52 protein-coding genes, 1 tRNA gene and 3 pseudogenes are annotated in these 44243 nt (G+C 31.2%); 47 read left to right on the forward strand and 9 right to left on the reverse strand.

Going from position 1 to position 44243, the window contains the following annotated elements:
• Positions 1 to 149 precede the first annotated feature (149 nt).
• The 21 genes from spoIIGA to hsp18 all read left to right on the forward strand — a co-directional run bounded on the left by spoIIGA (position 150) and on the right by hsp18 (position 19300).
• On the forward strand, positions 150 to 950 hold the full coding sequence (gene spoIIGA / locus CLLI_RS07325) for a sigma-E processing peptidase SpoIIGA (RefSeq protein ID WP_106063572.1): 801 nt from the start codon (positions 150 to 152) through the stop codon (positions 948 to 950).
• A gap of 15 nt (positions 951 to 965) precedes the next feature.
• Positions 966 to 1673, forward strand: a complete 708-nt coding sequence (gene sigE / locus CLLI_RS07330; protein ID WP_106063573.1) for an RNA polymerase sporulation sigma factor SigE — start codon at positions 966 to 968, stop codon at positions 1671 to 1673.
• Between the two features lie 74 nt (positions 1674 to 1747).
• Positions 1748 to 2521, forward strand: coding sequence for an RNA polymerase sporulation sigma factor SigG (gene sigG, locus CLLI_RS07335; protein ID WP_106063574.1), 774 nt, complete (start codon positions 1748 to 1750; stop codon positions 2519 to 2521).
• Positions 2522 to 2663: 142 nt separating this feature from the next.
• Entirely contained in the window at positions 2664 to 2924 is a 261-nt protein-coding gene (locus CLLI_RS07340; RefSeq protein ID WP_106063575.1) for a YlmC/YmxH family sporulation protein, read from the forward strand.
• Between the two features lie 78 nt (positions 2925 to 3002).
• Positions 3003 to 3458, forward strand: coding sequence for a transcriptional regulator NrdR (gene nrdR, locus CLLI_RS07345; RefSeq protein WP_106063576.1), 456 nt, complete (start codon positions 3003 to 3005; stop codon positions 3456 to 3458).
• Between the two features lie 78 nt (positions 3459 to 3536).
• Entirely contained in the window at positions 3537 to 4232 is a 696-nt protein-coding gene (locus tag CLLI_RS07350) for a response regulator transcription factor (protein ID WP_106063577.1), read from the forward strand.
• Between the two features lie 10 nt (positions 4233 to 4242).
• Positions 4243 to 5952 carry a two-component system histidine kinase PnpS gene (gene pnpS / locus CLLI_RS07355; RefSeq protein ID WP_106063578.1) on the forward strand — a complete coding sequence of 570 codons (1710 nt, stop codon included), beginning with the start codon at positions 4243 to 4245 and terminating at the stop codon, positions 5950 to 5952.
• A 187-nt stretch (positions 5953 to 6139) separates the two neighbouring features.
• Positions 6140 to 7021 carry a phosphate ABC transporter substrate-binding protein gene (locus tag CLLI_RS07360; protein ID WP_106063579.1) on the forward strand — a complete coding sequence of 294 codons (882 nt, stop codon included), beginning with the start codon at positions 6140 to 6142 and terminating at the stop codon, positions 7019 to 7021.
• 68 nt (positions 7022 to 7089) lie between these two features.
• Complete coding sequence (gene pstC, locus CLLI_RS07365) at positions 7090 to 7983, forward strand: phosphate ABC transporter permease subunit PstC (protein ID WP_106063580.1); 894 nt, start codon at positions 7090 to 7092, stop codon at positions 7981 to 7983.
• The gene (pstA, locus tag CLLI_RS07370; protein WP_106063581.1) at positions 7983 to 8870 is read left to right on the forward strand and encodes a phosphate ABC transporter permease PstA; all 888 of its coding nucleotides are present in this window, start codon (positions 7983 to 7985) and stop codon (positions 8868 to 8870) included. Before pstC ends, pstA begins: the two co-directional genes overlap by 1 nt.
• Before the next feature lie 12 nt (positions 8871 to 8882).
• Positions 8883 to 9632: a phosphate ABC transporter ATP-binding protein PstB gene (gene pstB / locus CLLI_RS07375; protein WP_106063582.1), complete on the forward strand. Its 750-nt coding sequence runs from the start codon at positions 8883 to 8885 to the stop codon at positions 9630 to 9632.
• A gap of 52 nt (positions 9633 to 9684) precedes the next feature.
• The gene (phoU, locus tag CLLI_RS07380; RefSeq protein WP_106063583.1) at positions 9685 to 10341 is read left to right on the forward strand and encodes a phosphate signaling complex protein PhoU; all 657 of its coding nucleotides are present in this window, start codon (positions 9685 to 9687) and stop codon (positions 10339 to 10341) included.
• Between the two features lie 241 nt (positions 10342 to 10582).
• Complete coding sequence (locus CLLI_RS07385) at positions 10583 to 11206, forward strand: DUF47 domain-containing protein (RefSeq protein ID WP_106063584.1); 624 nt, start codon at positions 10583 to 10585, stop codon at positions 11204 to 11206.
• Complete coding sequence (locus CLLI_RS07390) at positions 11199 to 12197, forward strand: inorganic phosphate transporter (protein WP_106063585.1); 999 nt, start codon at positions 11199 to 11201, stop codon at positions 12195 to 12197. The genes CLLI_RS07385 and CLLI_RS07390 overlap by 8 nt, the downstream gene beginning before the upstream one ends.
• 159 nt (positions 12198 to 12356) lie before the next feature.
• Positions 12357 to 13670, forward strand: coding sequence for a DUF512 domain-containing protein (locus tag CLLI_RS07395; protein ID WP_106063586.1), 1314 nt, complete (start codon positions 12357 to 12359; stop codon positions 13668 to 13670).
• Positions 13671 to 13673: 3 nt separating this feature from the next.
• Positions 13674 to 14993, forward strand: a complete 1320-nt coding sequence (gene der, locus CLLI_RS07400; RefSeq protein WP_106063587.1) for a ribosome biogenesis GTPase Der — start codon at positions 13674 to 13676, stop codon at positions 14991 to 14993.
• Positions 14993 to 15991 (forward strand): NAD(P)H-dependent glycerol-3-phosphate dehydrogenase, encoded by a 999-nt coding sequence (locus CLLI_RS07405; protein ID WP_106063588.1) that lies wholly within the window; start codon positions 14993 to 14995, stop codon positions 15989 to 15991. Before der ends, CLLI_RS07405 begins: the two co-directional genes overlap by 1 nt.
• Before the next feature lie 190 nt (positions 15992 to 16181).
• Positions 16182 to 17660 (forward strand): stage IV sporulation protein A, encoded by a 1479-nt coding sequence (gene spoIVA / locus CLLI_RS07410; protein WP_106063589.1) that lies wholly within the window; start codon positions 16182 to 16184, stop codon positions 17658 to 17660.
• Positions 17661 to 17761: 101 nt separating this feature from the next.
• Positions 17762 to 17837 (forward strand) — tRNA-Pro (locus CLLI_RS07415).
• A gap of 317 nt (positions 17838 to 18154) precedes the next feature.
• The gene (locus tag CLLI_RS14840; protein WP_242975549.1) at positions 18155 to 18352 is read left to right on the forward strand and encodes a pyridoxamine 5'-phosphate oxidase family protein; all 198 of its coding nucleotides are present in this window, start codon (positions 18155 to 18157) and stop codon (positions 18350 to 18352) included.
• Positions 18353 to 18859: 507 nt separating this feature from the next.
• Positions 18860 to 19300 (forward strand): heat shock protein Hsp18, encoded by a 441-nt coding sequence (hsp18, locus tag CLLI_RS07425; protein ID WP_106063590.1) that lies wholly within the window; start codon positions 18860 to 18862, stop codon positions 19298 to 19300.
• A 117-nt stretch (positions 19301 to 19417) separates the two neighbouring features.
• On the opposite strand, the pseudogene CLLI_RS14345 reads toward hsp18, so the two are convergent.
• A pseudogene (locus CLLI_RS14345) lies at positions 19418 to 19546 on the reverse strand (YmaF family protein); the annotation flags it as partial.
• Positions 19547 to 19669: 123 nt separating this feature from the next.
• Between CLLI_RS14345 and CLLI_RS14475 the strand changes: the two are divergent.
• Both CLLI_RS14475 and CLLI_RS07430 read left to right on the forward strand, forming a co-directional pair.
• Positions 19670 to 19810: a hypothetical protein gene (locus tag CLLI_RS14475; protein WP_170063666.1), complete on the forward strand. Its 141-nt coding sequence runs from the start codon at positions 19670 to 19672 to the stop codon at positions 19808 to 19810.
• Positions 19811 to 19950: 140 nt separating this feature from the next.
• Positions 19951 to 20616: a polysaccharide deacetylase family protein gene (locus CLLI_RS07430; protein ID WP_242975550.1), complete on the forward strand. Its 666-nt coding sequence runs from the start codon at positions 19951 to 19953 to the stop codon at positions 20614 to 20616.
• Positions 20617 to 20645: 29 nt separating this feature from the next.
• Here the strand turns inward: CLLI_RS07430 and CLLI_RS07435 are convergent, their stop codons facing one another.
• Entirely contained in the window at positions 20646 to 20861 is a 216-nt protein-coding gene (locus CLLI_RS07435) for a hypothetical protein (RefSeq protein ID WP_106063592.1), read from the reverse strand.
• A 106-nt stretch (positions 20862 to 20967) separates the two neighbouring features.
• Between CLLI_RS07435 and CLLI_RS07440 the strand changes: the two genes are divergently transcribed.
• Positions 20968 to 22413: a flavocytochrome c gene (locus CLLI_RS07440; protein ID WP_106063593.1), complete on the forward strand. Its 1446-nt coding sequence runs from the start codon at positions 20968 to 20970 to the stop codon at positions 22411 to 22413.
• A 22-nt stretch (positions 22414 to 22435) separates the two neighbouring features.
• A complete protein-coding gene (locus tag CLLI_RS07445; RefSeq protein WP_170063667.1) occupies positions 22436 to 22786 on the forward strand; it encodes an FMN-binding protein in 351 nt (116 codons plus the stop codon).
• 151 nt (positions 22787 to 22937) lie between these two features.
• Here the strand turns inward: CLLI_RS07445 and CLLI_RS07450 are convergent, their stop codons facing one another.
• The 3 genes and pseudogenes from CLLI_RS07450 to CLLI_RS07460 all read right to left on the reverse strand — a co-directional run bounded on the left by CLLI_RS07450 (position 22938) and on the right by CLLI_RS07460 (position 26570).
• Positions 22938 to 23651, reverse strand: coding sequence for a class I SAM-dependent methyltransferase (locus CLLI_RS07450; RefSeq protein WP_106063595.1), 714 nt, complete (start codon positions 23649 to 23651; stop codon positions 22938 to 22940).
• Positions 23652 to 23868: 217 nt separating this feature from the next.
• A complete protein-coding gene (locus CLLI_RS07455; RefSeq protein ID WP_106063615.1) occupies positions 23869 to 25245 on the reverse strand; it encodes a sodium-dependent transporter in 1377 nt (458 codons plus the stop codon).
• A 196-nt stretch (positions 25246 to 25441) separates the two neighbouring features.
• Positions 25442 to 26570, reverse strand: a pseudogene (locus CLLI_RS07460) (RNA-guided endonuclease InsQ/TnpB family protein).
• Positions 26571 to 26874: 304 nt separating this feature from the next.
• Between CLLI_RS07460 and CLLI_RS07465 the strand changes: the two are divergent.
• From CLLI_RS07465 to CLLI_RS14710, 3 genes are all read left to right on the forward strand, one after another.
• Positions 26875 to 27087 (forward strand): phosphatase PAP2 family protein, encoded by a 213-nt coding sequence (locus tag CLLI_RS07465; RefSeq protein WP_106063596.1) that lies wholly within the window; start codon positions 26875 to 26877, stop codon positions 27085 to 27087.
• Between the two features lie 120 nt (positions 27088 to 27207).
• Entirely contained in the window at positions 27208 to 27819 is a 612-nt protein-coding gene (locus tag CLLI_RS07470; RefSeq protein ID WP_106063597.1) for a class I SAM-dependent DNA methyltransferase, read from the forward strand.
• A gap of 190 nt (positions 27820 to 28009) precedes the next feature.
• Positions 28010 to 28228 (forward strand): hypothetical protein, encoded by a 219-nt coding sequence (locus CLLI_RS14710; RefSeq protein WP_207655086.1) that lies wholly within the window; start codon positions 28010 to 28012, stop codon positions 28226 to 28228.
• A 69-nt stretch (positions 28229 to 28297) separates the two neighbouring features.
• Here the strand turns inward: CLLI_RS14710 and CLLI_RS07480 are convergent, their stop codons facing one another.
• Positions 28298 to 28399: a putative holin-like toxin gene (locus CLLI_RS07480; RefSeq protein WP_106063598.1), complete on the reverse strand. Its 102-nt coding sequence runs from the start codon at positions 28397 to 28399 to the stop codon at positions 28298 to 28300.
• 525 nt (positions 28400 to 28924) lie between these two features.
• Here CLLI_RS07480 and CLLI_RS07485 point away from each other — a divergent pair.
• The 15 genes and pseudogenes from CLLI_RS07485 to CLLI_RS07550 all read left to right on the forward strand — a co-directional run bounded on the left by CLLI_RS07485 (position 28925) and on the right by CLLI_RS07550 (position 40959).
• Complete coding sequence (locus tag CLLI_RS07485; protein WP_106063599.1) at positions 28925 to 29239, forward strand: TIGR04076 family protein; 315 nt, start codon at positions 28925 to 28927, stop codon at positions 29237 to 29239.
• A gap of 46 nt (positions 29240 to 29285) precedes the next feature.
• Positions 29286 to 29875 (forward strand): annotated as a pseudogene (locus CLLI_RS07490) (MBL fold metallo-hydrolase).
• A 333-nt stretch (positions 29876 to 30208) separates the two neighbouring features.
• Positions 30209 to 31108, forward strand: coding sequence for a hypothetical protein (locus tag CLLI_RS07495; protein ID WP_106063600.1), 900 nt, complete (start codon positions 30209 to 30211; stop codon positions 31106 to 31108).
• A 91-nt stretch (positions 31109 to 31199) separates the two neighbouring features.
• Entirely contained in the window at positions 31200 to 31970 is a 771-nt protein-coding gene (locus CLLI_RS07500) for an alpha/beta fold hydrolase (protein WP_106063601.1), read from the forward strand.
• A gap of 47 nt (positions 31971 to 32017) precedes the next feature.
• A complete protein-coding gene (locus CLLI_RS07505) occupies positions 32018 to 32428 on the forward strand; it encodes a GNAT family N-acetyltransferase (protein WP_106063602.1) in 411 nt (136 codons plus the stop codon).
• Between the two features lie 361 nt (positions 32429 to 32789).
• Entirely contained in the window at positions 32790 to 33497 is a 708-nt protein-coding gene (locus CLLI_RS07510) for an RNA-guided endonuclease InsQ/TnpB family protein (protein WP_242975551.1), read from the forward strand.
• A 28-nt stretch (positions 33498 to 33525) separates the two neighbouring features.
• A complete protein-coding gene (locus CLLI_RS14845) occupies positions 33526 to 33672 on the forward strand; it encodes a zinc ribbon domain-containing protein (RefSeq protein ID WP_242975552.1) in 147 nt (48 codons plus the stop codon).
• Positions 33666 to 34460: a hypothetical protein gene (locus tag CLLI_RS07515; RefSeq protein ID WP_106063603.1), complete on the forward strand. Its 795-nt coding sequence runs from the start codon at positions 33666 to 33668 to the stop codon at positions 34458 to 34460. Before CLLI_RS14845 ends, CLLI_RS07515 begins: the two co-directional genes overlap by 7 nt.
• 280 nt (positions 34461 to 34740) lie before the next feature.
• Positions 34741 to 34992, forward strand: coding sequence for a hypothetical protein (locus tag CLLI_RS07520; RefSeq protein WP_106063604.1), 252 nt, complete (start codon positions 34741 to 34743; stop codon positions 34990 to 34992).
• 118 nt (positions 34993 to 35110) lie between these two features.
• Positions 35111 to 35476 carry an ArsR/SmtB family transcription factor gene (locus CLLI_RS07525; protein ID WP_106063605.1) on the forward strand — a complete coding sequence of 122 codons (366 nt, stop codon included), beginning with the start codon at positions 35111 to 35113 and terminating at the stop codon, positions 35474 to 35476.
• Between the two features lie 217 nt (positions 35477 to 35693).
• Positions 35694 to 37079: a Trk system potassium transporter TrkA gene (gene trkA / locus CLLI_RS07530; RefSeq protein WP_341457000.1), complete on the forward strand. Its 1386-nt coding sequence runs from the start codon at positions 35694 to 35696 to the stop codon at positions 37077 to 37079.
• Positions 37057 to 38526 (forward strand): TrkH family potassium uptake protein, encoded by a 1470-nt coding sequence (locus CLLI_RS07535; RefSeq protein WP_106063607.1) that lies wholly within the window; start codon positions 37057 to 37059, stop codon positions 38524 to 38526. Before trkA ends, CLLI_RS07535 begins: the two co-directional genes overlap by 23 nt.
• A gap of 84 nt (positions 38527 to 38610) precedes the next feature.
• Complete coding sequence (locus CLLI_RS07540) at positions 38611 to 39027, forward strand: hypothetical protein (RefSeq protein ID WP_106063608.1); 417 nt, start codon at positions 38611 to 38613, stop codon at positions 39025 to 39027.
• Positions 39028 to 39110: 83 nt separating this feature from the next.
• On the forward strand, positions 39111 to 40526 hold the full coding sequence (locus CLLI_RS07545) for a glycoside hydrolase family 18 protein (protein ID WP_106063609.1): 1416 nt from the start codon (positions 39111 to 39113) through the stop codon (positions 40524 to 40526).
• 247 nt (positions 40527 to 40773) lie between these two features.
• Complete coding sequence (locus CLLI_RS07550; protein ID WP_106063610.1) at positions 40774 to 40959, forward strand: hypothetical protein; 186 nt, start codon at positions 40774 to 40776, stop codon at positions 40957 to 40959.
• Positions 40960 to 40968: 9 nt separating this feature from the next.
• On the opposite strand, the gene CLLI_RS07555 is transcribed toward CLLI_RS07550, so the two are convergent.
• Positions 40969 to 41538 carry a restriction endonuclease gene (locus CLLI_RS07555; RefSeq protein ID WP_106063611.1) on the reverse strand — a complete coding sequence of 190 codons (570 nt, stop codon included), beginning with the start codon at positions 41536 to 41538 and terminating at the stop codon, positions 40969 to 40971.
• A gap of 11 nt (positions 41539 to 41549) precedes the next feature.
• Entirely contained in the window at positions 41550 to 42119 is a 570-nt protein-coding gene (locus CLLI_RS07560; RefSeq protein WP_106063612.1) for a restriction endonuclease, read from the reverse strand.
• A gap of 208 nt (positions 42120 to 42327) precedes the next feature.
• Here CLLI_RS07560 and CLLI_RS07565 point away from each other — a divergent pair, with 208 nt between their 5' ends.
• Together CLLI_RS07565 and CLLI_RS07570 are read left to right on the forward strand one after the other, a co-directional pair.
• Positions 42328 to 42522: an alpha/beta-type small acid-soluble spore protein gene (locus CLLI_RS07565; protein WP_106063613.1), complete on the forward strand. Its 195-nt coding sequence runs from the start codon at positions 42328 to 42330 to the stop codon at positions 42520 to 42522.
• Between the two features lie 60 nt (positions 42523 to 42582).
• Positions 42583 to 42780: a small, acid-soluble spore protein, alpha/beta type gene (locus tag CLLI_RS07570; protein ID WP_242975553.1), complete on the forward strand. Its 198-nt coding sequence runs from the start codon at positions 42583 to 42585 to the stop codon at positions 42778 to 42780.
• A 114-nt stretch (positions 42781 to 42894) separates the two neighbouring features.
• Here the strand turns inward: CLLI_RS07570 and CLLI_RS07575 are convergent, their stop codons facing one another.
• The gene (locus tag CLLI_RS07575) at positions 42895 to 43422 is read right to left on the reverse strand and encodes a hypothetical protein (protein ID WP_106063614.1); all 528 of its coding nucleotides are present in this window, start codon (positions 43420 to 43422) and stop codon (positions 42895 to 42897) included.
• A gap of 136 nt (positions 43423 to 43558) precedes the next feature.
• On the opposite strand from CLLI_RS07575, the gene CLLI_RS15000 reads away from it, so the two are divergent.
• Positions 43559 to 43684, forward strand: a complete 126-nt coding sequence (locus tag CLLI_RS15000) for a hypothetical protein (RefSeq protein ID WP_278335572.1) — start codon at positions 43559 to 43561, stop codon at positions 43682 to 43684.
• Between the two features lie 34 nt (positions 43685 to 43718).
• A complete protein-coding gene (locus CLLI_RS14480; RefSeq protein ID WP_170063668.1) occupies positions 43719 to 43868 on the forward strand; it encodes a hypothetical protein in 150 nt (49 codons plus the stop codon).
• Positions 43869 to 44243: the final 375 nt, after the last annotated feature.

Genomic DNA, 44243 nt, shown 5'->3' on the forward strand with positions numbered 1-44243 from the left:
AATATCTTAAATTATATAAGCTATTCGTACAATATAAAACTTGAAAAAACTCTGGGGTGAAGCTGATTTCTATAGAAAAATTAATGTAGAAACTTCAGTACCTTGGGAGTTTTCGAGAATACTATAATAGTATCTAGAGGTGAGATTATGTGGTTGTTTACATCGATGTACTATTATTAGAAAACTTTATTGTAAATACATTTTTACTTTCCATAACTGCTCGCACTGTCAGCACTAGAGTAAGAGGACCATATACATATGTTGCCGGGTTTATAGGTAGTTTATATATATTTACAATACTCATTGATAGTCTAAAGTACTTTAATAATATTTTAATGAAAATAACTATAGCTGTCATTATGGTATTTATTACTTTTAGGAAAAAAGATTTATTATTTAATATAAAAGCTTCCATTATTTTTATTTTATACTCTATGTTGTTGGCAGGGCTTTGTATATTCATAGAATTTAATCAAAATAACTCTTCTGTTTCCCAAGGAGTTATATATAATTTCTCTTATAAAAAACTTATGCTAAGTGTAATAATAATATATTTATTAATTGATAGAGCTGTTTTATTTGTAAAGGATAGAAGAGAAATGCATAGCTTTATATATGAGGTAGATATTATACTAAAAACCTCAAAAAAAGAAATAAAAGCATTTTTAGATACAGGTAATGAACTTGTTGAGCCAGTAACAAATTTACCAGTGATAATTGTTGAAAAGCATATATTTAAAGAAGAAGACATCCAGGGCTATGATATATTTTACATACCTTATGCTGTAATTAATGGGAGTTATGGTAAATTAAAAGCTATAAAACCTGAGTGTGTAAAGATTCATAGGGAAGATTATATGGAAGAAAGGGATGTTTTAGTAGCATTTTGTGAAAAGAAACTAAGTAATAGTGGGGATTATCAAGCTTTATTATCAAGAGGAATAATATAAATAGGGGGAAAGACTATGCTAAAAATAAAATTATTACTAAATAACATTTTATCAAAATTAAAGTTATTCGCTAAAAAGGTATATTATATAGGTGGAAATGATGCACTTCCTCCTCCTTTAACTAAAAAAGAAGAAGAGGATTTAGTAGGAAGATTAGTTTGCGGAGATGAAACTGTCAGGGCTATATTAATAGAGAGAAATCTAAGATTGGTAGTTTATATAGCAAGAAAGTTTGAAAATACTGGGATGAATGTGGAGGATTTGGTTTCTGTAGGTACCATTGGGTTGATTAAAGCAGTAAATACCTTTGACCCAGAGAAAAAAATAAAATTAGCTACTTATGCTTCTAGATGTATTGAAAATGAAATACTTATGTATTTAAGAAGAAATAGTAAGGTTAAGGCTGAAATTTCTTTTTATGAGCCTTTAAATGTGGACTGGGATGGTAATGAACTTTTATTATCAGATATTTTAGGAACGGATAATGACGTAGTATATAATTTAATTGAAGATGAAGTAGACAAACAGCTTTTGCTTATAGCTATGGATAAATTGAGTCATAGGGAACAGGAAATAGTAAATCTAAGATTTGGCATTGGAGGGCAGGGAGAAAAAACCCAAAAGGAGGTTGCAGACATGCTAGGAATATCTCAATCTTACATATCTAGATTGGAAAAAAGAATTATAAAAAGATTAAAGAAAGAAATAAATAAAATGTTATAACGCTTGTCTTTGTATAAAAATCAGCTTCTAAGGAAATAATTAAAATGCAATTACACTAAAGGGGCTGATTACTTATGATGATCAATAAAGTTGAAATTTGTGGTGTAAATACTTCTAAACTACCAGTACTTAAAGAGAAAGAAATGCATGAATTACTACTTCGTATGAAAGACGGAGATAATGAAGGCAGGGAAAAGTTTATAAAAGGCAATTTAAGGCTTGTCTTAAGCGTAATACAAAGATTCAATAATAGGGGAGAAAATGTAGATGACTTATTTCAAGTTGGCTGTATTGGATTAATAAAAGCCATTGATAATTTTGATTTAAGTCAGAATGTGAAGTTTTCTACCTATGCTGTGCCTATGATTATAGGTGAAATAAGGAGATATTTAAGGGATAATAACTCCATACGAGTGAGCAGATCTTTAAGGGATATAGCCTATAGAGCCTTACAGGTTAGAGATAAATTAATAACTGATAATAATAAGGAGCCAACTGTTTCAGAAATAGCTAAAGAATTAAACATACCTAGAGAAGAAGTAGTATTTGCATTAGATGCAATACAGGATCCTGTATCACTATTTGAGCCTATTTATCATGATGGTGGTGACGCCATATATGTAATGGATCAAATTAGTGACAATAAAAATGTAGATGACAGTTGGCTGGAGAATATTGCTATTAAGGAGGCAATGAAAAAATTAAATGATAGGGAAAAACTTATATTAACCTTAAGGTTTTTTGATGGCAGAACACAAATGGAGGTGGCAGATGAGATAGGAATATCTCAAGCGCAGGTTTCTAGATTAGAAAAAACAGCATTAAAACACATGAGAAAATACGTTTAAAAAAAAGTGCTTAGCACTTTTTTTTACTTGACAGAGGACAATTGTCCTTTGTCAACTGTCAATTAAAAAAATGGTGACATTTTTTTGGTATTAATACATAAATATATAGTATATATTATGGAAGTTATAAGGGGGAGAATTTATGGAAGTGAGTTATTATTCAATAAATAATTTAAGGGCTATGGAAATCATAGATATAAACTCTGGGGTTAAATTAGGATATATAAAGGATCTAAAAATAGATACATTGGATTGTAAGGTATTGGCAATAATACTACCCTCTCAGAAAATGTCCTGGTTTGGGAAAAATACAGATATAGAAATACCTTGGGATAAAGTGAAAAAAATAGGATTAGATGTAATATTGGTAGATGGCAGTGAATTTATAATGGACAAATCTTAGTAGAAATAAAATAAAAAAAGTGTATAATATAATGTATATAAATGAAACAATAAGCAAAATAAGAAGGCGGGAGAATATATGAAATGCCCATATTGTGGATATAATGAAAGCAAGGTTGTAGATTCTAGATCAACAGAAGATGATATGTCCATTAGAAGGAGAAGAGAATGTCTTAAGTGTGCTAAAAGGTATACTACCTATGAAAAGATAGAGAATGTTCCTATACTGGTTATAAAAAAGGATATGAGTAGAGAGTACTTCGAAAGATCAAAAATAGTAAATGGGCTTATTAAGGCTTGTCAAAAGAGGCCTGTTTCAAGAAATCAAATAGAATCTATTGCAGATGAAGTGGAAAAGTGTATAAATAATCAAATGCTGACAGAGGTTAAATCCGAATATATTGGTGAAATGATAATGGAGAATTTGAAAAAAATTGATGAGGTATCATATGTTAGATTTGCATCTGTATATAGGCAGTTTAAGGATGTTAACACCTTTATGGAAGAAATAACAAGACTTAAGTCAAGCAAATAATTTTACATATTAAATTACTTAGCTTTATGATAAAATGATCATAAAGCTATTATTTTTTTATAAGATGGAGGATTATTCATGGGTGAAGAAAAGATTTTAATAGTTGATGATGAAGAGCATATAAGAGAATTACTAAAATTTAATTTAGAAAATGTGGGGTATGATACCATATGTGCCGAAGATGGTATCCAGGCTATAGACATGGCAAAAAATGAAAGACCAGCATTAATTTTATTGGATTTAATGCTGCCAGGAATGGATGGATATGATGTATGTAAAGAGATAAGAATGAATAGTAATATTTCTACTACACCTATAATAATGCTAACCGCAAAGAGTGAGGAGTTAGACAAGGTATTGGGATTGGAGTTAGGAGCAGATGATTACCTTACAAAGCCCTTTTCTGTAAGGGAATTGATGGCCAGGGTAAAGGCAGTACTTAGGAGAACTTCTGCTCATCCTATAGAAAGGTGTTTTGAATTTGGAAATATTGCAATTGATTTTGAAAAACATGAAGTGCTGAAAGATAATGTAAAGATAGATTTAACATTAAAGGAGTTTGAACTATTAGAAATGCTTATAAAAAATAAAGGAAGGGTTTTAACAAGGGATTTTTTGCTTGACAAGATCTGGGGCTATGAATATATAGGGGAAACCAGAACAGTGGATGTACATATTAGGCATATAAGAAAAAAGGTTGAAGATGACGATAAAAACCCTAAATATATAGAAACCATTAGAGGGGTAGGCTATAGATTTAATTTCACAGATTAGTGGTGATATAATGAGAAAAAAGTTAATGACATATATGCTGACTACTTTGATGCTCAGTTTGGCTTTAGTAATGACTTTCTTTATAATTATTGTAAATTATCAGTATACTGAGAATACAAAAAAGACATTGAAAGCAAATAATAGGTTAATTATAGATATATTAAATCAGGGGCAAATAAATAATATAGATAAATTTATAAAAAACAGTTATAAAAATAATGAAATAAGAGTTACCTATATAGATGAAAATGGAAAGGTTTTAAGCGATTCCCAGTTAGATATTTCTAAAATGGATAATCATAATAATAGAGAAGAGATAATTAATTCCAGGGAAAATGGATATGCATATGTTATTAGGAATAGTGCTTCTACCAATAGTGATACTATGTACTTTGCCACATCTTTTAATAATGGATATGTAATAAGAAGTGCTGTAAAAATGAATATGATAACAGGATTTGAAGGAAAATATATAAACTACTATATTGTTGTAACCATTATTGCAATAGCTATGTCCTTTGTATTTTCTTCAAAATTGTCTATGGGATTGGTTAAACCTATTAAGGATTTGGAATTTATAACATCAAGGATAGCCGCAGGGGAATTGGATAGAAGAGTAAATATATGCTCTCAAGGTGAAATAGGACAATTAGGAGAAACTTTTAATAATATGGCGGAAAAATTACAGTTTACTATAAATGATTCTGTAGACAAGCAAAATAAACTAGAAGCTATTTTAAAGAGCATGGATAGTGGTGTTATAGCAGTAGATAAGAATTTTAAAGTAATTATGATAAATCCCTGTGCCGAAAAGATTTTTGGTATAAACCAGGATATCATAGGCAAAAATCTTTTAGATCACATTAGAAATTTTGAATTTGAAGATATATTTAGAAATACAATAAATGATTATGGTGAAATAAAAATATTGTGGCCAAAGGAAAGGGATTTAAGGATAAAAACTGCAGATATTAACAATGGTAAAAAGCTTATAGGTACCGTTGCGGTGGTACAGGATGTTACAGACATTAGAAAGCTTGAAAATATGCGTTCTCAGTTTGTAGCAAATGTATCCCATGAACTAAAAACTCCATTGACATCCATAAAGGGATTTGCTGAAACCTTAAGATATGTAGAAGATGAGAAAAATAAGGAAAGGTTCTTAGATATCATTAATGATGAGGCTGAAAGACTTACTAGACTTATAGATGATATACTGGTGCTTTCTGATATAGAAAACAACAAAGAGAAAAATGAAGAAAGTGTAGATATAAATAGATTAATTGAAGATATTTGCTACCTAGTAAAGAATTCAGCAGATGGTAAGGACATAAAAATAATTATTTCGGGGGAAAAAATACCTTGTGTTTTAGGTGATAAAGATAAATTTAAACAAATGTTAATAAATCTAGTGGACAATGCTATTAAATATACGGAAAGTGGAGGTAGTGTTACTATAGGTACAGAGCTTAAAGGAAACAAGTATATCATTTGGGTTCAGGATACTGGAGTGGGAATACCTAAGGAGCACATTGACAGACTATTTGAAAGATTTTACAGAGTGGATAAAGCAAGAAGCAGAGCTCAGGGTGGAACAGGGCTAGGTCTTGCCATAGTAAAACATATAGTTTTAGGTCTTAATGGAACTATAAATGTAGAAAGTGAAGTAGGAAAAGGAAGTAAGTTTATAGTAACAATACCCATGAAAGGGATGGATTAGTTATCCATCCTTTTTCCTTTTAAAATACAAGTATAGAATTGTGTGGCTATGAAGATAATAAAATATAGGAAACTATGTTAATTTTAATTAACATATCTATAATAATGCCTTAACCTTAGTGTATTATCATAATAACTGTAGATAACAATTAAAGAAAGTTCATAAATTAACTAGGAGGTTAGTGTAAATGAAAACTAAAAGTTTAAAGGCTATTATAGCTGCATTAACGATAACTGTTTTCACAGGTGTATTAACTGGATGTGGTAGTACAACCGAGAAGAGTGATGAAAACAAACCAAGTTCGAATACTGGAACAATAACAGCAGTTGGATCTACAGCATTACAACTACTTGTACAGGAAGCTGGAAAAAGCTATAGTACAAAGAATCCGGGAGCAAACATAAGCGTTCAAGGTGGAGGCAGCGGTACTGGTATAAACCAAGTAGTTGAAGGTGCAGTTCAAATTGGTAATTCCGATGTAACTGCAGAATCAAAATTAGGTAAAGATAAGGCTAAAGAGTTAGTAGATCATAAAGTTTGTGCTATAGGCTTTGCAATAGTTACAAATAAAGATGTAAAAGTAGATTCATTAACAAAGGCACAAATTGCAGATATATTTACAGGAAAAATAACTAACTGGAAACAAGTTGGAGGACAGGATTTAGCTATAAACGTAGTTAATAGACCTAAATCCTCAGGGACTAGAAGCACATTTATTGATACTATAATGGACGGAAAAACAGAGAAAGAAGGATTAGGAACTACTCAGGACTCCAGTGGAAGTGTTGAAAAAACAATTACATCCACTGAAGGATCTATTAGTTATCTGGCGCTATCATATTTAACTGGTGAAAAAAAAGCTAATTTAAAACTAATAAAAATTGATAATGTAGAAGCTACAAATGAAAATATAATAGCTAAAAAATATCCTTTCTGGTCATATGAACATATGTATACGAAGGGAGAACCAGCAGGATTAACAAAGTCCTTTATTGATTATATGATAAGTGATGAAAATAAGGCATTAGTAGAAAAGCTGGGATATATTCCAATGAGCAATTTAAAATAAGCATATAAGGCTGGTTGCAAGATGCAGCTGGCCTTATTGTGTTAAATTTTTATTAGAGGTAGGTAATTATGAAAAAAAAGAAGTTTTTAAATCAAGTGAAAAATGAATACATTGGAAAAGGTTATGCTATATTTTGCGGAATATTAATAGTATTTTTAACTTTAACTATAATATTTTTTATAGCTTCAAAGGGTTTAAATACTTTTACAAAAGATAAATATTCAATTTTTCAGTTTTTATTTTCTACAAAATGGGTTCCAGAAGGAGAAGTACCACAGTTTGGTGCAGCTGTATTTATTGTAGGTTCCATGCTGGTATCATTAGGTGCGGTATTTATTAGTGCCCCTGTAAGTATAGCTTTAGCAATTTTTATAAATTATATATCCCCTAAATTAGGAGAAAAAGTATTACAACCGGCTTTAGAGTTATTCATAGGAATACCTTCAGTTGTATATGGCTGGATAGGTATAACGGTATTATTACCTTTTATAAAGAAGAATTTTGGTGGTCTTGGATTCAGCTTACTAGCAGGTATATTGGTTTTGAGTGTTATGATACTGCCCACCATATCTAGTATATCTGTGGATGCACTAAAGTCTGTTCCTAAGGATTATCTGGAGGCTTCCTATGGATTAGGTGGTACCAGATGGCAAACTATAAGCAGGGTTGTGCTGCCTTCTGCCAAGAGTGGAATACTAACAGCTATTGTTTTAGGACTTGCTAGAGCCTTTGGAGAGGCTTTGGCGGTACAAATGGTAATAGGAAATTCTATAAAGCTGCCAAACAGTCTTTTAAGTCCTACAACTACATTAACCTCCATATTAACTATGGATATGGCTAATACTGTTACGGGAACCATGTGGAATGATGCCCTTTGGAGTTTATCATTAATTCTTTTAGTGGTTTCATTTATATTCATATTAGTATTAAGAGCTATTGGCAGAAGAGGTGAAATTAAATAATGAATGCAAAGGTTAAAGATAAAATATTTACTGTGGTACTATATATTATATCTACGTTGGTTGTGCTATTACTGGCAGCTTTAATAGGATACATATTGATAAGAGGGGTAAGATATTTAACCACTAGCTTCTTGTTTGGAAATCCAAAGGTAGGAGAAGCCGGAGGGGGTATAGGACCTCAGTTATTTAATTCTTTTTATATGCTTATTATTTCTTTAGCAATAACAATTCCTTTTGGCATAGGAGCAGGAATCTATCTTGCGGAATATGCAAAGGAAGGTAAAATATTAAATATTATAAGATTGTGTATAGAGACTATGGCTTCATTACCTTCCATAGTAGTAGGACTTTTTGGATTTTTAGTTTTCGTTAAGTCTACCCATTGGGGATTTACGCTTTTATCTGGTGCTTTAGCCATAGGGATACTTAATTTGCCATCTTTAACTAGAGTTAGTGAAAATGCCATAAGGGCAGTTCCATCAGGGGTAAAGGAGGCTAGTCTTGGATTAGGAGCCACCAAATGGCAGACTATAAGAAGGGTAATATTACCATCATCTATGCCTCAAATACTTACAGGTGTAATATTAGCTGGAGGAAGAATATTTGGTGAAGCAGCAGCTCTTCTATATACTTCAGGAATGAGTGCGCCATCTTTATCCTTTTCTATGAATAACCTTTTTACAAGCGGTTCTCCTTTTAATTTAATGAGACCTGCTGAAACCTTAGCTGTTTATATATGGCAGGTAAATTCAGAAGGAATGGTACCAGATGCAACTAGAATTGGAGATGGAGCTTCAGCGGTGCTGATAATTATGGTTTTATTATTTAATATATTAGCCAGAGTTATAGGTAATAGAATATATGAGCATTATACAGGTAAAAAATAGGGAGGAAAATTAATGAGTATTATAGAGGTTAAGGACTTAGATTTATATTATGGCAGTATGCAGGCTTTGAAAAAAATAAATCTTAATATAGAGAAAAATGCAGTTACAGCGCTTATAGGACCTTCAGGCTGCGGTAAGTCAACCTTTTTAAGAACAGTAAATAGAATGAATGATCTTATTGAAGGAGTAAAAATTAAAGGAAATGTCTTCTTTGAAGGAAAGGATATATATAAAGATTTTGATGAAATAGAACTAAGAAAAAGAATAGGCATGGTGTTTCAAAGACCTAACCCTTTTCCTATGTCCATATATGATAATATAGCTTACGGGCCTAGAATACATGGCTTAACAAATAAAAGCAAGCTAGATGAAATAGTAGAAAAAAGTCTACAGGGGGCAGCCCTTTGGGATGAAGTAAAGGATAGATTAAAGAAAAATGCATTAGGACTTTCTGGTGGACAACAGCAAAGACTTTGTATAGCTAGAACCCTTGCAGTGGAGCCAGAGATACTTCTAATGGATGAACCTACTTCTGCCCTAGACCCTATATCCACTTCAAAGGTGGAAGAGCTTATGGATACATTAAAAGAAAAGTATACAGTTATAATTGTTACTCATAATATGCAGCAGGCAGGAAGAATATCAGATTATACTGCATTTTTCCTCAATGGTGAAGTTATTGAATTCGGGAAAACAGAGGATATATTCTATAAACCTAGAGATAAAAGAACGGAAGATTATATTACAGGAAGATTTGGTTAATGCTATAATAAATTTATAAAGGGTATTATAAATAATAAAAGAGGTGATTTTTATGTCAAGAAGTACTTTCGATTTACATCTAGAGGCATTGCACAACTATGTACTAAGAATGGGAAGTATTGTAGAAAAACAAATTCACGATTCAACAGAAGCTCTCATCACACATAATGTAAAATTAGCCCAAAAGGTAATAAAAGATGATGATTTAGTGGATAATTTGGAAAAGGAAATAGAGGATAGATGTATAAAACTTATTGCTACAGAGCAGCCTTTAGCCAAGGATTTAAGAATGATATTTACTGCCACTAAAATTATAACAGATTTGGAGAGAATGGCAGACCATGCTGTGGATATTGCTAAAATTGGTATAATGCTAAAGGATGAAAAGTTTATTAAACCATTGATAGATATACCTAAAATGTCAGGCTTGGTAAAGGACATGATAAGAGAAGGTTTAGATGCATATGTAGAGGGTAATGTGGATAAGGCATATTCAGTATGCAAAAAAGATGATGAAATAGATGCTATATATCGTGGGGTTTTCAAGGAAATGCTGCCTATTATGGCCAATGACCAAAGCACAATTAATCAAGCAACTCAATTTTTATTTATCTGCAAATACTTAGAAAGAGTGGCAGACCATGTAACCAATATATGTGAGTGGACAATTTATTTAGTTACAGGAGAGATTATGGATTTGAATGAATAGAAGCTTAATTAACAATTGAAAATTAAAATTAAATTTTATGGGATAAAATGCAATATAAAGGCTTATATCTTATTTAGGATATAGACCTCATTTTATTTCATGACCTATAAGTATAATGTATATAATAAGATATAATAATCAAAACTTAGACATTTTATACTATAATTTTATGTTCAAAATTGTCGTAATATATGATATACTTTTAAAGGTAATAAAAAATCTATGCTTTAGGAGGAATAAAATGTTTAAAAAGCCCCAAAAGGAAGATAAATTTTTTGAATTATTTGATAAGGTTGCAGAAACATCTTTAAAGGCAGCAACTATGTTAGATGAACTTTTAAATGATTTAAGCCATAGTGAGGAAAAACTTAAGGAGCTAAAGGATGTGGAGCATGAAGGAGATAATCTTCAGCATCAAATACTTGAGCAACTAAACCAAACTTTTTTAACTCCATTTGATAGAGAAGACATATACACAATAGCTAAATATATGGATGATATTATTGATTATATAGAATCAACAGCAAGCCGATTTGTTATGTTTAATGTAAATTATTCTACGGATGAGGCTAAAAGCTTAGGAAAGATGATTTTAGGATGCTGCAAAGAATTAATAGCATTAATGAAAGAATTTAGAAACATGAAAGAGAATAAAGATCTTAAAAAATCAATAATTGAAATAAATAGACTTGAAACTGAAGGAGATAAGGTTTCTAGGGGCGCAATTAGAAACATATTTAATGGCAACATAGAAGTCCTTGAGGTTATAAAGTGGAGAGAGATATACCAATTCTTAGAAGATACATTAGATGTTTGCGAAGATGTAGCAAATGTTGTTGAAGGGGTAGTTATGAAAAATGCTTAATGGTAGTTTAGAATTAACAATAGCAATAGTTATTATAGCTTTAATTTTTGATTTTTTTAATGGATTCCATGACAGTGCTAATGCTATAGCTACATCTGTATCTACAAGAGTTCTTACAATGAAAGAAGCAGTTTTAATGTCTGCATTTTTTAATTTTCTAGGAGCCTTTATGAATGTTAAAGTTGCAGAGACCATAGGCAAAGGTTTAATAGCCCCTACTAGCATTACTCAATACGTAGTTATAGCAGGACTATTAGCAGCAGTTATATGGAATATAATAACTTGGTATTATGGAATTCCCAGCAGTTCCTCCCATGCATTAATAGGTGGACTTATAGGAGCGGCAATTACTTTTTCTAAAAGTATTTCAGTAATATACTGGGCGAACTTTTTTTGGAAAGTAGTATTATGGTTATTCTTATCCCCAATTATAGGATTTATTATGGGTTATATTTTTATGAAGATATTAAATTATCTATTGAAAGATAAAAAACCATCTTGGGTAACTAGATTTTTCTCTAAGGCTCAAATAGCCTCAGCTATGCTTATGGCATTGAACCATGGTGGAAACGATGCGCAAAAATCCATGGGAGTTATAACCATGGCTCTTGTCAGTGCAGGAGTTATATCACAGTTTAGTATACCTCTATGGGTAAAAATTGGCTGTGCAACGGCTATGGCTATAGGAACTATGACAGGTGGTAAAAAGATTATAAAGACTATGGGACATAATATGGCAAAACTTGCACCGGTAAATGGTTTTGCAGCAGAAACAGGAGCGGCACTTGTAATATTTATAGCTACAATGTTTAAAGCACCAGTAAGCACTACCCATATTATTTCAACTTCAATTATGGGTGTAGCGGCATCTAATAGAATGTCCTCAGTAAGATGGATATTAGCAAAGAATATTGTACAAGCTTGGGTTATAACTATTCCAGTTTGTGCGGTGATTGCAGCTATTGTAGCTTCTATAATTAGGATAGCTTAAAAAACAACTCCTTTTAGGGAGTGTTTTTTTTATAGAGAATAGATTACAGAACATAGTACTTTTTTCTAAGTAATTGACTAAATAATAAGATTAATGTAATATAACTAAAGGCAGATATTGAATTTTTTAGTTATAAAGTATAAGGTAGGAGTTGAATATATGAAAAATATAATATCTAAAGTACTACCTAATGGCTTAGGAGAAGAGGTAGGCATAGAAGTAGGGGATATACTTCTTACTATTAATGGAGAAGAAATAAAGGATATATTAGACTATAAATTTCTAATGGCAGATGAATATATAAATATTGAAATACAAAAAACTGATGGTGAGATATGGGAAATAGAGATTGAAAAGGATTATGAAGAGGGCTTAGGAGTGGAATTTCAAAAATCCATCATGGATGAGGCTAAAAGTTGTCATAATAAATGTATATTTTGCTTTATAGATCAACTTCCAAAAGGTATGAGAGAATCCTTATATTTTAAGGATGATGATTCAAGATTATCCTTTTTACAAGGAAACTTTGTAACCTTAACTAATATGAAGGACGAAGATATAGATAGAATAATTAAATATAGAATAAGTCCAATAAATGTATCTGTTCACACTACAAATCCAGAACTAAGAAAACAAATGCTAAATAACAGATTTGCAGGAGATATATATGAAAGATTAATAAAGCTTAGTAAAGCTTCTATAAGCATTAACTGTCAAGTGGTATTATGCCCTGGAATAAATGATGGTGAGGAACTTATAAAAACTGTAGAGGATTTATATAAACTTTATCCTAGTATTGAAAATGTAGCCGTAGTTCCTGTAGGAATTACTAAATACAGAGAAGGACTTTTCAATTTTAAGCTCTTTGACAAAGAAAGTGCATCCAGAGAAATAGAAAATATAAAGGCTCTCCAAGATAAATATATTAAAGAAATAGGAATTCCTTTTGTAAGACTTTCCGATGAATTTTATGTTACTGCAGGAGCTAAAATACCTGCAAGTGAATTTTATGAGGATTTCAATCAGTTAGAAGATGGAGTAGGCATGATAAGAATTTTTAGAGACAATATAGATAAAGATTTGGAAAGACTTGCAAGAAATAAAAGAGGTAAATTTACCATGATCACTGGTAAAAGTGCCTATGAAGAAGTATTTGCTGCGTCTAAAAAAATAGAAAATGTGAATAATAAAATAGAAATATATGTAGCAAAAATTATAAATAACTTTTTTGGGGACACTATCACTGTAGCAGGATTAATAACTGGTAAAGACATTATGGAACAGTTAGAAAAACACCAAGTGGGAGATTATATTATTATACCTAAAAATATGTTAAGATCAGGTGATACAGTATTTTTAGATGATATTACTATAGAAGATTTAGAAAAGCATTATGATAAAAAAATTATTGTCTGTGAATACACAGGTGAAGATCTTATTGAACTAATAAATAAGTATAGTAAGGAGGAATAACAAATGGCAAAACCAATAGTAGCAATTGTAGGAAGACCTAATGTAGGTAAGTCCACATTATTTAATAAATTAGCTGGGAAAAGAATTTCCATAGTAGAAGATACACCAGGGGTAACAAGGGACAGGATATATGCTGAGGCAGAATGGTTAAAGTATAACTTTACTATAATAGATACAGGTGGTATTGAACCAGAAAGCGATGATATAATAGTATCTCAAATGAGAAGACAGGCACAGATTGCTATAGAAACTGCAGATGTTATTTTATTCTTAGTTGATGGTAAAGATGGAATAACTCCAGCGGATAGTGAAGTTGCTTTAATGCTTAGAAAGAGTAAAAAACCAGTGGTTTTAGTAGTAAATAAAGTAGATAGACTTAATGAAGAAGACAATGCTTATGAATTCTATAACTTAGGTATTGGAGATCCTGTTGCCATATCAGCTACACAGGCTTTAGGACTTGGAGACATGCTTGATAGATTAGTAGAACATTTTGATGAAGTTATGCTAGGTGAAGAAGATGATGAATATATTAGAATAGCTTTTGTAGGAAGACCAAATGTAGGAAAGTCCTCCTTAATAAATAAGCTTTTAGGAGAAGAAAGAAATATAGTAAGCGATATTCCTGGAACTACAAGAGATGCAGTAGACAGTTACCTGGAAACAGAGGAAGGTAAATTTATATTAGTAGATACAGCGGGTATAAGAAGAAAAGCAAAAATTAAAGATGAAATAGAAAGATATAGTGTGGTTAGAACTTATGCAGCCATCGAAAGAGCTGATTTATGTATACTAATTATAGATGCTAAATCAGGTATTAGTGAGCAGGATAAAAAGATCATAGGCTATGCTCACGAAATGAGTAAAGCTATAATGGTTGTAGTTAATAAGTGGGACTTAATTGAAAAAGAAACAAATACCATGAATAAATTTAAAAAGGATTTACAATGTGAATTAAGCTTTATGTCCTATGCTCCATATCTATTTATATCAGCTAAAACTGGTCAAAGGGTACATAAAGTATTGGAATTAGCTAAACAGTGCTATGATAATTACAATAAGCGTATAAAAACTGGAGTATTAAATGATGTTATCAGTAAAGCTGTTATGATGAAAGAACCACCAGTAGTGGCTTTAACAAGACTTAAAATATACTATGTAACTCAAATTGGAACTAAGCCTCCAACTTTTGTGTTCTTTGTAAATAATCCAGAGGCTCTGCACTTTTCTTATGAAAGATATTTAGAAAATCAATTAAGAGAAAGCTTCGATTTCTCAGGTACAGGTATTAAGATGGAATTTAGGGAAAGGAAGGATAGGTAATGGAGGAGAAAATCACCTTCATTGGTGGGGGAAGCTTTGGAACAGCATTAGGAATAATGCTTGGTAAAAAAGGATTTAAGATAAGCATTTGGGACAGAAGCACATCTGTAGTAGAAGATATCAATGTAAAGCGTGAAAATATAAAATATGTACCTAATGTAGTGATTCCAGCTAATATAACTGCATTTAATGATATAAAAGAGGCCATAGGGGATAATAGATATGTAGTACTTTCTGTACCTTCCCATGTTATAAGGAAAATATGTAAGAATATAAAACCTTTTATACATAAGGATACAGTAATAGTAACCATAGCAAAAGGTATAGAAGAGGAAACAGGGGAAAGACTTTCACAGGTTATTAAGGAGGAATTGCCCAATAATCCAGTGGTAGTCCTCTCAGGGCCTAGTCATGCAGAGGAAGTTGCTCAGGATATGCCAACTACCGTGGTGGTAAGTTCTGAAAAAATGGAATATGCCGAGGAAATACAAGAATTATTCATGACCAGTAAATTTAGAGTATATACCAATGATGATATTATTGGAGTAGAAATAGGTGGCGCGGTGAAAAACATAATTGCACTGGCTGCAGGAATATCTGATGGTATTGGCTACGGTGATAATGCAAAAGCAGCATTAATGACTAGAGGAATGAGGGAAATTATAAGAATTGGTGAAGCTATGGGGGGTAAAAAAGAGACTTTTTCAGGGCTCACAGGTATGGGGGATTTAATAGTTACCTGTACTAGTATGCATAGCAGAAACAGGAGAGCTGGTATTTTAATAGGCAAAGGAGCCTCCAGCGAAGAAGCTATAAAAGAAATTGGTATGGTGGTAGAGGGAATAAGAGCTTGCAAGGCTTTCTATGAATTAAAAGAAAAATTACAAGTATCCATGCCCATAACAGATGTTTTATATAAGGTACTCTTTGAAGGAAAAGATCCTAAATATGGAGTATATGAGTTGATGACAAGAGATAAAAAGAGCGAAATACACTAGTAAAAAAGCGAGTATGAATTGTTATAATTTATACTCGCTTTTTTCAGAGTATAAAGTATAGATTTATTCTTTATTCTTTGTCATTTATTATTTAAAAAAGTTGTGTGACAACTTTTTATTAGTAATATTTCAAAGGATTTAAAAATATATATATAGTGTTAATATTAGAATTATGGGAGGATATATTATCTTGGAAAATTTTGATATATACAAGGATATAGCAGAAAGAACACAAGGGGATATTTATGTTGGTGTTGTAGGACCAGTTAGAACAGGTAAGTCTACCTTTATTAAAAAATTCATGGAACTTATGGTAATTCCTAATATTGATAATGATTTTAAGAAAAAAAGAGCTCAAGACGAATTACCACAAAGCTCCTCCGGAAAATCAATTCATACCACGGAACCTAAATTTGTGCCTAATGAAGCTGTAGAAATTATGTTAAAAGAGGGAGCAAAGTTTAAGGTTAGAATGGTAGATTGTGTAGGCTATATAGTAAAAAGTGCTTCAGGATACATGGATGGAGAAAAAGCTAAAATGGTTACAACTCCATGGTATGATTATGAAATCCCCTTTGAAGAAGCAGCTGAAATAGGAACAAAAAAAGTTATAAATGAACACTCCACCATAGGTTTACTTGTAACAACAGATGGAACTATTACAGATATACCTAGAGAAGACTATGTAGAAACAGAGGAAAGAGTAGTAAATGAGCTGAAGGATATAAACAAGCCTTTTATCATTATATTAAATTCTAGAAATGCTTATGATCCTAAAACCATAGAATTAAGAAAAGAATTAGAAGAAAAGTATGATGTTCCAGTACAGGCAATTGATGTACTTAATATGAAAGAAGAAGATATAACAAATGTGTTTAATAGAGTACTTAAAGAATTCCCAGTTAAAGAAATTAACATAGATATGCCTGAGTGGATAGAAAAATTGAGCGGAGATCATTGGCTAAAGATAAATTTTTTAAATTTGGTAAAAGAAATGTGCAAAAACATATACAAGGTAAGAGATATAAATAAGACTTTAGATAGTTTCAAGGAATTCGAATTCCTAGGACCCACCACACTAAATGAAATGAACATGGGAGAGGGAACTGCAAGGGTAAATCTACTGCCTAAATCAGGTTTATTCTATAAGATTTTAGGAGAAATCTGCAATAGGGAAATAAAAGACGAAAATGAGCTTATGGCTATAATGGAAGATATGAATACTGCAAAAGTGGAATATGATAAGGTAGCCCAGGCACTAAAAGATGTTAAAGAAACAGGCTACGGATTAGTACCTCCTCAATTAACTGAAATGAGATTAGAGGAACCTGAAATTGTAAAGCAAGGCAATAGGCGTGGCGTAAAATTAAAGGCTAGTGCGCCATCATTACATTTTATAAAAGCGGATATAGAGACAGAAATTTCACCTATCATGGGCACAGAAAAGGAAAGCGAAGAATTAGTAAATTCCTTATTAGAGCAATTTGAAAATGATCCATCTAAGATATGGCAGAGTAACATGTTTGGTAAGTCTCTTGAAATATTAGTAAAAGAAGGACTTCAAAACAAACTGTATAGAATGCCTGAAGATGTACAAGTAAAGATTCAAAAAACTCTACAAAAAATAATAAATGAGGGTAATGGTGGACTTATTTGCATTATTCTCTAAACATTATTCAAGCTTTATGCAGTATTTTTATAGACTACTGCATAAAGCTTATAAGCAATATATTGATTTTATAGAAAATTATGATATACTAAATTTGTTAACTGGGTATGGCGCAGATGGTAGCGTGCATGTATGGGGTGCATGAGGTCGCAAGTTCAAATCTTGTTACCCAGACCATAGAAATCAAGGGTTGTAGAAATACAGCTCTTTTATATTTTAATTTAACGGGAGAAAATAGTATCCCACAATATTCTACCTTTATAATATAATTAGGATTATCGGCTCTTATCAAGGAGACGGTTTTGTAGTATAGTGAAATGAAAACTAGAGGTATAAAAAGGGGGCTGTAATATTATGTAACATCGAATGAAAACCCACCGACTTACTGAACAACAAATGGATCAACTGCTTGAGCGAGTACAAACCGGAAGTTTTGCGACCCTTAACGCTGATGGTACACCATATATCACTCCAATGCACTTTTTGCACATGGGTTGCCAAAGGGTAAAAAGCTTGACAATATTGCCCATGACCCACGAATAGAGTTTTCTGTTTATGAAATGGATAAATTATTGCTGAATTCTGATGGAAATCCATGTGATACAAATACAAAATATGAAAGTGTCATTATTTCCGGTACTGCAAAACTTGTTGATGATATTAATGAAAAAGAAGTTATACTGAAAAACTGAAAAAAATCATGGAAAAATACACACCTCATTTAGCAAGTAAGAAACTCCCCATTAACATGGTTAAAGGTACGGCGGTAATACAAATTGATATAACGGAAATCACCGGGAAATACTATTCGGAGTAACAAGTGGAGTTTAAGTGCAAGTCATAGCATTAGAATAGCAAAAGATGAGAGAAAGGAATAAGGCTTTGTGTAAAATAGTTTTACATAAAGTCTTATTTATTTTGTGGGGAAGTATGGAAGTAATATGTGATAACTGTAAAAGAGATCTTCAGGTATAAAGCTTAAAAAACTGTAGTTTTAAGGTAGTAAATTTTTAAAAACACCAAAATTCATCAAAACTTGGCATTTATCTTTATAAATTCTTGTTAAAATAACTTATAAAGATAACATATTAGATTTTTCAAGTTAGTTTCGTAAACCTCCTACTTTTAGACTTTGACTTTCTTTGACCATTGATTTATTATATAAGTATAAATTAAATAAGAGTTAGGAGGAGTTAAAAATGTTTGAGATGATACCTTTTAGTAGAAATAATTTAAATAGAAAAGAGGATTTCTTTTCACCATTTTGGAATAATTTCTTCGATGATGATTTCTTTCCAACAATGCACAACTTACAGGGAAACATTAGGGTGGATTTAAAAGAAACAGATGAAAACTATGTAGTAGAAGCAGACCTTCCCGGAATTAAAAAAGACGATATAAATATAGAGTTTAATAACAATTATCTAGTAATCAGTGCAAAGCGTGATGATTCCGCAGAGGATAAAAATGAAAATTATGTTACACGAGAAAGACACTATGGAGAGTTTAAGAGAAGTTTCTATACAGATAATGTAGATGAAAGCAAAATAGATGCTTCATTTAACGATGGTGTTTTAAAGATTATTCTTCCAAAATTAAATAAAGGCAAGGATGAAAAGAAAAAAATTGATATCCATTAGAAATGTAACTAAAGCATATTAAATTGAATGGGGCTGTGGTACTAAGGAATTGTAGTATTATTCTTAATGCCACAGCTCAATTTATGAATTAATTACGATTATAAGTATTATCTTAAGCTAGTCATCGCTTGTACAACCACTTATACAGTGAATATGACCCTTTGCAGGTTTTACTGTAGTCTCAAAGTAGTGATAATGACGTCCATTTGGAAGCATGATTGCTGGACCTGTTTTTGTTATATAACAATGCTCATGACCATATAACTTTGGTTAAAACGTGATTACCGTGGTAGGTGAAATCTTTCTTCATATTTTACATTACATAAAAACCTACACCATGGGCATCATAAACTTAAAGGAGAGATGGCTATGAGTAATAAACTGACTGTAACTAAGAAGAAAATGGCTGCTTTGGGTTTAGAGAAAACTAAAAATGGAGATTACGATTATATAGATCCTAAAGAAAGGAATAGATCAAAATATAACCCTGTTAGAAAAGATCAAAAATAATAAATACATGAGTAGGATAACATAATAATTATAGTTGCATATTTTATGAAGAATGAGGCAAGAAATCTATGAAAGTTTTTAAAAGAATTTTAATTTTTATTCTAATAACACTAATTATAAAACCGTGTGAATGTAAAGCCATGCGTGATGACAAGATAACTGTACTTATGTACCACTCTGTAGGGTATGAAAAAAATAATGGCTTAAGAATGTCTGAAGAACAATTTAGGAAACAAATGAAATACATAAAAGACAATGGATATACTGCATTAACCCTGGATGAACTATATAGTTATTTTATAGAAAATAAGCCTATACCCAAAAAATCTTTGGTTATAACTTTTGATGATGGATACCTGGATAATTATAAGTATGCATATCCCATACTAAAAGAATTTAATCTTAAAGCAACAATATTTGTTATTGCAGATAATATAGATAAAGATAATAGATCTATGAATTCAGGACAGCTTAAAGAACTACAAAGCAACGGAATAGATATACAAAGTCATACTTTAAAACATGAAGAGCTGAATAAACTTTCTTATGAATTACAACTGAAAACCTTAAAAGAATCAAAGCAGGTTATGGAGAATATATTAGATAAAAAAGTAAATTATATAGCATATCCTTATGGCAAATATAACGAGGATACAATAAGGGCGGCAAAAGATGCAGGATATATTATGGGGTTTGTAACGGGAGGAAGAGTTGCCAAAAAAGATGATGGAATATATACTGTGCATAGGATAGGGGTAGTTGCTGGAGATGGAATGGATGTGTTTATGGGAAGATTACATCAGTAATTGATAGAATGCAATCTCCCCTTTATAACTTATTTACTTTCATTGTTTTCAAATCTGCAGTGTCCTGTAATAGGTGCTCCCTTAGAATATTTAACTAGTGCGTCTTCTTCTCTAATAGGTTGCCCTAAATTATGTATAATATATGGCGCACCTTTCCTAGCACCTATGAAAATATCGGTGTAATCATCTATACCATTTTTATTGTGATCATTTTGACTTTTTGTAGTTTTAATACCGAATTTCATAATTAATTTGATATTTTAATAAACATGGGAAAAGTCTAATGATTAAGGTGTATAATAATCATAATATTTACGAAAAATGATGCAATAGAAAATGGAGGAATGGACTATGAAATTTAAGAAGCTAGTATCTATTGTAAGCATAATCATGCTTGCAATTGGAACTTTAACAGGTTGTGGAACTAGTAAACCTAAAACAAGTGAAAATAATATTTCAACAAAAACCGATATAGTTGTAATTGGCGCAGGAGGAGCAGGACTATCTGCAGCAGTAGAAGCTAAAAATGCAGGGGCAAATGTTATAGTTCTTGAAAAAATGCCAATGGTAGGGGGAAATACTCTGAGGGCAACTGGAGGAATAAATGCAGCAGGGACTAAATTTCAAAAAGAAAAAAATATAAAAGACAGTGTTGACAAATTTTATGAAGATACAATGAAGGGTGGATATTATAAAAATGATCCTGAATTAGTTAAAGTATTGACCTCTGAAGCAGCAGGAGCAGTAGAATGGTTATCAAATTTAGGTGCAGATTTAACGGATGTGGGAAGACTTGCTGGAGCAAGTAATGATAGAGCTCATAGACCTGCTGGTGGTGGAGAGGTGGGTTCAGAAATAGTAAAGACTTTGAAAAAAACAGCAGAAGATAAAAAAATTGACATAAGGCTTAATAACAAAGCATTAGAAATACTAACAGATGACAAAGAAAACATAAAAGGGGTAAAAGCATCAAATGAAGAGGGGAAAGAATATACCATAGATGCAAAATCGGTTATTATTACTACTGGTGGTTTTGCAGCTAATGAAGAAAAAGTTGTTAAATATAATCCTAGTTTAAAGGGCTTTGGTACAACAAACCAGCCAGGAGCCACTGGAGATGGAATTGATATGGCAGAAAAATTAGGAGCAGATCTTATACAAATGGATCAAATACAAACTCATCCAACGGTGGATACTAAAACAGGTATGATGATTACTGAGGCAGTAAGGGGAAATGGAGCTATACTTGTAAACCATGATGGAAAGCGTTTTATAAATGAGTTGGCTACAAGAGATGTAGTATCCAAAGCAACACTTGATGAAAAAGGGAAAACCGCATATCTTTTATTTGATGATAATGTTAGAAAAAGCTTAAAAGATATAGAAAGCTATATAAATATGGATATAGTGGTACAGGGAGATTCTGTAGAAGACTTGGCTAAAAAGATTAATATAAAGCCGGACATATTGAAGAAAACAGTTAATGATTACAATGAATTTGTAAAAAATAAAAAGGATGCTGAATTTAATAGAGAGGATATGCCACGTTCCTTTGGAAATAGCAAATACTATGCCATTGAAGTTGCACCAGCTGTTCATTATACTATGGGTGGTATAAAAATTAATAAAAATGCTGAAGTAATAGATAAATCAGGTAAGGTTATAAATGGACTTTATGCTGCCGGAGAAGTTACCGGAGGCGTTCAAGGTGGAAATAGACTTGGAGGAAACTCTTTAGCAGATATAATTGTTTTTGGTAGAATAGCAGGGAAAAATGCAGCAAATTTTGTGAAATAGATTTTAACTAATGGGGGAATATATGATGAAAAAAATAATTATAGCAATGATAATTGTTTTAACTCTGGGAACAGCTCTCATAGGGTGTGGATCTGAAGGAGCATATAAGGATGGAGAATACAAGGCAAAAGAAAAATCACGCAGCGGGGAATTGTACATAACTGTAGAAGTTTCAAAAGGAAAAATAAAAAACATAAAGGTTGATTCAGAAGAAAAAGATAATGGAATTTTAGAGGGAGTAAAAAGTGCATTAATTCCCAAAATAATAAAGAAACAATCTACAGAAGGAGTAGATGCAGTTTCAGGAGCTACAATATCAAGTAATGCAATATTAAAAGGTGTAGATGATGCTTTAGCTAGGGCTAAGGAATAAGGAGTACTCTTTTTAGATCATAGAGTAGGATTTTTGCGAAAAAACCCTGCTCTATGATGTTATTATTTTTAAATTTTGATTTATGGGCTGTTTATATGCTATAGTGGATAATACATTTGTTATGTTCAATTGCTTCTTTATCAAATAGAGGTTATTTTTTCTTCATCAGAACTATCCAAAGGAATGATTTGCCAAATACGCTTTCGTCAGAGGACTCTTTCATTTCTCTAAATTCAATTATTTCAAAATATGGTTCTAAAATTGTTTTTAATTTATATTTAGAAAATCCAAGTCCACCATGCATTGAACAATCTCTATATACATCATAATCAGATATGTTTGCACCACCTTTTAAATTGAAACACGCCATTGCAAAATATCCATCTTGTTTTAAATACTTTAGAATAGTATTTAAATATTGATTTCTTTTATGTGGTTTTATGTGATGAAAACATCCAGCATCATAGATAAAATCAAAACTCTCTGGTTCATCTTTAAAATCAAATACTGATTGACATAAGAAACTTATTTCCAGAGATTTTTCATTTGCCATTTGTTTTGCCCACTCAATAGAAGTTTTAGAAAAATCTACCCCATAAACCTTAAATCCTTTTTGTGCAAGATACAAAGAGTTTCTGCCGTTTCCGCAGCCAATATCAAGCGCCTTTCCTTGCTTTAATAACCCTCTATTAAAGTATGAAATAAGGTTTTCATCAGGACTATTCTTAAAAAATGGAATTGGTTTTTCCTTGGTAGCATAAAAATTACTCCACCATTCATTATCTCGTCTTTCTAATAGATTATCTAACATAATAGGAATATCATTTTCTGTCCTGATAATCTCTGAATTAATCCTATCTAACATTACTAATCCCCCTATACATTAAATATATTAACTTATATAATTATAAAATAAGGTGGAAAAGTTTTCAAATTTTCATAATTCGTCAATGGATGTAAATGAATTGCACCTCCAAATGGTAGACAAAATTGACTAACATTTAGAGGTGCATTGAGAATAGGGGTACGTTTATAATGAGAAACTTTAAAAAAAGTTTTTCACGCTATATTAGATAAAAACATTAAAATTTGATAATATTTAAAGAACTTAAAAATACTATTGTTAATAATATTGGAGTTACATACATCAATATATATCGATAAGCTGTAATAACACTCCTATTTTTAAGTTGTTCATTATTACTTAGTTCGTTAACTACAGAATTTTTCTTCACAAAGTAGCCTACAAATATGGCAATTAGAAGTCCTCCTACAGGTAACAATATATTTGATGATATAAAATCAAAAGTATCAAAGAAACTTCTACCAAAGAATACGGATACATTACCCAAAATACTTGCTTTGTCAGCAGATAATGTAGCTAAGGAACCTATTAATAATATTATAATTGCATTTAATATTACTGCTGTACTTCTCTTAAGACCTTTTTCTTCGGTGAAATAAGCAATTAACATCTCTACAATAGATATCATTGCTGTAGTAGCTGCAATTGCAGTTAAGCAGAAGAAAGCTACTAAAAGAATATTTCCAAAAGGTAATTTTGAAAATACCAATGGTATGGTCATAAACAATAAACCGGGACCTTGGTCAGGCTTCATACCAAATGAGAATACTGTAGGGAATATAGCAATACCTGCAAGTAAAGATACTATAGTATCAGCAACGGCTACTTTAGCTGATGTAGTAATTAAATTAGTGTCCTCTGTGAAATAACTACCATAAGTAACCATGGTTCCCATACCTAAGGAAAGTTTGAAAAAGGCTAGTCCCATTGCAGATAATATTACACCAGGGGTAATTTTTGAAAAATCAACCTTAAATAAAAACTTTAATCCTTCAGAAGCTCCAGGAAGAGTTAATGCTCTAATACCACATATAATTATTAGTACAAATAATAATGGAATAAGAGTTTTAGTAACTCTTTCTATACCTTTTTCTACACCTTTAATAAGAATTAATGATACTACTGTCATTGCAATGAATTGCCATACTAATGGAGGAAATGGTCCAACTACTGTTTTACCAAATAGTGCACCTGCAGAATCTGCAGTTATATTTACAAAGTCTCCTTTTATGGCCTTAAATACATAGGAGTAAACCCAGCCGGAAACACAAGAGTAAAAGAACATAATAAAATATCCAGCAAGAATACCGAAAATACCTATGCTTTTCCAAACAGGATTAGGGGATAATTGTCTTAAGGCTCCCATAACATTTTTATGAGTTTTTCTACCAATATAAAATTCACTTACCATAACAGGAATTCCAACAAATACTATACAGATAATATAAACTAATAAAAATGCTCCCCCACCATTTTCGCCTACAACATAAGGAAACTTCCAAATGTTTCCCAATCCTACCGCGGAGCCCAGTGCAGCAAAGAAAATCGCAATTGTGCCAGAAAAACTTTCTCGATTAGATTTTTCATTTTCCATTCTATAAGCAACCGTTACCAAAACTCTATAAAACTCTTTAAGAAGATTATATAAGTTTATAGTTTTGTTTTTTTCCTACTTCATAATGCCCGATTTTGCCAAAGCTACTTTCGCCTGTATAACACTCCATAGGCTTTGCTACCTTTTAAAGTAGTGAGTTGTAACGATTCCCCAATTTAGTTAATCTTTTAAGTGATTATACTAAACCATAGTTTGCAAGGTTGTAACTAGCATTTTTATCTCTATCGCAAATAAAACCACAACTACATTTATAAATTCTATCTGAAAGTTTTAAATCCTTCTTGATAGTACCACAATGGCTGCAAGTTTTACTTGAAGGATAAAATGCAGGCACTTGAACAAATTTAATACCATTCTTTTCACATTTATATTTTATTTGATTAAGAAATATATTAAATCCTTGCTCTGCTATTGTCTTTGATAAGTGTTTATTCTTCATCATATTAGATACTTTTAAATCCTCCATAACTATCCTATATGGTTTGGCTTTCACCATTTTGAAAGTAGTTTGGTGTATATGATTAAATCTAATATTTTTAAGTTTACTATGAAGTTTTTTAATCTTCTTTTCAAGTTTTGCAATGCTCTTAGTTTTTTGGTAACTCTCTCCTTTCTTATTCATAATATATTTTCTTGAACATTGTCTTTGAAGCCTTTTTAACTTTTTACTTAGTTTTTTAACTTTATTTGTTTTATTAATATTCTTAGTATCTAATTCATCTATATTTGTTATTGCTAATTGAGATATTCCTAAATCTATTCCTAAGCTAAAATCATTTAATTTAACAGTTTTAATATTAGCTTCAATACCTACTGAAAGTACCCATACTCTACCATTAAAATATACTCTAGGATTTTCAAACTTTGTTATAGTAGTTAAATCAATGTCATAATCCGCCTTACATTTAATCTTACCTATCTTTTCAAGATTAACAAAGTTATCTTGAAAATAAATTCTGTCATATCTGCTATAAAATCTAGGTTCTGATTTTTTTTTGCTTTTAAATTTAGGAAAGCCACTGCCATTAAAGAAATTTTTATACGCTTTATCTAAATCTCTAATGCTCTCTTTGAGTGTTGCATTAGATACTTCATATAACCACTCATAACCTTTGGTATTCTTTAAAACAGTTAATTCTTTACCCAAATCTGTAACCGATAGTTTTTTACTATTAAGTTCATAGCTATCTATTTGCCTGGCTAACGCCCAATTATAAACAAATCTCATACAGCCTATATGGCTTATACATTAAAATTATTTGCTCTTGTGTTGGATATAGCCTTATATTTAATGCTTTTATCATGTTTTATCACCTCACTTTGCTATTTATTATATCAGTATGTTCAATAACTTATTTTATATAATATTTCGAGGTGATTCTACTAGATAATTTTGAAGTCTATTAAAAAATAGTAGGCTTTTATAAACTCTTATATACTTTCTTTAACTGTTAACATGCCTCCCAATAATAGAAAAAGTAATTTATTAAGTAACAAATTATAGCATGAATTAGATGAGAAATCAATATATTTTGCAATAGTATATTTTAGAAATTTCATTTGTCAGTTAATTAGAAGGACGCAAATATTTTACCTAGAGATATATTAATGCCTATAATTACTTGCTCAGGAAATGTGGGGATTATATGGATTCTGCTAGCTGTTTATTTGTTATTAGATAAACCTTATAGAATGGTAGGAGCCATAGTATTGATAGCACTTTCAAGGTTATATTTGTATGTTCATTATCCAAGGGATGTTATAGCTGGAATAGTATTTGAATTATTATGTTCTAGACTAGTTATTTTTATGCTAAATTAAGACTAAATTTGGTTGATGTATACTGTAATAGAGAGTAAAATGATATGGTAATGTTTGTTGTAAAATTGAAAAAAAGTTAGCCTTATGTAGAATGAAAGACTAATTTAGGAGGAATAAAAAATGAATTTTGATAATGATGCTAAAGCTTGGGATACTGATGAGAGAATTAATAGAGCAAAAATAGTAGCAAATGAAATAAGCAATTCAATTAATATTAATAATGATTATTCTGCTATGGAATTTGGGTGCGGAACTGGTCTTATAAGTTTTAATCTTTATGATAAATTTAAAAGTATTACCCTTGTTGACTCATCTAAAGGTATGATAGACATATTGAAATCTAAAATTGATAAGTATAAATTAAATAATATGTTTCCTTGTTATTTAGATATAACTAAGGGAAATTCATTAAATAAAAAATTTGATGTAATTTATAATTCTATGGTATTGCATCATATTGATGATATTGAAGCTTTAATAAGAAACTTTTATGAATTACTTAATAAAGATGGATATTTGTGTATAGTAGATTTAAATGAAGAAGATGGCAGTTTTCATAAAGATCATCCAGATTTTCATGGGCATAATGGCTTTAATCAAGAGCATTTAAAAAGCATTTTGAGTAATGCTGGTTTTAAAGATGTAGAATCAAAAACATTTTTTTATAGTGAAAAAATTGTTAAAGGTGACAAAGTTCAGTATTCATTGTTTCTAATGAAGGGGAGAAAGTAGTGCTTTTTATAATAATATTTCACTTTATTTCAGCATTGAAGCATACTTCAACATAGAGCTCTTTTTAATGTAAACTTTTACTTTAATGGTATTAAGGATATTATTTATGGTGACTTTGAATCTGGTATGGCTAAATTTGGTGAATCAATTTTATTGCTACGAAAAAGTATTAAAATAGGGGTAATTTTATATGTATACTTGTGGTTTATGTAAAGATCGAAATTGTAAGAAGGGGAATTTTGAAAATCTTCCACTTAATTGCCCGTCTAATGAAAAGGATGAACAGGAAGAAGTTAAGAAGCTATTTTGGTTGAAAGTAAAGGATAGAGTTCTTGCCCATAATCCTATAGCAGCCCTATATCTTTCAGAAGGTTATTATGAATCAAAGCTTATCAGAAATCTTAAATAAGTGTAGTAGTGTAGCATTATAAATTAAACAAATTGTAAAAATGTAGCTAATCCATTTGCGGTGGGGCTACTATTTTTTTGAGATTTTTTCTATAAGCAACACTATTAATGTTAATAGTGCTATCAAGAATAATCCTGCTTGAAATAGTAACATTAAAACGTCGTTACTCATATGTATCACCTCTCTTCACAAAGGGATGAATGATACCAGTAGCCCACATTCAACTATATTGAATTGCACTAAGAAATTATAATATATGATTTATAAAAATTCTATAATTAAAATTAGGTTTAGATTTATTCAACTATCAAAGGAATAAAAGAAAATTGCTATAATATTTAAAGATAAAGAGCTATGTATAGTTTTTGCAAAGGGTCAGACCCCATAGCCATCATAAATAAATGATAATTAAACTTTTAAGGTCGATTATTATAAATAATATTAATAGAATAAAAAGATGATATAATATTACTAAGTTGATAAACAAGGTGCTAGACAAGTTGGTAAGACGCATTTTTCTTTTATACGAAAAATCATGGCCATTATCCGTGAACTAAAAACGAATTGGGTCACCTAAAGAATATCATGGAACACCCGGATTATGGCAATTTGTTATGTAGAAATCGTGCTTTGTTAGTAACATTTGCTGCAGTACAGGAAGGGTATATTATCAGAAAGGAAAGATTGGTGTAACCTATGAAAAAAGTAAAAATCACAGTGATGAAACAAACGGTCTATCAGGATTTGATAGATGAATACGAAAATCCCATAAAGCATGCCTGTGACGTGAAAGTCGGACAAGTATATATTGCCAATGGCTGGGAAAAGCCAAAGGGCATGTGTAACAGTGCATGGGAAAGTATGTCTACTTTCGTTATGACTCTTGCTCACGGTGGCGAAGATTTCTATGACGGCTGGATGAAGAATAAGAAGTCAGCAATGATTTCGTGTAATGATGGTTTCCGTCCGGTGAGTTTTTTGATTGAGACACTGGATGAGGATTCGGAATAATGGATAAACTTGAATTTAATTACATAGCACGAAGGGGAGAATCAAAATGGAAAACTGGTTTACACTGGATCAAATTGATACAGATACTCATATTATCAGCGAATACCGCCATTGGGAGGAGACGCACTGCTATCTGCTTGAAGGTGAAGATCGGTGCTTACTCATCTGACAATGGATACTATCCGCGGTATGGTTATAGACCGTTGCGATTTACCGGAAGGTTATGACATCAACACCTATAAGCTCTTTCAGGGAATACCAACGCGGGTACTACGTAACGGCGACACCATCGATTTGGGTGGGCGCGTAATCACTGCACTGCATACGCCGGGACATTCGCCGGGGCATTTATGTTTTTGGGAACCGCAACGTGGATACTTATTTACCGGCGATCTTATCTATAAGGACACGCTGTTTGCGTACTACCATTCCACCGACCCTCAGGCATATCTCACTTCGCTTGAAAAAATTGCGATACTACCCGTAAAAAAAGTATTTCCGGCTCATCACAGTCTGGACATTCAGCCGGAGATTCTGACTCGTATGCGAGACGCTTTCCGCCAGTTGAAAGACGTTGGTAACCTACATCATGGCAGCGGCACCTTTGATTACGGCGATTGGGCTGTCTGGCTGTGATGATATAAATTTCAATATATACAGTTGATGTAACATAATTTTGAGTTCAATTCTGTCGTATCTGTGGCTATAGGGTCTGACATTTTACAAAAATCAGGAGTGAAACAAACAGGCTCTGTTGCCATATATAGGACAACTACAACGTTATATAACGATAAATGATCATTTATATTGATAGGGCTACTTGATATGATGTCTATACTGATTAGGATAATAACAAGAAGTTAAAGTATATAAAATTTTATTAAGAAGTATGGTTAATTGTAATTAACTGCGAAGTAAAAACTATTCATATAATCTATAGACAAATAGGAATTTGGAGGTAATAAAGAAATGAAATTTAAATCAAGCCGGTTACCGTCTTTACCGAAAGATGTTAAATGGTATTGGGATCGATGTGTGCGAGAAAATATAGATTTCTCAAGAGTTGCCATAAATGAAAATCAAATTGATTTTACAAAGCCTGTTGATTACTTTGATCTTACAGATGGCGGTGCTGACAAGATCTCCTTTATAGGGAGACAGTTTGATTTTTTCGCACAGCAAGTTGCATTAGTGGAATTTGGATTGAATATATTTGGTAATTTAAACGCAGATACACAAATTGGTGTGTTGTTAAGCAGTGTTGAACATCTGAGTGCTGAAACGTCAGTATATGGTATGTATGCTACTTTCACATATATTGATAAGGCCGTTTATTGCGCCTTCACAATTTGTCTTGTGGATAAAGATATTGGCATGGAAATGGAAACTGCCGTTATTGAAATCAGTCAGGATGAAGAACCATATATTCAGCCTGTTTTCATCAGTGAGGAAGCTTTAGATTATTTGAACTATGATGACATTGCAAAGCTATCGTATTGGTTGGGAAACTTTTGGGTCGGAATTCAATATGAAATGAATAATCGACCAGAAGAGATTAGAGTAATAGAACAGCGAGGACAGATATCAGGTAATAATGGAGAGTATAAAAAAGATGACCATATTGTTTTAGTCAGAAGGATAGTCCCTGTTGATGAAGATGGAAATATAATTAAATACAGTGCTACTGGCTCTGGTCGCCAGTATAGTATTCCTGCATGGGGAGTCCGTGGACATGACAGAACCCTACCAGATGGTAGAGTGATACATGTTCTTCCTTACCGCAAAGGAAAAGAGCGAAAAAATCCGGATAATTTTGTTAAAAAAGGGTATCAGTTTGTTGACGAAAAGATAGACTTAGATATTGATTAGTGTAACGCCACACAAATGATTTGTCTGGGTAGATAAATTCCAATTTCTTTGAAAAGATTTTAAGTATTTATATTTAACACGGAGGGTTTTTATGAAAGAATACATAGTAGATAAAACAAACAATAAGATGAGATATCATGATTTACCTGGTAAAGATACGCCAATACTATTTATTCATGGCTTGGGCTGTGCTGGATCATTTGATTATCCTGAAGTAGCAGCACAAACTGATTTAATAAATCACAGACGAATATTAATAGACTTGCTTGGTAGTGGATTTAGTGATAAACCAGATAATTATTTATATACTGTAAAAGAACATGCAAACTATTTGTATAATTTTGTACAAGATCTAAAGCTTGATAAGTTTATTATTTTTGCACATAGCTTAGGTGGAGCTGTTGCACTTGAACTTGCTAATAAATGTAGAGGGAATATGGAAACAATTATTCTTAGTGAAGCTAATTTAGATAAAAGTGGTCAAGGTTCATCAAGTTATGAATTTGGAACCTATCAAGAAGAAGATTTTGTAAATGGAATATTTGATGAAGTTGTCAATGAAAATTCCAGTGTAAATTCTATGTGGGCATCCACATTATCAGTTTGTTCTTCTACAGCAATTAGTAGAATTTCAAAGTCAGCAGTTGCTGGTGCAGAGCCATCATGGCGTGAAATATTATATTCATTGAAATGTAAAAAAACATTTATTTTTGGTGAAAAATCTTTACCGGATGATGACCAAATTGAGCTGGAGAGACATATGATAAATGTTGAAATTGTAAAATCAGCAGGACACTCTATGGCTTGGGAAAATCCAAAGGGATTAGCAGAAGCAATTAAGAAAGGTATTCTTTATGCATGAGAATTATAGGCATTAGAAATGAGGGATATATGAGGAGGGGTTTTGCTATGGAAATCATAGAAGATGATTATATATTTACGGATAATATTACTGGAATTAAATTAGATGAAGTTTGCAATTTGTTGAGGCAATCACATTGGGCTAAAAATCGACCTACTGAAGTTATAGCTAAAACAATTGAAACTTCCCTTTGTTTTTCAATTTATCATAAGGATAAGCAAATCGGATTTGCAAGAGTTGTAAGTGATTATGCTGTTTATAGTTTAATACTAGATGTAATTATTGATGAAAAATACAGAGGTAATGGCTTGGGGAAAAAATTAATTGAATTTATCAATAATCATCCAAGTATAAAAAATACAAGCAAAGTTCTTTGGACAAAGTATGCTGAAGGATTGTATTTAAAGTGTGGATTTAAAGAAGAAGATTGTTATAAATTTATGTTTAATAGACCTTAATCAATACACGGATTAAGATAGAATAAAATAAATAAGAGGGGGACTATCTATGTATTACGGGGAAAAAATTAAATTAAAAGCTTACAAAAGAGAGGACATACCTTATGTCTATTCTATTTGAGGAATGGGGAAAAAGAAACGAAATATAGATGCTAACATATTTAGGAAAATTGGGTATAATAGTATGTGAAAGGGGCTGATGAAGTGAAAGAATATTATAAGGTAGTTTTAACATAATAGGCGGAATTCTTCTATCCTCTTAGGTGGGGGATGGATAGCCCTCTTATTATTTTAGGTTCGATTAATCATTTAGTATTGATTATTAAATATAGGGGAAAAGTACTAAATGAGGTGGAAATCTGTGATTAAGAAAAATAAGGGGTATAGATTTAGGCTAAAACCTAATAAAGAACAAATGGTATACCTAGAGAAAGCTTTTGGTTGTAGTAGAAAAATGTATAACTTATACGTTGATATGCTGTATAAACAACTTGATGAGAAAAATTTTATTAACGGAAAAATTGATTACAAGGCTATACACTTGCCAACACCAGCAATAATAAAAAAAGATTATGAGTATATGAAAGAAATAGATTCATTAGCTTTTGCAAATGTACAGCTTAATTTTAGGAATGCTATAAAAAAATACAATAGTGAATTTGATGGTAAAACATACTCAAAAAAAGCATTGAAGCAAGTTGAAACCTTAGGCAAAGAATTAACATTCAAGGACTTAAAGGGTATTCCAAACTTCAAAAGTAAAAGAAAAAGTCAAAATTCTTTCACCACCAATAATCAAAATGGCACTATATCAATAATAGATGAAAAGTATATTAAGATACCTAAATTAAAAGAGCCTATTAGATTCGTTAATCATAGACAATTACCTAAAAACAGCATTATAAAAAGTGCTACATTATCAAAGAATTGTAGGAATCAATATTATATAAGATTCACAGTAGAATATTATATTGAGGAAAAACAAACTCTTTCAAAAATAATTCTAGGATTAGATTATTCTCAGCATGATTTTTATGTAGATAGCCAGGGTAGGAAAGCAACTTATTAAAATAGATAAATGGTTTCCATCTTCCAAAATGTGCAGTAATTGTGGAACTATGAAAGAAAAATTACAGTTATCAGATAGAACATATAAATGTGAAAAGTGTGGCTGTATTATAGATAGAGATTATAATGCAGCACTAAATATAAAAGAGGCTGGTTCTGCCTTGTTAGCTTGGTAAATTTATCTTCATTAGAAGGTATTACCCAAGAAGCCACCACTTCTAAAGTGGTGGTGAGTTCACTAAAGATAGCCTATGGCACGGCCAACAGAAAAAAAGATATAAATCCTAGAACTTCCTGTATGGCTTTTACAAATAACCTTCAAAATGATGCTTGGATGCTATCAACTTATAAATTGGAAGGGGACAGTAAAGTAAGTCTTAATTTAATGAAATGGGATTTAAAGAATCCATGGGCAAAGTGGTATGAAATAAATAGTACTCATCCATTAACAGGGAAAAGAATATTAGCATTGGATCATATTGAAATAGAAGATGATGAACCTTTTAGAAAAAGATTTATAAGATTTTTGTGTGAGGCAGTAGTTAATGTACTTCCATACGCTTTAGCTTTAGGTAGTTTCTTATATATTCTTATAGCCAAAGATATGAGTTTGAAAAAATTTATAAGTGAAAATTCATTATTCATAAGCTTAATAGGAGCTAGTATATTGCTTAAATACTACTATTCCTATGGAAAGACATATGAGGAAAGAAGTATAAAGGAGCTCTTAGATAGGGAAGATGCTTCTCCAGTAAAGGGGATTCCAACAATCTTAAAAGGAAAAGTTATAGGAAAAGGTATACCTGGACTATTTTATAGTGAAGATTTAGTTATTGATGATGGGACAGGTATAATGTTAGTGGACTATAGACAGCCATTAAAAATATTTGAATGGATATTTGGACTAATGGAAGTGTTTGCATATCTGCTTATAGCTATAGGTTTATGTATTAAATTTTTTTAAAGAAGTTTTAGAGCAATAGCAAGGGAAATGAATAATCTAATGGATACAAGATAATATAAAAAAACGTGCATAAGCATAAAATCATCCAGGGACCAAAATCCTTGGATGATTTTTGCGTGTTATATTTTTCCATATCTCAATAATTATTTTAAATTACATATAAATTTCATGCACAGTGTTTTATCACAAACATATATATGTATTAAGATTTAAATTACTATATGCATATATAATCATATTATAATATTTTAAATTTATATGTAGAAAGGTGGTGCACAATATGGATATGAATAATTTATTAAATACTTTAGAAAATAGTGATGTTCTTAAGAATTTAGGAACTGATGAATTACTTGGGGGCATGCTGAAATCAGGTGGATTTGGAGGACTTGGCAATATAGCATTAATTGCAGTACTAGCAATAGTTTTACTTGGTTTAGGTGGAGGTAATAATTTTTTAGGGGCAAATAACCAATGCTGTTGTTCTTGTAAAAGACATAAACACCATCACCGCAGACAAAAATGCTGTTAAATCTAACCTATTATATATAATGTAAAAACACTGCAAAGAATAATAAGGCCTATATCTTGTTTAACTATAAGACATAGGCTTTTAAATATAGATGTAATATTAATAAGGAGGATATATTATGGATTTAATTATTATCTTAAAAGCTTTTAGCGATGAAAATAGAATTAGAATTTTAAATTTATTAAATCATGGAGAGTTATGTGTATGTGAAATTGAATATATACTAAATATGTCACAATCCAATGTATCTAGACATTTAAACAGACTAAATTATGCAAAGATAATAGAAAGCTATAAGAAAGCTCAATTTGTTTATTATAAGCTAAATGATGATACAATAAAGGAACATCGTTTTATAAAGAGTATATTAAATAATGAACTTTATAAAATTAGACAATGCAAAATTGATCTAGACAATTTAAAAAAGTATAGGGAACTAAAAATAGACTGTAATACTATGAACCTGAATAAAATAAATTCATGATGAATTGTTAAATATATAGAAAAATTTATGTTTTTTAATAATACAGAAAAAAGAATAAATAATAAAGATTTAAGCGTCAACTCCTCCTATTTCATAGCTATTTTGTAGCTTTCGTGTTTATTTGACATTGAAGGATTAGACAAAATTTTTGCAGCTGTGATACAATAAAAAAGGTTTTCAGTAAAATATAGTAATATTTATAGTAAATTGGAGGAGGATGAAGATGAAGGTAATGGTAGTTGGTGCCGGAAAATTAGGATACAAGCTGGCAGAAGCTATGATTAATGAAGATATCTATGTAACGTTAGTTGACTCAAATCCCAAGGTTTTAGAGAGGATAAATGATCATTTAGACGTACTAACTGTTAATGCAAATGGAACTGATATTGGAGTACTTAAGGAACTTAATATTGAAACCTATGATCTACTTGTGGCTGCTACGGACAGTGATGAAACCAATACGGTTATTTGTTCCTTAACAAAAAAAATAGGATGTAAAAAAACCATAGCAAGAATTAGAAACCCAGAATATGTTCAACAATTAGATTTTGTTAAAAACGAAATGGGTATTGATTATATTATTAATCCTGAATTAGCTACAGCTAATGCCATAGAAAAATATTTGTTGAAAAGTTATAGTTTTAATTCAGAAGACTTTGCCAGTGGTAAGGTTTCTATGGTGGAGTTTAATTTAAATAGCCTAGAAAATTTTATTGGAAAGAAGATAATGGAGCTTGAAGATTTCGAAGACTTATTGATTACGGCTATATCTAGAGATGGAAATGTCATTATCCCACATGGGTCAACTGAATTGATGGAGAATGATATTATTTATGTTATGGGTAAAAGTAATAATATTGATAAATTAAATAAAAAACTTAAAGTTTCTATTGATAAAAAGAGTGTAAAAAGAGCAATGATATTAGGGGGAGGTAAAATAGGTTATTATTTAGCACAGCGACTGACTGCATCTAATATAAATGTAACTATTGTTGAGCAAGATAAAAGCCGCTGTCATTATATATCTGAAAGACTTGATAATGCTTTAGTGATACATGGAGATGGAACAGATATTAATCTTTTGGAAGAGGAAGATTTAGCATCTATGGATGCTTTTATTGGAGTTACAGGATATGATGAACAAAATCTTTTAATGGCATTAATGGCAAAACAATCTGGGGTTAATAAAACAGTAGCAAAAATAAGTAGACCTAGCTATGTACATGTAATAGACAAGCTAGGTATAGATGCTGCCATAAATCCTGTAAATATTACTGCAAGTAATATTTTAAAATATATCCGAGGAGGTAAAGTTGTTTCAGTTTCATTGCTTCTAGGAGGGGAAGGAGAGGTTACAGAGATTATTATAGGTGAAGATTTAACTATAGTTGGAAAACCAATATGTGAATTAGGACTGCCTAAAGGTATAATTATTGGGGCAATTGTACATAATGGCGAAGTGTTTATTCCCAATGGAAAATCTGTAATTTATCCAAAGGATAGGATCATTGTTTTCTGTTTAACATCAGATATGCCAGCATTAAAAATGTTTTTTAAAAAAAGCAAAGGAGGAATATTAGGTGAACTATGGAATAGTAATTAAGGTATTAGGGAAGATATTAAAGATTGAAGCACTACTAATGGTACCTTCATTGCTAGTATCTCTATATTATAATCAAAATGATAAGCTGCCTTTTTTAATCAGCATTTGTATAATTGGTATCATAGGCTTTATCATGTCTAAAAAATCCAATTGCAAAAAAACCATTAAAGCCAAAGAGGGGCTGGCAATTGTAACTATTGGCTGGTTTCTATGCTCTTTATTAGGAGCTTTGCCTTTTGTACTTTCAGGAAGTATTCCATCATGGGTAGATGCATTTTTTGAAACAGTTTCTGGTTTAACTACTACAGGAGCAACAATTATAAATAATGTGGAAATTCTGCCTAGGGGGATTTTGTTTTGGAGATCCTTTACCCATTGGATTGGAGGCATGGGAATATTGGTATTTACAGTGGCCTTTTCTCATACCATAGGAGCAGGCGGTTTTCAAATATTTAAAGCAGAAAGTCCTGGTCCTATGACAGACAAAATTGTACCAAGAATTAAGGATACTGCGAAAATTTTATATATTACTTATTTTGCAATGACAATTTTAGAGATAGTACTGTTGGTAATTGGTGGTATGCCTCTATATGACTCAACTGTTCATACCTTTGGGACAGTTGGTACAGGTGGATATTCCATTAAAAATTCAAGTATAGGTGCTTATAATAGTACTTATATTCATATGGTAATTGCTATATTCATGATGCTTTCTGGTGTTAATTTTTCACTCTATTATGCTTTATTTAAAGGTAAATGGAGGGAAGTTTTGAAAGATGGAGAGTTAAGATTATATCTTGGTATAATATTTGTTTCTTCTGTACTTATTGCCTTAAATATAAATTCAACACTATATCACAACATTGGACTAGCATTTAGAGATGCTTTTTTCCAAGTAAGTTCTATTATTACCACTACAGGTTATGCAACAGCAAATTTTGATCAGTGGGCGCCTTTTAGTAAGTCCATTCTTTTACTTTTAATGTTTGTTGGAGGCTGTGCTGGATCCACAGGCGGTGGAATCAAAAACATAAGGATATTAGTACTTTTAAAACTAATTAAAAGAGAATTTTCTAAGATATTTCATCCAAGAGCGGTGATACCAATAAAATATGGAGAAAAAGTAATATCAAATGAAACCGTTGCCAGCATAACCAGCTTTTTTGCATTATATATTATCATATTTATTTTAGGAACAATACTTATTTCACTAGAGGGAATTGATCTTGAGAGTGCGGCAAGTGCCGTAGCTTCAGCCTTAGGAAATGTTGGACCAGGATTTGGATTTGTAGGACCAACACGAACTTTTAGTGAATTTAGCGCTTTATCAAAAATGTTACTTTCTGGACTTATGCTATTGGGAAGATTGGAGATATTCACTATAATGGCATTGTTTGCACCTATTACTTGGCGTACACCAAGGGGTAAATCTGCAGAAGCTGCTTAAAGAATATTATAAACATACAAAGGGCAGGAAATTTTAAATACTTATTTCGCTTTTGGGGAAGGTTAATAATGAGGTGTTTATATTATGCTTAAAAGAGCAATATTAATTTTAATTATTATTCTTTTACCATCAGCAAATATCCATGCTGAAGAATATAAAAAGGTTGAAATTTTTGATATAGATAAAGGAAAGGTGGTAAAGGTAGTTAAATCAAATTCTAAAATTCAAAAGGCAGCTGTAAGCTATATTAATGAAATAACAGGTATATATTGTAAATTCAAGCCTATTCCAGATAAGGGCTATGGCATTAAAATCTCTTTACAACCATCTGTAACCATTAAAAATAAATGGATAGACACAGTTATAGATGAAGTTATTATCATAATTCCAAAAGATGAGGACCCTCCATTTCTAATAATTTTTGAAAATAAAGATAAATTGCTTTGCTTCACCTTTAAAGGAGATATAGATATATTATTGAAAAAATTAAGCCTTCCCTAATTTTTAACTATTTAATTTTATATTGTCATTCATATTAATATAATGCATAAACTAAATATATATAGATATTTAGGGAGGAGTTTATGCTTATTCATGTAGTTAAACCAGGGGAAACACTTTGGCAAATCTCCGTATATTATGGTGTACCTATTGCAAAAACAATGGATGCAAATAAACTGCCCAATCCAGGCCAATTGGTAATTGGTCAATCCATAGTGATTCCAATAGAAGGTGTTTATCATACTGTAAGTCCTGGGGAATCATTATGGAGCATTGCTCAAACTTATAAAACTAATGTGGCAGGGATTATAAGGGTAAATCAAATTACTAATCCTGCTGCTATTTATCCAGGTCTTAGATTATATATTCCAGCTCCTTTATATCAGGTTAAACCTGGAGAAACTTTATCTCAAATCGCTAAAAGATATGGAGTTACTGTAGATGATTTGATGAAAGTAAACAATATTTCTGATCCAAGTATGGTATATCCAGGACAAATACTGATTATTCCTATTAAAGAAAGACCAGTTGTTAATGTAAACGCATATATAGATCGATATGGACAAGAAGCTGTGCCGCCAGTGATGGAAGCAGGTAAGTATTTAACTTACTTAAGTCCATTTGCATATAAAATTAAAGAGGACGGTAGTTTGGAGACTATAGATGATGTTCCAGCAATTAGTGCAGCTTATTCGAAAAATGCAGTACCTATGATGGCCATAACTAATTTTACATCTACTGAGTTAGGAGAAAATGTTGCACATATTGTACTTAGTAGTAAAGAAATCAGTGAACAGTTGATTACAAATATCATTAAAGTACTAAAAGAGAAAAATTATAAAGGTGTGAATATTGATTTTGAAAATGTACTTCCACAGGATCGAGAGCTTTATAATCAGTTTCTTAAGCGTACAGTAGACAGTTTGCATAAAGAAGGTTACTTTGTTTCTACTGCTTTGGCGCCAAAAACCAGTGCAGAGCAAAAGGGATCACTATATGAAGCACATGATTATGAAGCTCATGGCAGAATTGTTGATTTTGTTATTTTAATGACCTATGAATGGGGATACAGATTAGGACCTCCACAAGCAATTTCACCATTAAATGAAATAAAAAAAGTACTTGATTATGCGGTTTCTGTTATACCTAAAGAAAAAATTTACTTTGGGTTTCAATTATATGCAAGAGATTGGGTTCTACCACATGTTCAAGGTGAAGAAGCTGAAACATTTAGTATGCAGCAAGCTATAATAAGAGCGGTTAAATATGGTGCCGTGATTGAATATGATCCAGTTGCTCAGTCACCATTCTACCAATATAGAGACGAAAAGGGAATAATGCATGAAGTGTGGTTTGAAGATGCAAGGAGTGCAGAAGCAAAATTTGATACAGTAAAAGCATATAAGCTAAATGGCATTAGCTATTGGGTTTTAGGATATCCATTTCCCCAAAACTGGATTTTACTTGAGGATGATTTTACCATTAAGAAACTTTTATAATAATTATGCATAAGAGGGTAACTTACAAAAGTTGCTCTCTTAATTTAATATATTATTTACAATTTGGAGAAATAAGGGTAAAGCAGTTTTAGTTAGAACCTCTAAAATTCGCCCAATTATCTTTACTTTCATTCAAATCCATTGTACTATAATTGAGTGAAAAAATTCAACAGAGCAAGCAGAAAATCAATTTTTAAAGCTTATAAATCTGTTTATAAAAAATAATAGAAAGGGGCAATGCCATAATATGGAGGTACATATTTTCTTAAAAGGTGAAAATCATCCAGTAGTTTATAGTGGAGATAGAATTGATGTTTTAGATTTTCAAATGTCAGGAGTTAAATACAAACAAATAAGATATTTTAGAAAAGGTTTTAGCAAAAGCGAACTTATAGAAGGATCTATAATTAATAAAATAGTAACTAAGAATTAATATATATAATCAAAACTCCGGAGAATCTCCAGGGTTTTGGTTACAGGCTTTTAGTGTCATTAGGGTTTCATATTTCTTAACCAAATCTTTACCATCATATAATTGAAGATTATAATTTGCAGGCAAAGTATTTATGTACCTTAAAGCTTCCTCAGTAAATATACCAGTGGTTATTAATACCCCATTGGTTATATTACAACCTACCATGGAACCTATTAATTCTTTAGCTGCATTCACATCTATTTTAAATTCAGCATTTTTATTATATTTATATGATTTACATTCTACAAAATAAATGTCCATACCTTTCTTGCAAATAATATCCTTTCCTCCATCTAAGCCTTTACATGACACAGAAATATCTGAGTAACCTTCCTTCCATAGAAAATCTGCGCACCAATTCTTAAACTCCATTGGTGTAAGATTACAAATATCCTCTAATATCAAATTACCCTGTTTTAACCTTTCCATATCTTCATCATATATTTTATCTATTTTTAGACATTTAATAGTTTCTATTATTAATTTAATTATATATAGGCATAAGAAAATAGTAAGAAAAAAATCTATAGATTTCATATAACCACTTCCTAAATATTATTTGATTGTTGCAATAATAGGGAAATTTCCTTTTCTCTTATTGCTCTGTGGATATTAGTTAAGGTTACACCATCATAAATGGAAATGTTGAACTTATTGGGTAATGAATCTATGTATTTTAATGCTTCAGATGTAAAATCCCCTGTTGTGATAATAATGCCATCAGTTACATTATCATGTTCCAATGTCCCAATAAACCTTTGTACATCAGGTCTGCCTATGGATTCATAATTATCACTATATTCATCTATTTCTTTTGCTGATTTGCACCACACATAAATGGTCTTTTTATACCTAGTGGAAATAATAGTTTTATAGTTTTCATATCTCCATGAGGATACTATTTCTATATTTTTATAACCTAGTTTTTCTAGTAAATTAAAGCACCAATTTTCAAAATCACCTATAGATAGCTCTGCTAAATGTTTTCTAGACACCAATCCATATTTAAGCCATTGAGATCTGTGACTATTTCTGAGTTCAACATTAAGCTTATTAAGATATTTACTATAATAGGATAAACCTATAAATGTTATGCCTATAATGAAAATTACATACAATTAAATCACCTCTACACTATTATTATTTCAACTTATGTATAAAATATCCATTATATTTAGGCATAATTTAAATATATTTGTAAATGTGACAAGCTAATGAGTTCATTCCCAATATTTCCTTCAATTCCATAACATATAGTTTTAAATTTAGGTAAAACTTATAATACAAAACAAAATAATATATAAAATAAAAAGGGAGGAATTAATTATGGCAAATAGAAGTAATAGAGTATTAGTTCCAGAAGCAAAAGAAGGATTAAATAAATTTAAAATGGAATCAGCAAGAGAAGTAGGAGTTAACTTAACAAATGGATACAATGGAAATCTTACTTCAAGAGAAGCTGGGTCAGTAGGCGGAAACATGGTTAAAAAGATGGTAGAGTCCTATGAAAAAAACCTATAAAGTAATTATATAAATAAGCTCAGGCAACTGGGCTTATTGTTTTAAGCAGGAGGAATAATTATGGTTATGGGAGAGAACAACTTCAATAAGCTGACTATATCACATATAGATGAAGACATAAGTAAAGTTAAAATTGAAGCTGCTAAAGATGTAAGTGCTAAAGAAAAAGATAATGGAGATATTACCTCAAGAGAAGCTGGAAATATAGTGAAGACAATGATAGAAGCTTTGGAAAGAAATATGATCAATAGGGATTAGAGTACAACATATATAATAAAATTATTTACACATTCATATAGCTATTAAGGCTGTTGACAAAGTGAATTTGCCAACAGCCTTAAAAATGTAAATATGCTTTAAGAGTAATTTATCCTATCTATGATGACCGTAATGATTACCATAGTGTGGATAATATGGATAGTGCGGATAATATGGATAAAATGGATAATATGGATAATATGGGCCATAATGTTGATGCCCATAGTAAGGAGAACGATCAAAGTTCATATCATCAAAGTTTGCATCATTAAAGTTTGTATCATTGAATACATCTGCAGCATCTATGTCTTCATCCATATCTCTATATTTTCCACAGGGGTCATATTTGCACTTATGATCATGACCTTTGTATCCAGCTGGAGATATTGGATAAGGTGTGGGGCATGGAGTCATCTGTGGAGCCATAGTCTCATAAGGAGATACCTGAGATGGCATTGCCTGATAAGGCATCATTGGATAATACATCATTGGACAGCAGCACATAAAAGGCATATTAGAGCCTTCGTCATGATCGTACCCATGCCCATGTTTATGACGGCCACGAGCGGAATCATTAAGAGTTTCTTCAGTATTTTCATTGATGATTTCATCGGAATTTAAATCTTGGTTTCTAAAGTACATTACATACCTCCATAAAACTTAACTATACTTATATTATATTAAGGAAGCAAAAAATTGTTACCGCTTTAAAAAATAAATAATAGAATAATACCTCTTCCTGTGGAGAAAATAATCCTATGAAAGGGGTGTGTTTATTTTGGCAGTAAAACAAAAACTTACAAATCAGCAAACTCATGCTATAGGAATAGAAAGGACAGATAATGGTGAAATTAATCATAAAGAAGATAAAAAACATAATAAAAATAAAAAAGAAAGAAGATAAGCTTCCATAGTTTTGTAAAGGAGTGAAAAGTAAAATGGTGAAGAAGAATGAAAAGCTTCCCCACGCTCAGGCTTTTAAAAAAGCTAAAAGAATGATGGACAATGAAAAAAACCTTGCTAATGTGCTTCAAGACACTGAATTGAATCATAAAGATGTTTTGAAGATTAAAAATCAAGATAGGTAATTTGTATACAATTATCAATTAAGAGTTAACAATTAAAAAATGGAATAGTGGCTGTGGCACCAAGGAATTTACATACAATATATTGTAGTATTTATTCTTAATGCCACAGCCCCATTTTTATATACAAAGTAAAAATAAAAGCATATATTATATTAAAGAAAATATTAATAGTAATATTAAGATAGCAATATAAAAAGTAAATTAATTATGTTAGTGTATTCGAAAAACAATAATTAACAATTACTAGGGGTTGTAATAAAAGTGCTTATTTGGATAGAAAAACATTATGAATTTAATTTACTGTATGACAAAAAGGCTTTTAGACACACAATTTTAAAAAGCCGTAGGCTGGTTATTAAATTTAATATAGCTTTG

It is taken from the genome of Clostridium liquoris (assembly GCF_002995785.1).
Lineage (GTDB): Bacteria > Bacillota > Clostridia > Clostridiales > Clostridiaceae > Clostridium_AO > Clostridium_AO liquoris.

Coding starts and splice junctions, on each gene's coding strand:
- CLLI_RS07525 (WP_106063605.1), top strand. CDS start 35,111: ATGGATTTAATTATTATCTTAAAAGCTTTTAGCGATGAAAATAGAATT.
- CLLI_RS07575 (WP_106063614.1), bottom strand. CDS start 43,422: ATGTACTTTAGAAACCAAGATTTAAATTCCGATGAAATCATCAATGAA.
- pstB (WP_106063582.1), top strand. CDS start 8,883: ATGAGTATTATAGAGGTTAAGGACTTAGATTTATATTATGGCAGTATG.
- CLLI_RS14475 (WP_170063666.1), top strand. CDS start 19,670: ATGAGTAATAAACTGACTGTAACTAAGAAGAAAATGGCTGCTTTGGGT.
- CLLI_RS07485 (WP_106063599.1), top strand. CDS start 28,925: ATGAAAAAAGTAAAAATCACAGTGATGAAACAAACGGTCTATCAGGAT.
- CLLI_RS07445 (WP_170063667.1), top strand. CDS start 22,436: ATGATGAAAAAAATAATTATAGCAATGATAATTGTTTTAACTCTGGGA.
- CLLI_RS07340 (WP_106063575.1), top strand. CDS start 2,664: ATGGAAGTGAGTTATTATTCAATAAATAATTTAAGGGCTATGGAAATC.
- CLLI_RS14480 (WP_170063668.1), top strand. CDS start 43,719: ATGGTGAAGAAGAATGAAAAGCTTCCCCACGCTCAGGCTTTTAAAAAA.
- pstC (WP_106063580.1), top strand. CDS start 7,090: ATGAAAAAAAAGAAGTTTTTAAATCAAGTGAAAAATGAATACATTGGA.
- CLLI_RS07505 (WP_106063602.1), top strand. CDS start 32,018: ATGGAAATCATAGAAGATGATTATATATTTACGGATAATATTACTGGA.
- phoU (WP_106063583.1), top strand. CDS start 9,685: ATGTCAAGAAGTACTTTCGATTTACATCTAGAGGCATTGCACAACTAT.
- CLLI_RS07500 (WP_106063601.1), top strand. CDS start 31,200: ATGAAAGAATACATAGTAGATAAAACAAACAATAAGATGAGATATCAT.
- CLLI_RS07565 (WP_106063613.1), top strand. CDS start 42,328: ATGGCAAATAGAAGTAATAGAGTATTAGTTCCAGAAGCAAAAGAAGGA.
- CLLI_RS07555 (WP_106063611.1), bottom strand. CDS start 41,538: ATGAAATCTATAGATTTTTTTCTTACTATTTTCTTATGCCTATATATA.
- CLLI_RS07550 (WP_106063610.1), top strand. CDS start 40,774: ATGGAGGTACATATTTTCTTAAAAGGTGAAAATCATCCAGTAGTTTAT.
- CLLI_RS07360 (WP_106063579.1), top strand. CDS start 6,140: ATGAAAACTAAAAGTTTAAAGGCTATTATAGCTGCATTAACGATAACT.
- CLLI_RS07435 (WP_106063592.1), bottom strand. CDS start 20,861: ATGAAATTCGGTATTAAAACTACAAAAAGTCAAAATGATCACAATAAA.
- CLLI_RS07390 (WP_106063585.1), top strand. CDS start 11,199: ATGCTTAATGGTAGTTTAGAATTAACAATAGCAATAGTTATTATAGCT.
- CLLI_RS07385 (WP_106063584.1), top strand. CDS start 10,583: ATGTTTAAAAAGCCCCAAAAGGAAGATAAATTTTTTGAATTATTTGAT.
- CLLI_RS07455 (WP_106063615.1), bottom strand. CDS start 25,245: ATGGAAAATGAAAAATCTAATCGAGAAAGTTTTTCTGGCACAATTGCG.
- CLLI_RS07540 (WP_106063608.1), top strand. CDS start 38,611: ATGCTTAAAAGAGCAATATTAATTTTAATTATTATTCTTTTACCATCA.
- pstA (WP_106063581.1), top strand. CDS start 7,983: ATGAATGCAAAGGTTAAAGATAAAATATTTACTGTGGTACTATATATT.
- CLLI_RS07480 (WP_106063598.1), bottom strand. CDS start 28,399: ATGAGTAACGACGTTTTAATGTTACTATTTCAAGCAGGATTATTCTTG.
- CLLI_RS07520 (WP_106063604.1), top strand. CDS start 34,741: ATGGATATGAATAATTTATTAAATACTTTAGAAAATAGTGATGTTCTT.
- der (WP_106063587.1), top strand. CDS start 13,674: ATGGCAAAACCAATAGTAGCAATTGTAGGAAGACCTAATGTAGGTAAG.
- CLLI_RS07545 (WP_106063609.1), top strand. CDS start 39,111: ATGCTTATTCATGTAGTTAAACCAGGGGAAACACTTTGGCAAATCTCC.
- CLLI_RS07405 (WP_106063588.1), top strand. CDS start 14,993: ATGGAGGAGAAAATCACCTTCATTGGTGGGGGAAGCTTTGGAACAGCA.
- CLLI_RS07395 (WP_106063586.1), top strand. CDS start 12,357: ATGAAAAATATAATATCTAAAGTACTACCTAATGGCTTAGGAGAAGAG.
- CLLI_RS07430 (WP_242975550.1), top strand. CDS start 19,951: ATGCGTGATGACAAGATAACTGTACTTATGTACCACTCTGTAGGGTAT.
- pnpS (WP_106063578.1), top strand. CDS start 4,243: ATGAGAAAAAAGTTAATGACATATATGCTGACTACTTTGATGCTCAGT.
- trkA (WP_341457000.1), top strand. CDS start 35,694: ATGAAGATGAAGGTAATGGTAGTTGGTGCCGGAAAATTAGGATACAAG.
- CLLI_RS07450 (WP_106063595.1), bottom strand. CDS start 23,651: ATGTTAGATAGGATTAATTCAGAGATTATCAGGACAGAAAATGATATT.
- CLLI_RS14710 (WP_207655086.1), top strand. CDS start 28,010: ATGTATACTTGTGGTTTATGTAAAGATCGAAATTGTAAGAAGGGGAAT.
- sigG (WP_106063574.1), top strand. CDS start 1,748: ATGATGATCAATAAAGTTGAAATTTGTGGTGTAAATACTTCTAAACTA.
- CLLI_RS07495 (WP_106063600.1), top strand. CDS start 30,209: ATGAAATTTAAATCAAGCCGGTTACCGTCTTTACCGAAAGATGTTAAA.
- CLLI_RS07470 (WP_106063597.1), top strand. CDS start 27,208: ATGAATTTTGATAATGATGCTAAAGCTTGGGATACTGATGAGAGAATT.
- CLLI_RS07440 (WP_106063593.1), top strand. CDS start 20,968: ATGAAATTTAAGAAGCTAGTATCTATTGTAAGCATAATCATGCTTGCA.
- CLLI_RS14845 (WP_242975552.1), top strand. CDS start 33,526: ATGTGCAGTAATTGTGGAACTATGAAAGAAAAATTACAGTTATCAGAT.
- CLLI_RS07570 (WP_242975553.1), top strand. CDS start 42,583: ATGGTTATGGGAGAGAACAACTTCAATAAGCTGACTATATCACATATA.
- sigE (WP_106063573.1), top strand. CDS start 966: ATGCTAAAAATAAAATTATTACTAAATAACATTTTATCAAAATTAAAG.
- nrdR (WP_106063576.1), top strand. CDS start 3,003: ATGAAATGCCCATATTGTGGATATAATGAAAGCAAGGTTGTAGATTCT.
- CLLI_RS07350 (WP_106063577.1), top strand. CDS start 3,537: ATGGGTGAAGAAAAGATTTTAATAGTTGATGATGAAGAGCATATAAGA.
- hsp18 (WP_106063590.1), top strand. CDS start 18,860: ATGTTTGAGATGATACCTTTTAGTAGAAATAATTTAAATAGAAAAGAG.
- CLLI_RS07465 (WP_106063596.1), top strand. CDS start 26,875: ATGCCTATAATTACTTGCTCAGGAAATGTGGGGATTATATGGATTCTG.